This is a genomic window from Streptomyces sp. NPDC026206, assembly GCF_040638465.1.
In the GTDB taxonomy this organism is placed as follows: domain Bacteria; phylum Actinomycetota; class Actinomycetes; order Streptomycetales; family Streptomycetaceae; genus Streptomyces.
Map to the genome: position 1 here is coordinate 516,730 of NZ_JBEZYL010000002.1, position 57,671 is coordinate 574,400.

45 protein-coding genes, 1 tRNA gene and 1 pseudogene (2 of these 47 only partly in view) are annotated in these 57,671 nt (G+C 71.4%); 30 read left to right on the forward strand and 17 right to left on the reverse strand.

Annotation, left to right across the window (positions count from 1 at the left end; genetic code table 11):
* From AB0F13_RS05780 to AB0F13_RS05805, 6 genes are all read left to right on the forward strand, one after another.
* Positions 1–984 carry the 3' portion of a leucine-rich repeat domain-containing protein gene (locus AB0F13_RS05780; protein ID WP_362075701.1) on the forward strand. It extends 12 nt beyond the left edge of the window, so only the last 984 of its 996 coding nucleotides appear in the window; its start codon lies beyond the left edge, outside the window; it ends in the stop codon at positions 982–984.
* Positions 985–1,057: 73 nt separating this feature from the next.
* On the forward strand, positions 1,058–1,630 hold the full coding sequence (locus tag AB0F13_RS05785; protein ID WP_362075703.1) for an adenine phosphoribosyltransferase: 573 nt from the start codon (positions 1,058–1,060) through the stop codon (positions 1,628–1,630).
* Between the two features lie 296 nt (positions 1,631–1,926).
* On the forward strand, positions 1,927–2,052 hold the full coding sequence (locus AB0F13_RS05790) for a hypothetical protein (RefSeq protein WP_362075706.1): 126 nt from the start codon (positions 1,927–1,929) through the stop codon (positions 2,050–2,052).
* 1,315 nt (positions 2,053–3,367) lie between these two features.
* A complete protein-coding gene (locus AB0F13_RS05795) occupies positions 3,368–5,752 on the forward strand; it encodes a hypothetical protein (protein ID WP_362075709.1) in 2,385 nt (794 codons plus the stop codon).
* A 282-nt stretch (positions 5,753–6,034) separates the two neighbouring features.
* Complete coding sequence (locus tag AB0F13_RS05800) at positions 6,035–6,460, forward strand: tyrosine-type recombinase/integrase (protein WP_362075712.1); 426 nt, start codon at positions 6,035–6,037, stop codon at positions 6,458–6,460.
* 239 nt (positions 6,461–6,699) lie between these two features.
* Positions 6,700–7,071 carry a nuclear transport factor 2 family protein gene (locus AB0F13_RS05805; RefSeq protein WP_362075715.1) on the forward strand — a complete coding sequence of 124 codons (372 nt, stop codon included), beginning with the start codon at positions 6,700–6,702 and terminating at the stop codon, positions 7,069–7,071.
* Here AB0F13_RS05805 and AB0F13_RS05810 read toward each other — a convergent pair.
* Positions 7,061–7,882 (reverse strand): helix-turn-helix transcriptional regulator, encoded by an 822-nt coding sequence (locus AB0F13_RS05810; RefSeq protein WP_362075718.1) that lies wholly within the window; start codon positions 7,880–7,882, stop codon positions 7,061–7,063. The genes AB0F13_RS05805 and AB0F13_RS05810 overlap by 11 nt on opposite strands.
* A 31-nt stretch (positions 7,883–7,913) precedes the next feature.
* A complete protein-coding gene (locus AB0F13_RS05815; protein ID WP_362075721.1) occupies positions 7,914–9,686 on the reverse strand; it encodes an FAD-dependent oxidoreductase in 1,773 nt (590 codons plus the stop codon).
* Positions 9,687–9,923: 237 nt separating this feature from the next.
* Here AB0F13_RS05815 and AB0F13_RS05820 point away from each other — a divergent pair, with 237 nt between their 5' ends.
* Entirely contained in the window at positions 9,924–10,229 is a 306-nt protein-coding gene (locus tag AB0F13_RS05820) for a 4a-hydroxytetrahydrobiopterin dehydratase (RefSeq protein ID WP_362075724.1), read from the forward strand.
* Positions 10,230–10,282: 53 nt separating this feature from the next.
* Here AB0F13_RS05820 and AB0F13_RS05825 read toward each other — a convergent pair whose 3' ends face one another.
* The 4 genes and pseudogenes from AB0F13_RS05825 to AB0F13_RS05840 form a co-directional block, all read right to left on the reverse strand.
* Positions 10,283–11,125, reverse strand: a complete 843-nt coding sequence (locus AB0F13_RS05825; RefSeq protein WP_362075727.1) for an aldo/keto reductase — start codon at positions 11,123–11,125, stop codon at positions 10,283–10,285.
* Between the two features lie 171 nt (positions 11,126–11,296).
* Entirely contained in the window at positions 11,297–13,123 is a 1,827-nt protein-coding gene (locus AB0F13_RS05830; protein WP_362075730.1) for a long-chain fatty acid--CoA ligase, read from the reverse strand.
* Between the two features lie 168 nt (positions 13,124–13,291).
* Positions 13,292–13,553 (reverse strand): annotated as a pseudogene (locus tag AB0F13_RS05835) (LysR family transcriptional regulator); the annotation flags it as partial.
* A gap of 165 nt (positions 13,554–13,718) precedes the next feature.
* The gene (locus tag AB0F13_RS05840; RefSeq protein WP_362075733.1) at positions 13,719–14,651 is read right to left on the reverse strand and encodes a zinc-binding dehydrogenase; all 933 of its coding nucleotides are present in this window, start codon (positions 14,649–14,651) and stop codon (positions 13,719–13,721) included.
* 109 nt (positions 14,652–14,760) lie between these two features.
* Here AB0F13_RS05840 and AB0F13_RS05845 point away from each other — a divergent pair, with 109 nt between their 5' ends.
* Positions 14,761–15,291 carry a MarR family winged helix-turn-helix transcriptional regulator gene (locus AB0F13_RS05845; protein ID WP_362075736.1) on the forward strand — a complete coding sequence of 177 codons (531 nt, stop codon included), beginning with the start codon at positions 14,761–14,763 and terminating at the stop codon, positions 15,289–15,291.
* Positions 15,292–15,919: 628 nt separating this feature from the next.
* Positions 15,920–18,613 (forward strand): GTPase-associated protein 1-related protein, encoded by a 2,694-nt coding sequence (locus AB0F13_RS05850; protein ID WP_362075739.1) that lies wholly within the window; start codon positions 15,920–15,922, stop codon positions 18,611–18,613.
* 21 nt (positions 18,614–18,634) lie between these two features.
* Here the strand turns inward: AB0F13_RS05850 and fdhD are convergent, their stop codons facing one another.
* On the reverse strand, positions 18,635–19,468 hold the full coding sequence (gene fdhD, locus AB0F13_RS05855) for a formate dehydrogenase accessory sulfurtransferase FdhD (protein ID WP_362075742.1): 834 nt from the start codon (positions 19,466–19,468) through the stop codon (positions 18,635–18,637).
* 204 nt (positions 19,469–19,672) lie between these two features.
* On the opposite strand from fdhD, the gene AB0F13_RS05860 reads away from it, so the two are divergent.
* The 6 genes from AB0F13_RS05860 to AB0F13_RS05885 all read left to right on the forward strand — a co-directional run bounded on the left by AB0F13_RS05860 (position 19,673) and on the right by AB0F13_RS05885 (position 27,318).
* On the forward strand, positions 19,673–21,217 hold the full coding sequence (locus AB0F13_RS05860; protein ID WP_362075745.1) for an aldehyde dehydrogenase family protein: 1,545 nt from the start codon (positions 19,673–19,675) through the stop codon (positions 21,215–21,217).
* A 320-nt stretch (positions 21,218–21,537) separates the two neighbouring features.
* A tRNA-Leu gene (locus AB0F13_RS05865) sits at positions 21,538–21,625 on the forward strand.
* A 727-nt stretch (positions 21,626–22,352) separates the two neighbouring features.
* On the forward strand, positions 22,353–22,496 hold the full coding sequence (locus AB0F13_RS05870) for a hypothetical protein (RefSeq protein WP_362075748.1): 144 nt from the start codon (positions 22,353–22,355) through the stop codon (positions 22,494–22,496).
* Between the two features lie 53 nt (positions 22,497–22,549).
* The gene (locus AB0F13_RS05875) at positions 22,550–23,668 is read left to right on the forward strand and encodes a methyltransferase domain-containing protein (protein ID WP_362075751.1); all 1,119 of its coding nucleotides are present in this window, start codon (positions 22,550–22,552) and stop codon (positions 23,666–23,668) included.
* 411 nt (positions 23,669–24,079) lie between these two features.
* On the forward strand, positions 24,080–25,627 hold the full coding sequence (locus tag AB0F13_RS05880) for an FAD-dependent monooxygenase (RefSeq protein ID WP_362075754.1): 1,548 nt from the start codon (positions 24,080–24,082) through the stop codon (positions 25,625–25,627).
* Positions 25,628–25,737: 110 nt separating this feature from the next.
* Positions 25,738–27,318 carry an FAD-dependent oxidoreductase gene (locus AB0F13_RS05885; protein WP_362075757.1) on the forward strand — a complete coding sequence of 527 codons (1,581 nt, stop codon included), beginning with the start codon at positions 25,738–25,740 and terminating at the stop codon, positions 27,316–27,318.
* A 90-nt stretch (positions 27,319–27,408) separates the two neighbouring features.
* On the opposite strand, the gene AB0F13_RS05890 is transcribed toward AB0F13_RS05885, so the two are convergent.
* Genes AB0F13_RS05890 through AB0F13_RS05905 form a run of 4 tightly spaced genes read right to left on the reverse strand, consistent with a single transcriptional unit; the run spans position 27,409 to position 35,064 of the window.
* Entirely contained in the window at positions 27,409–28,620 is a 1,212-nt protein-coding gene (locus tag AB0F13_RS05890) for a cytochrome P450 (RefSeq protein ID WP_362075760.1), read from the reverse strand.
* A complete protein-coding gene (locus AB0F13_RS05895; RefSeq protein ID WP_362075763.1) occupies positions 28,617–30,221 on the reverse strand; it encodes an FAD-dependent monooxygenase in 1,605 nt (534 codons plus the stop codon). Before AB0F13_RS05895 ends, AB0F13_RS05890 begins: the two co-directional genes overlap by 4 nt.
* Entirely contained in the window at positions 30,218–33,538 is a 3,321-nt protein-coding gene (locus AB0F13_RS05900) for a ferritin-like domain-containing protein (RefSeq protein WP_362075766.1), read from the reverse strand. Before AB0F13_RS05900 ends, AB0F13_RS05895 begins: the two co-directional genes overlap by 4 nt.
* Positions 33,538–35,064 carry an NAD(P)/FAD-dependent oxidoreductase gene (locus AB0F13_RS05905; protein WP_362075769.1) on the reverse strand — a complete coding sequence of 509 codons (1,527 nt, stop codon included), beginning with the start codon at positions 35,062–35,064 and terminating at the stop codon, positions 33,538–33,540. Before AB0F13_RS05905 ends, AB0F13_RS05900 begins: the two co-directional genes overlap by 1 nt.
* Before the next feature lie 413 nt (positions 35,065–35,477).
* Here AB0F13_RS05905 and AB0F13_RS05910 point away from each other — a divergent pair, with 413 nt between their 5' ends.
* From AB0F13_RS05910 to AB0F13_RS05920, 3 genes are all read left to right on the forward strand, one after another.
* Positions 35,478–36,461 (forward strand): DMT family transporter, encoded by a 984-nt coding sequence (locus AB0F13_RS05910; protein ID WP_362075772.1) that lies wholly within the window; start codon positions 35,478–35,480, stop codon positions 36,459–36,461.
* A 106-nt stretch (positions 36,462–36,567) separates the two neighbouring features.
* A complete protein-coding gene (locus AB0F13_RS05915; RefSeq protein WP_362075775.1) occupies positions 36,568–37,068 on the forward strand; it encodes an inorganic diphosphatase in 501 nt (166 codons plus the stop codon).
* A gap of 36 nt (positions 37,069–37,104) precedes the next feature.
* The gene (locus AB0F13_RS05920) at positions 37,105–38,598 is read left to right on the forward strand and encodes a hypothetical protein (protein WP_362075778.1); all 1,494 of its coding nucleotides are present in this window, start codon (positions 37,105–37,107) and stop codon (positions 38,596–38,598) included.
* 12 nt (positions 38,599–38,610) lie between these two features.
* Here AB0F13_RS05920 and AB0F13_RS05925 read toward each other — a convergent pair whose 3' ends face one another.
* On the reverse strand, positions 38,611–39,024 hold the full coding sequence (locus tag AB0F13_RS05925) for an SsgA family sporulation/cell division regulator (protein WP_362075780.1): 414 nt from the start codon (positions 39,022–39,024) through the stop codon (positions 38,611–38,613).
* A gap of 486 nt (positions 39,025–39,510) precedes the next feature.
* Here AB0F13_RS05925 and AB0F13_RS05930 point away from each other — a divergent pair, with 486 nt between their 5' ends.
* Complete coding sequence (locus AB0F13_RS05930) at positions 39,511–40,575, forward strand: oxidoreductase (protein WP_362076071.1); 1,065 nt, start codon at positions 39,511–39,513, stop codon at positions 40,573–40,575.
* Here the strand turns inward: AB0F13_RS05930 and AB0F13_RS05935 are convergent.
* The gene (locus tag AB0F13_RS05935) at positions 40,564–40,863 is read right to left on the reverse strand and encodes a YciI family protein (RefSeq protein WP_362075783.1); all 300 of its coding nucleotides are present in this window, start codon (positions 40,861–40,863) and stop codon (positions 40,564–40,566) included. The genes AB0F13_RS05930 and AB0F13_RS05935 overlap by 12 nt on opposite strands.
* Positions 40,864–40,945: 82 nt before the next feature.
* Between AB0F13_RS05935 and AB0F13_RS05940 the strand changes: the two genes are divergently transcribed.
* From AB0F13_RS05940 to AB0F13_RS05975, 8 genes are all read left to right on the forward strand, one after another.
* Positions 40,946–41,638: an endonuclease V gene (locus tag AB0F13_RS05940; RefSeq protein ID WP_362075785.1), complete on the forward strand. Its 693-nt coding sequence runs from the start codon at positions 40,946–40,948 to the stop codon at positions 41,636–41,638.
* Positions 41,639–41,765: 127 nt separating this feature from the next.
* Entirely contained in the window at positions 41,766–42,230 is a 465-nt protein-coding gene (locus AB0F13_RS05945) for a nuclear transport factor 2 family protein (protein ID WP_362075788.1), read from the forward strand.
* Positions 42,231–42,244: 14 nt separating this feature from the next.
* Positions 42,245–43,204, forward strand: coding sequence for a dihydrodipicolinate synthase family protein (locus AB0F13_RS05950; RefSeq protein WP_362075791.1), 960 nt, complete (start codon positions 42,245–42,247; stop codon positions 43,202–43,204).
* Between the two features lie 83 nt (positions 43,205–43,287).
* Positions 43,288–43,644: an MmcQ/YjbR family DNA-binding protein gene (locus AB0F13_RS05955; RefSeq protein WP_362075794.1), complete on the forward strand. Its 357-nt coding sequence runs from the start codon at positions 43,288–43,290 to the stop codon at positions 43,642–43,644.
* Positions 43,645–43,747: 103 nt separating this feature from the next.
* The gene (locus AB0F13_RS05960) at positions 43,748–44,896 is read left to right on the forward strand and encodes a CaiB/BaiF CoA-transferase family protein (protein WP_362075797.1); all 1,149 of its coding nucleotides are present in this window, start codon (positions 43,748–43,750) and stop codon (positions 44,894–44,896) included.
* Positions 44,893–46,035, forward strand: a complete 1,143-nt coding sequence (locus AB0F13_RS05965; RefSeq protein WP_362075800.1) for an acyl-CoA dehydrogenase family protein — start codon at positions 44,893–44,895, stop codon at positions 46,033–46,035. The genes AB0F13_RS05960 and AB0F13_RS05965 overlap by 4 nt, the downstream gene beginning before the upstream one ends.
* A gap of 35 nt (positions 46,036–46,070) precedes the next feature.
* Complete coding sequence (locus AB0F13_RS05970) at positions 46,071–47,285, forward strand: acetyl-CoA C-acetyltransferase (protein WP_362075803.1); 1,215 nt, start codon at positions 46,071–46,073, stop codon at positions 47,283–47,285.
* A gap of 39 nt (positions 47,286–47,324) precedes the next feature.
* Positions 47,325–49,505, forward strand: a complete 2,181-nt coding sequence (locus AB0F13_RS05975; protein WP_362075806.1) for a 3-hydroxyacyl-CoA dehydrogenase NAD-binding domain-containing protein — start codon at positions 47,325–47,327, stop codon at positions 49,503–49,505.
* Between the two features lie 34 nt (positions 49,506–49,539).
* On the opposite strand, the gene AB0F13_RS05980 is transcribed toward AB0F13_RS05975, so the two are convergent.
* Both AB0F13_RS05980 and AB0F13_RS05985 read right to left on the reverse strand, forming a co-directional pair.
* Positions 49,540–50,283 (reverse strand): MerR family transcriptional regulator, encoded by a 744-nt coding sequence (locus AB0F13_RS05980; protein WP_362075809.1) that lies wholly within the window; start codon positions 50,281–50,283, stop codon positions 49,540–49,542.
* Positions 50,284–50,436: 153 nt separating this feature from the next.
* A complete protein-coding gene (locus tag AB0F13_RS05985) occupies positions 50,437–51,957 on the reverse strand; it encodes a M1 family metallopeptidase (protein WP_362075811.1) in 1,521 nt (506 codons plus the stop codon).
* Positions 51,958–52,143: 186 nt separating this feature from the next.
* Between AB0F13_RS05985 and AB0F13_RS05990 the strand changes: the two genes are divergently transcribed.
* Positions 52,144–54,123, forward strand: a complete 1,980-nt coding sequence (locus AB0F13_RS05990; RefSeq protein ID WP_362075814.1) for a Xaa-Pro dipeptidyl-peptidase — start codon at positions 52,144–52,146, stop codon at positions 54,121–54,123.
* A gap of 54 nt (positions 54,124–54,177) precedes the next feature.
* Here AB0F13_RS05990 and AB0F13_RS05995 read toward each other — a convergent pair whose 3' ends face one another.
* Entirely contained in the window at positions 54,178–55,131 is a 954-nt protein-coding gene (locus AB0F13_RS05995) for an FAD-dependent oxidoreductase (RefSeq protein WP_362075817.1), read from the reverse strand.
* 162 nt (positions 55,132–55,293) lie between these two features.
* Between AB0F13_RS05995 and AB0F13_RS06000 the strand changes: the two genes are divergently transcribed.
* Positions 55,294–55,437, forward strand: coding sequence for a hypothetical protein (locus AB0F13_RS06000; RefSeq protein WP_362075820.1), 144 nt, complete (start codon positions 55,294–55,296; stop codon positions 55,435–55,437).
* A gap of 455 nt (positions 55,438–55,892) precedes the next feature.
* Complete coding sequence (locus AB0F13_RS06005; RefSeq protein WP_362075823.1) at positions 55,893–57,530, forward strand: ABC-F family ATP-binding cassette domain-containing protein; 1,638 nt, start codon at positions 55,893–55,895, stop codon at positions 57,528–57,530.
* Between the two features lie 87 nt (positions 57,531–57,617).
* Here AB0F13_RS06005 and AB0F13_RS06010 read toward each other — a convergent pair whose 3' ends face one another.
* Positions 57,618–57,671 carry the 3' end of a Tex family protein gene (locus AB0F13_RS06010; protein WP_362075826.1) on the reverse strand. It continues 2,310 nt past the right edge of the window, so 54 of the gene's 2,364 nt are visible here — the last part of the coding sequence; its start codon lies off the right edge, out of view — the gene reads right to left on this strand; its stop codon occupies positions 57,618–57,620.

A 57,671-nucleotide genomic window follows, 5' to 3' on the forward strand; every position in this document is an offset into this window, starting at 1 on the left:
CAGGAAGACCGGCACGGGATGTGGCACGGGACGTACGACGGGCACGGCGACCTCGTCCGGCTGTCGGCACGGGACGCGGAACTCGACTCCCTTCCCCCTCTGCCCGCAGCGGTGGAGGACCCCGCCGGGCTGCTCGAACTCCGGCTGGACGGCAACGCCTTCACCGCCTTCCCCGAGCCACTTCGCGACATGAGCGGCCTGGAAGCCCTGAGCCTGTACCGGAACCGGCTCACGTCCGTGCCGCGCTGGGCCGGCAGCCTGACCGGGCTGCGGAGCCTCAATCTGGCGGCCAACCGGCTCACCACGCTGCCGGACGAGTTCGGAGAGCTGGCGCGTCTGCACACGCTCGACCTGGGCCACAACGAACTCACCGAGCTGCCCGACGCACTGGGCCGGCTCACCGGTCTCGACCGCTGTCTCTACCTCAGCAACAACCGTCTCACCGCGATACCGGCCGCGCTCTGCCGCCTCACCGCGCTGCGCTACCTGAACGTCACGGACAACCTCCTGACCGCTCTCCCGGCCGAGTTCGGCGACCTCGCCGCCCTGCGCGAACTGCGCCTGTACAACAACCGGCTCGTGGCCCTGCCCGATTCGCTGGGACGGTTGGGCGAACTACGCGAGGCGCACCTGATGGGCAACGCACTGACATCGCTGCCCGCCTCCACCGGCGATCTGGCCGCGCTGCGCGAGCTGCGTCTGATGGACAACGAGCTGGAAAGCCTTCCTCGATCCATCGGCAGGCTGAAGCGCCTGCGCATCCTCGACCTGCGCAACAACCACCTCACCGCCCTGCCGCCGTCCCTCGGCGACCTGTCCGGGCTGACCCATCTCGACCTGCGGAACAACCACCTGACCGAGCTGCCCGACGCCTTGTCGAAGCTGCCGGCACTGGAAAAGCTCGACCTGCGGTGGAACGACATCGACCCCTGGCCCGACTGGCTCGAGGACCTGGAACGGCACGGATGCGCGGTGCTGCGCTGACCGCGGGGACAACCGATCACCTATGAACCGACACATCGAGGCCGCGAGGCCGACACGCACAGGAGCACAGAACATGACCGAGACAGGAACCGCGGCGTGGGGCGTTACGGCACAGTCGCTGGCATCGATACGCGCCGGCATCAGGGATGTCCCCGACTACCCGGAGCCCGGCATCCTCTTCAAGGACATCACGCCCCTGCTCGCCGACCCGCAGGCGTTCCGGGCGACGGTGGACGCCTTCGCCGGCATGTGCACCGAACTCGGGGCCGACAAGATCCTCGGCCTTGAGGCCCGCGGCTTCATCATGGGCGCCCCCGCCGCCGTCCTCGCCGGCGCCGGCTTCATCCCCGTACGCAAGGCCGGCAAGCTTCCCCGCACCACCTTCTCCCAGGCGTACCAACTGGAGTACGGCACCGCCGAGCTGGAGATGCACGAGGACGCCATCGCCCCCGGCGAACGCGTCCTGATCGTCGACGATGTCCTGGCCACCGGCGGAACGGTCGAGGCCTCGACGGAACTCGTCCGCAAGGCGGGCGGCGAACTGGCGGGCGTGGCAGTTCTGATGGAACTGACGGCTCTCGGCGGCCGCCGACGCCTCACCTCTTCCCTCCCCGGCGTCCCCGTGAGCTCCCTGCTGACGTTCTGAGGACGCCGACTCCAACCTTGAGTCCTCGCGCATACGGCCGTCCGTGACTCCCCACGGACGGCCGTCTGTTGTCGCTCCACGAGTGGGACGGGCACGCCGGGCCGGGAACCGCGTCGGCGGGCACCTTAGCCCATGCGCAGACCAGCAGTGGGCGAAACCCCGTACAGAGCGCGTATGGGTCGTACCGACGATACGCTGCGGCCTAGCTTCAGTCATCGCCTCACGCACACGCCCCGGCCGTTCAGGGCGGGGTGCCGGGTCCTCCCGGACCATTCGAGGCGAGGAGGCTGAGGTTCATGGCACGACCGAAGAACAGCGGAAGAGGCCGGCGGCGCCCGCCCAGCGACTGGGTGCAGCTCGCGGCAGCCGTTCTCACCGCGGTCACTGCCATGGCGGGGGTAGTTGATCAGCTGCTGCGCTGACGCGCAATGCTGAGTGGTCCGGACGACTGGCTGGGACTCGTGGTGGGCCCGGCCGCGTTGAGATCGGCCGGGCCCACACAACGCCTCGCGCACGACGAGCCTGGCTCTGGGTGGCTCCGGGGCCAGGCCGTTCGTGTCCTGCGCGAGAGACCTGAAACTCCAGTGGTGCTCACGCCGACATGTTCGCCCCTCGGGCGCTTGGGCGGACGAGGGAGCCTGGATGTTGCCCAACCATAGCAATGGCTTCCTTGACGTGTGATAGGCGAACAGATTCGTGCAGGTCAAGTGGGGTGGCGCGGAACGCGGCAAAAGCCTGGCGCAGGGTGGCGAGGCTATGGCGTATGTCCACGTGGGATGGCCGGGGCCCGCATCGCAGCAGCTCAGGGGCTCGGGACAGGTGGCGAACGCAGTGGCGTGGGGTGGCGAAGCATGGCGGATTCAGAACGGGCCCGAGCAGCCCACCTGAGGAAAATATGTGCGAGAGCCGCGAGCTCCGGATAGGCCGCCCCGTGGTTGTCCACGGACGGCCGTCTGCTGTCGCGGCGGGTGGCTCCCCTTCTGGGGTTCTGGCTCAACTTCTGTGGAGCGACGTCGTGCGCGCTCGTCCGCACGGCGGGACCAGCCCGTGACGTCCGGCTCTCCGAGGCCCCAGGACCGATCGGCTGAGCACCTACGCACCATCACAGAAGTTGAGCCAGAAGCCCTTCTGGCTCCCCGGTGCTCCCGGTCGGCTCACTTCCTACGCGATCTGACGAGCCTTTCCTCGGCTTCCTTCAACCCCCATTCCAGGCAGGGTGATTAGTCCGTCCCTCCTTCTGCCTCACTGCGCCGCGCCCCGCGACACTCGAGGGTGGCCGACGGCAGGGCTCGAAGAACCTGCGGCCAAGCGTTTAGAGGGGACGCGCGTACTTGCGTATGTCATGGCGTAGGGCAGCCGCCTGTGACCACACAGTTCGGACGGTTCCTGCTCGCTCGGTCCGTGATCTGGCAAAGAGGCGGGGGCAGGCGCTACCCGCTGCCGACGACTTCAGGATTCCTGTACCCACGTCACCGCATGCGGCTTGACCTGCAAGGGCCAGAGACTGCGCGCTACCTGCAGGGCCGCCCTCCGCGTCTCGGCCCAGGTTGGCCGACGCTCCAGCCGCGGCGCTCCGTACCTCAGAAGTCCTGATCCCTTACCAGCAACCAACGATGCTCTGTGAACGTAGGACTTCGGCATGAGGCGGAGCCACCTAGCAATCACTGAGAAGCCAAGACGTCACAGAACGATGCGGCGTACCCTGATCATCAGCGATTCTTCCTAGGGGGCGGTTGCATGGAGCAGATGTCGAAGGATGACCTTGCGGCCAAGTACAGTGATGCAGAATTCCGAAGTAAGCTCTTCCGCCTGACCTCTATGGGCGAGCTGGTCGGAGCCTGTCTCATTGCGAACAATTTTCGCCCATCCAAAGATTTTTATGAGGCAATCCGCCTTACGCCTTATGGCGAGGAAAAGCTTCAGCAATTCTTGCGCAAGAAGATCCCTTATCAGGAAGCGCGATTGAGCTGCTTCCTGGAGTTCTCGTGGCTGGATCTCTTGGTAGACGTTTTAGCTACAGACGATGCGGCACTCCAGCAGGCAATCGGGGAGCACATTAAGAAGGGGGAGATCAGTTACCCTTTCATTTTCGGCCGGGAGCTATACGACCGCGCGTTTGACAAACTGACGCTCAAGGATGACGGTGCGCACCTGACCCTCTCTGAGACGCTCGAGTTTCTTGACGGCACACCACAAGGCGTGTTCCAGGGTCACAATATGGTCACGGGTCCATATGGACTCCTCACCAGCCAGCAGATTCGCTTCTACTCGCCAGAACGCCACCCGAGCCTCATGCACTGCAGCGACGTTAACTGTGGCCGGATACACGAAGTGCATCTCACGACATCACAGACCGCCCTGATTAATAAACACCGCTCGGAGGCCACAAAGGTCCTTCGGAGGGAGAGTGAGACGCCAAGCGCCTGGGGCTCATTTCTCGCAGATATTTTCTCAAGGACTGTCAACACGGCAAGGGATGATATCGGGGATGGGCTTATCTCTCTACTCGGTGACGCACTCACGGTCGAGGAACTTAGAAAGTGCGTCGAGTGGCTACTTGACGGTACCTCGGGCCGGTTGCGAAATGTCCTGCAAGAATTGGGAATCAGAGGAAAAGCTCAGGATATATCAAGGCATCTAAATAGGGCCGAAATGATGCAACTCTGCCTCACGTTGTCTGACAGGGACGTGATTAACTGCATTGACGCTCTGGTCCATGTTGGCGATATTCAGGTCCCAAGCGAGGAAGTTCGTACCCCCATAGTAAATGAAGCCGCATTCGGCAAGTTCCGGGTGTCTGCCGAGCTGGGGCCTCACGGAGTTCGGCTCCATTCGCGAACCATGAACGTCGCTCCTCTTCGGCTACGGCACCTGATCGAAAGCATGTACCGGCTCGACTACGTCGAGGACAGGGAGGAGCTCGATTGGCAGCTCAGAAATGAGGACGCAGATTCCTTGGAGGCCAAGCTCGACAAGTACCTACAAAACCGGTCGCCCCGGGACGTCCTTGAGGCACTCGTGCTGGCAAGAAAAAGTAATGCTGTGACTGCGTGCGAAGTATTGCGCCTTCGGGATGGAGCTGCGGAGGACCCCGAGTTCATTTCGACTATCCTGTGGAAGTTGGGATTCGCATCGGTCCTGAACCAGGATCCGCATCGAAAGTTCTGGAAGCTGCACGAAGAAATGGAGCGGATGGTCCGAGGAGTTCCTGGAAGTCCTCTCGGGCCGACCCTCGAAGAGTTTAGGGGGGCAGCGGCCAACTACTTCGTAGAGCTGGAAACTATCCTCGATGACAGCATTTGCTTCACTGTGTGGTCGCTCACTAGTGATCACGTCGCGAGCAAGCGCCCGTTCACATACAGGGTGGACGAAGAGCTAGCTCGGTCCCACGAGTGGCTTCAGAGGGCCGCTTCGCGCTCATCCGACAATTTGCTTGAGTACGGCGACCGGGTTTCCTTGTATGCCCTCTGTAGGGGGTACCAATCTATCGCCGCCGAGCTCATAAGGGTCGCGAACCGGCGAATGGAATTTATTCGGCCCGTAGATGAATTCCCCCAGTGGGCCGGCCAACAGAACCTTCAGAAGTTTCCCTTCGCACACACAATCCCATTCCTTGACCTAACAGATAATGCACGCGAAACTCTCATCAAGAGGCTGCAGGAGATAAGTCGCTCCTTGGTGAGTGAGGAAGTCTACAGCGCGCGGAACGACTGGCTTCACGGGAGGCGCAATGTAACGTCGTTCGAGAAGGTGAGGTCCAGTCTGCAAGCCATACGCACCGCCGTCCAATTGGTCGAGGACTCGGGATTTGCTCGGATTCCCTACGCTGTGCTCGATCGCACCACAGATGGGTACGGTCGCAGGGTGGCCACCCTGGAAAGCACAAGGGGATTCCGCTTTTCTCTGCTCTACCCGACTCGTTTCGACTGGCTTGATATGCCCGGAGATGGGCGAGCGGTACACATTATGAACGCGGCTGTCTTTTCGCCTCCCAATCACGTTCTGCGCTTCGTGTCAGAAATGTCTTCGCCATACACGGAGATGTGGTCGGACTATCCAAAGCGCAAGCCACGGTCCCAAAGGGCTATTAAGGCTATGGGGATGGCCGCGCCAGAGGAGTAGTGGTGAGGCCTCACGAGGCATGCTGAAGTGGGTGGTCAGGGCGGATACTGAGCTTGTGAGAGACGAGGTGGCAGGGGCAGTTGCGGGCCGAGTGGTCACCGAGCCTCCACGCCTGGGGCGCCGGGGAACTATCCTGCGCAGGCGCTCGGTCCCCGACGATTGCGGACTACCGTTGCTGCCTTTGCTGGTGACGGGTGGCTGACGCGACGGCCGCCCAGAGGCTTCGACGCCTGAGGCGCGGGAAGCTGGAGCGAGTGAGGCGTCGTCGGGAGATGCCAGGAGGTGTGGAAGGGGAGGCCCCGTGCCCAAGCCAGTTCGCGAAGTGCGTACTGGCAGCGGCAGCAGCGGGAGTGTGAGGAAAAGGGGGTGGCGTGGGACCCGCAGGGTCTTGTCTTCCCGAGCGAGGCCGGCGGGCAGCGCGACTCACGCAGCGTCCTTCGGAACTTCCGGTCCCTGCTGGCAGATGCCGGATTCGAGAACCCGGAGGAGTGGACAGTGCGCGAGCTCCGGACGAGTGCTGTATCGCTCCTGTCGGCCAACCGGATTCCCATCGAGGTCATCGCCCGCGTGGTCGGGCACAGCGGCACTCAGACGACGGAGCGCGTCTACCGCAAGCAGATCCGCCCGGTGATCACGGAAGGGGCGGAAGCCATGGATGACATCTTCGGCATGAGCACTGGATCCAGAGAGGAGACGTCGAGCGATTGACTGCGCTCGCCGCCCGGTGGCTCCCTGTTTGGCTCCCCGCAGCTCTGACGTCCCGGTGTGAGGCCGCGTCTACCTGCACCAGTGGGCCAACCAGCCATTACCTCAGCGGTAATCGCCCCCCAGTGCTCCTTCGCGGCATGGTGATGACCACAGCCCCCGGACCCGCGCACTCGGGTTCGGGGTGCTGAGCCGGAATCGCCGGTCGTTGGTTGTTTGTCGTTGACTGAGGAGAGTTCGCCATGTCGCAGTACGAGACCGCTGTCGCCCGTTACTTCGAGGCCTGGAATGCCGTCGACGCCGAGGCGCGGGGGAAGGCCGTCGCGGCCGCATGGAGTGAGGACGGGAGTTACACCGACCCGTTTTCCGACGTCAGGGGGCATGAGCAGCTGGCCGCCGTCATCGCGGGCGCCCGGGAGCAGTTCCCGGGGTTCGAGTTCCGGCAGACCGGGGTGGTCGACGGGCACCATGGGACCGCGCGCTTCACGTGGGAGCTGGTGTCGGTGGCCGACGGGGCGGCGCCGGTCGCCGGATCCGATGTGATCACGCTGGCCGAGGACGGCCGGATCCGGTCCGTCCTCGGCTTCCTCGACCGGGTGCCGGCTACGGCGTGAAGCCCTGCCTCAGGGCGGCGGCCGTCTCCGGGTCGGCGGGGAGGAAGGTCTCCAGGGCCAGTTCGGAGACGGTCACGTCCATGGGGGTGTTGAACGTGGCGATGGTCGAGATGAACGACAGGGTACGGCCGGCGTGTTCGATCACCATGGGCAGCGCGAAGGGCAGTCCGGAGCCGTTGTCCGCCGACATCTCGGCCGTACCTCCCTCGGGCAGCGGATAGGCGCTGACCTCGTCGTAGAGGGCGCGCAGCGGGGAGGACCGCAGCAGGGCCAGCTGCCGTTCCATCTGGTGCAGCAGATGGCCGCGCCACTCGCGGTAGTTGCGGATGCGGGGCGCCAGGCCCTGCGGGTGCATGGTGAGGCGCATGGCGTTCAGCGGGGGCGTGCGCAGGGCTTCCGCGACGCCCTCCATCAGCATCGTGATGCCGCTGTTGGCCGCCAGCACCCGGTAGGTGCCGTCCACGACCAGCGCGGGGAACGGCTCGTAGCTCTTCAGCAGCCGCTCCAGTCCCTCCCGCAGGCCGCCCATCGCCGGGTCGTCCAGCCGGCGCTCGGGGAAGCGCGGGGCGTAACCGGCCGCGATCAGGAGGGCGTTGCGCTCCCGTACGGGTACATCGAGGTGGTCCGCGAGGCGCAGGACCATCTCCTGGCTCGGCCGGGAGCGGCCGGTCTCGATGAAGCTGATGTGCCGGGCGGAGGAGTCGGCGCGCAGCGCCAGCTCCAGCTGGCTGATCCGCCGCCGGTCCCGCCATTCGCGCAGCAGCGCACCCACACCCACGCCCGTCTCCGGAGCAACCGCAACCCTCGTCATGGTCCGACCGTAACCCGTGCGTTCGAGCCGGTTATCCCAGATCGAACGCGTTGCGCAGCCCGAGCCGGTGGCGGAACTCGTCCTGCCGCTTGAACTCCTCCAGCTCGGGCGCACGGTAGAGAGGCGTGATCGTGCACCGCTCGGCGCCGGAGCCCGCCTCGTCCAGCAGGGCGTTGACCGCGGCGCGGGCCGAGGCGTTGGCGCCTTCCATGGTGGCCAGGTCGATGTCGACGGCGACGTAGTCCCCGGAGAGGAAGAGATTGGGGATGGCGGTCCGCGCGGCGGGGCGGTTGTACCAGGTGCCGGTGGGGTGGATGAACAACTGCTCGTCGTTGCTGGGGTGCGGACCGCCGAGCTCGACGGCCGGGTCCAGGAACCAGGAGTGCAGCTTCGCGTCGCTGAGGACCGTGCGCCCGGTGTCGTTCAGGCCCGCCTTCATCTGTGCCCAGACCTCGCGGGCGACCTCCTCGCGCGTGCACTGCTTGGCGGTCCTGCCGTAGAGGATGCCGGGCCTGTCCCATTCGGAGACGTCGACCGAGAGGCAGTCGGCCACGGTCCCGTCGCCGTAGTCGGCGCGGAAGTCGCGCCCGGACCAGTACTGGGCCTGGCTCACGGCGGTGATCGACCACGGGGAGTCGATGTGGTTGATGTGGCCATGGATGACCGGTGTGGGTTCGGTGAGGTAGAACTGGATGCCCGTCATCCAGTCGGTCTGCAGCCTGTCGCACCGTGCCAGTCGCGGATCCGCCGCCCGCACCTGGGCGTTCCAGGTGGTACGGGCGTGCTCGACCGGCATCGCGGAGACGAAGTGGTCGGCGGTCACCGAACGGCGTGCCCCGCCCGCGTCCTGCACCACGGCCTCGGCGATCCGGCCGCCTTCGAGCCGCAGGTCGCGTATGCCCCAGCCGGTCCGGAACTCCACGCCCAGCGAACGCAGATGGGTGGCCCAGGGGTCGATCCACGCCTCGTTGGTGGGGGCGTTGAGGACCCGGTCCGGTTCACCGTCGGCGCCCCGGCCCAGCGCGTTGAAGAGGAACGCCTCGATGCAGGTGGCGACGGTCCTGGTGCTGGCGACCTCGGCCTTCGTCGCGACGATGTTGCGGGTTATCCCGACGGCCAGCAGCTGCCGGTAGTTCGCCGACATGAGGGCGGCCTTGGTGAACTCGAACCACGGCACGCGCTCCCAGGTCTCCGTCCGCCGCCGGTCGCAGCTGGTGAACCAGACCAGCAGCCGCCCCGCGAAGTAGGCGATCTCATGGGCGGGCAGCCGCGAGAACGTCTCGAAGAGGGCCGTCATCATGCGCAGGAACACGTCCGGGGTGAGCACGGGCGGCGCCTTGCCGATGCTCGCGAACGGTATGCGTATGTCCTCGCGCCCGCCTGTACGGGCCAGCATCACCTCGCTCGACGCCACGAGGTTGTCGTGACAGCCGTCGGCGTTGCCGGGGAAGGGTATCCGGCGCAAGGTGTCGGGCAGGTTCCGGTAGAAACCGGGAATGAAGCGGAAGCCGTGCTCGCCGGGCAGCGGCTTGCGGCCGCCCTTCGCACTGCCCGGGACGTCCATGCTGCGCGCCTTGCCGCCGAGGGCGGACTTGCGCTCGTACACCGTCACCCGGAAACCGCGCTCGGCGAGTTCGTGCGCGGCCGTCAGCCCGGCGACGCCGCCGCCGAGGACGGCGACGGTCCGTCCGCCGGTGCGCCGGCGGGGCTGTGCGTGGGCCACGCCGCCGAGCGACGCCGTCGCGGCGACGGCGGTCGCGCCGCCCAGGAACCCTCTGCGTGTGCTGCCCGTAGGACCCACCATGGCCATAGCCCCTTACCGCCGGTAACGTGTCATGCCCGGCGCAGGAGCATAGGAGGGTCCCCCTCGCCCTGGAAGGCCGGTGCGGACTCATCCGTGACGTGGGCCGCACATTGGCGCGAAACCGCTGCCGCCCCATGGGACGCTTGCCTCACCGCTCGATCGCGTCGATCGCGACGGGACGAGAACGAGACGAAGACAAGACGAAGACAAGACGAAGACAAGACGAAGGGATGCGTGATGGCAGTCGAACCGCTCTCGCAGAACGACGTGGAGGAGCGCCTCCAGGAGCTGCCGGGCTGGAGCACGGACGGCGATCGGATCACGCGTACGTATTCCTTCGACGGGCACTTCCAGGCGGCGGCGATGGTGATCCACATCGCGCAGATCCAGGAGGAGCTGAATCACCACTCCGACCTGACCCTGGGTTACAACACGGTGTCCCTGGCCGTGAACACGCACAGCGTCGGTGGCAAGGTCACCGGTCTGGACGTGGAGCTGGCCCGCCGGGTCGAGGCGGTCGCGCCCGGGCACGGGGCGCGTTGACGCACGCCGGCCCCGGGACGGCGTGCGCGTCCCGGGGCCGGCGGTGGCGCTGATCAGCTCCAGTCGAACTCGGCCGGGTCCGGGCCCAGCCGGTTGCCGTTGTCGAGGCCGGAGATGGCCGCGAGGTCGTCGGCGTCCAGCTCGAAGCCGAAGACGTCGAAGTTCTCACGGATGCGGGACGGGGTCACCGACTTCGGGATGACCACGTTGCCCAGCTGGAGGTGCCAGCGCAGCACGACCTGCGCGGCCGTCCTGCCGTGCTTGGCGGCGATGCGGGCGAGCGTCGGGTCGTCGAGCAGGCCACGGCCCTGGCCCAGCGGGGACCAGGCCTCCGTGGCGATGCCGTGCCGCGCGTGGAAGGCGCGGAGCTCGGACTGCGCGAAGTAGGGATGCAGCTCGACCTGGTTGACCGCGGGGACGACCGGGGTCTCGGCGATCAGCCGCTCCAGCTGGGCGGGCTCGAAGTTCGAGACGCCGATGGCCTTCGCGCGACCGCTCTCGGCGATCTCCGCGAAGCTACGGAAGATCGTCAGGTAGTCGTCGCGCATGGCCCGCGGCCAGTGGATGAGATACAGGTCGACGTAGTCGAGGCCGAGCTTCTCCAGCGAGGCGTCGAACTCGCGCAGGACGTTCTCGCGCGTCCACGTCTCGGAGGAGCTGTTCCACAGCTTGGTGGTGACGAACAGCTCGTCCCGGGCGATGCCCGAGGCGGCGAGCGCCTTCCCTGTGCCCGTCTCGTTCTCGTAGATCGCGGCCGTGTCGATGCTGCGGTATCCCGCTTGGAGGGCGGCCGCGACGGCGGCGGTCGCCTCGTCGTCCGCGACCTGCCACACGCCGAAGCCGAGCTGCGGCATCTCGACGCCGTTGTTGAGGATGAGGGTGGGGATCTTGCTCACGAGCAACCGATCCTTACGTCCGTCGGGTAGTGCTTACTCCGGGCATTTTTCAGCTGATAACCGTATGTGGCCATGTATGCGGCCATACGGCGGCATGGGCGGCGGGAGGCGGACGGCGGATCAGGGGATTGGAGCCGGGAGGCGGGAGGCAGGAGGCAACAAGCGTCCGGGTCAATGGGCGTACAGCGCGTCCACCTCGGCGGCGTAGGCCTTCTCGATCGCCTTCCGCTTGAGCTTCAGTGTGGGCGTCAGCAGCCCCTGCTCCTCGGTGAACCGTCCGGCCAGGATGCGGAACGTACGTATCGACTCGGCCTGCGACACCAGGGTGTTGGCGGCCACCACAGCCCGTCTGATCTCGGCCTCGAGCTCCGGGTCGCGTACCAGTTCGGCCGGGGGTGGCATGGGCTTGTCATGCAGGGCGAGCCAGTGCGCCACCGCCTCATGGTCGAGGGTCACGAGCGCGGCGATGTACGGGCGGTCGTTGCCGACCGTGAGGCACTGGGCGACCAGCGGGTTGGCCCGTACCCGTTCCTCCAGGGCCTGCGGCGTGACGCTCTTGCCGCCGGACGTCACCAGGATCTCCTTCTTCCGTCCGGTGATCGTCAGATAGCCGTCCTCGTCCAGGGCGCCCAGGTCGCCCGTGGCCAGCCAGCCGTTGTGCAGTACGGCGTCCGTGGCGCGCCGGTCGCCCAGGTAACCGGCGAACACCTGGCCGCCGCTGAGCCATATCTCACCGTCGTCGGCGATGTGCACGCTCGTGCCCGGTACGGGCAGGCCTACGGTGCCGAAGCGGGTGCGCTCGGGCGGGTTGGCGACGGCGGCGCCGGTGGTCTCCGTCAGCCCGTACCCCTCGAACACGGTGATGCCCGCGCCGGCGAAGAACAGCCCCAGGCGCCGGTCCATCGCCGACCCGCCCGACATCGCGTGCCGCACCCGGCCGCCGAGCGCCTCGCGGATGCGCGCGTAGACGAGTTTGTCGAAGACCTGGTGCTGCACGCGCAGCGTCGTGCTGGGACCGGGGCCCGTCCCGAAGGCCCGCTCCTCCCGCGCCTGCGCGTACCGCACCGCGACGTCGACGGCCTTCTCGAACGGCCGGTCCCTGCCCTCCAGCTCCGCGGCGCGCCGGGCCGAGGCGAACAGGCCCTCGAAGACGTAGGGGACGGCCAGCAGGAACGTCGGGCGGAACGACTGCAGTGCGGGCAGCAGGGCGGAGGCGGAGAGCTGTGGCTGGTGGCCCAGCTTGACCCGGCCGCGCACCGCCGCGACCTGCACTATCCGGCCGAACACATGGGCGAGGGGAAGGAAGAGGAGGGTGGAGGCCTCGTCGCCGGGGCGGGAGCGGAAGACCTGTTCGTAGCGGCGCAGGACGTTGTCGGCCTCGGCCATGAAGTTGGCGTGGGTGAGCACACAGCCCCTGGGGCCGCCGGTGGTGCCGGAGGTGTAGAGGACGGTCGCCGGTGACTCCGGGGTGATCGCCATGCGGTGCCGGTGCACGACGTCGTCGGCGATGCGCGCCCCGGCCTCGGCGAGTTCGCCGAGCGCACCCGCGTCCAGCTGCCAGAGGCGGACGAGACGGGGCAGCCGGTCGATGACCGAGCCGATGGTCATCGCGTGGTCCTCGTGCTCCACCACGCAGGCCGACACGTCCGCGTCATGCAGCATCCGGAAGACCTGCTCGGTGGAGGAGGTCGGGTACAGCGGTACGGGCTGGGCGCCGATGCACCACAGCGCGAAGTCGAACAGCGTCCACTCGTAGCGCGTACGGGACATGATGGCGACCCGGTCGCCGAACCGGACGCCCTGCGCGATCAGGCCCTTGGCCAGCGCGAGCACCTCGTCCCGGAAGGCGCCGGCGGTCACGTCCTGCCACGGGCCGTCGCCGGTCCGGCGCGCGAGCGCCACTCTGCCGGGGTCGTCGGCGGCATGGTCGAACACGACGTCCGCCAGTCCTCCGACGTGGGGCGCCGTCACCAGGGAAGGGACGGTGAACTCGCGCAACCTCTCGCTCCTCGCGACGCTCCGCACAGCGCCGTGACCGTACCCGATCCCGTCCCGCCGCGAACCCCCTCGGCCGGGCTCATCTCGACTGATGGACGCGCTCCAGCCGGATCTGCACCGAATCTCTTCGATCCCTCACCAAGGTGTGCATGGAGTGGTCGTCGGTGGTCACCGGGACACGGGGGAGTGCAGCCGGTCGCCGGCGGCGAGGACCGCCTCCGCGAGCGCCTCCGCGAGCGCCTGCGCGCTGCCGCGCGCCGTGCCGCCCCGGGCGGTCCCGTTGCTGTACACCAGCACCACGTCGACGCCGCGGAGGTCGGGAGCCCGGCGCGGGCCGCGACGCGGACGAGCCCGGGCGGGATCATGTCCTCGGCATGGCCATCACACCCGGCCCGGCCCCGGCCGCCGCCACCAGGCCGTTGAGGCTGCCCCAAATGCCGGAGCCGCGCCGGTCGCGTCGGTCGCACCTGTAGCCCCGATCGCCACAGTCCCCGCAGCCCTCGGAGTGCCCGAGGCCTCCGCCACCCCGGCGTTCGCCGGAGGGAGGAAGAGCGCGAGCAGCGCGGTAACCGAAAGCGCGGCGGAGGAGGCCGCGTCACATGGGGCGCAGTATGACCTTCCCCTGGTTGGCGCGGGCTTCGATGATTTCGTGCGCCTTCGCGGCATCGTCCAGCGGCAGCTCGGCGTGCACACGCGGCCGTACCCTGCCGGAGGCGAACAGCTCCCACAGCTCCTGCCGCCACCGTTCCATCAGCTGCGGTTGCCCACGGGCTATGAGCGCCATCTGGAAGCCGATGGCGGATTTCGCGCCCACCAACAGGTCGTAGGCCTCGATGGTGCCGCCACCCGAGCTGTACGCCACCAGCCGGCCGCCCGGGGCCAGCGCGGCGATGGCGGGGGAGAGCAACTCGCCGCCGACGGCGTCCAGCACGATGTCCACCGGCTCGCCCCAGGACTCGTCCCTGTACATCACCACCTCGTCCGCCCCCAGCGACCGGACGAAGTCGGCCTTGGCCGCCGAGCTCACCGCTGCCACCACCCGGCCGGCCCCACGGGCCTTGGCGAGCTGCACGGCCAGATGGCCGGAGCCGCCGGCCGCTCCTGTCACCAGTACCGACTCACCCTCGGCCGGTCGCGCCGCCTCGTAGGCGCCCAGGGCGACCAGCCCGCACCGCACGAGCGCCACGGCGTCGGCGGCGCTCGCCTCCGCGGGGACCGGGGACGCCATGGCGGCGTGCAGGAGGGCGTAGTCCGCGTATCCGTCGCCGAAGCACAGCCCCGTCACGCGCTCACCGACCGCGAAGCCCGTCACATCCGGGCCGACCGCGACGATCTCGCCGGCCACCTCGCCCCCCAGGCTCGCGGGCAGCGGCAGCCTGCCCTCGCGGACCTTGCGTACCACCGGCAGGGTGACGCCGATCGCCTCCGTGCGCAGCAGGAGTTCGCCCGGGCCGGGGCTGGGCACGCCGGTCTCCTCGATGCGCAGGACTTCCGGACCGCCGTATTCGTAGTACCGGACGCGCCGCATGGACATACACCTCCACTGACAGAGTTCGTTGGGAGCCCCAACGTTGGTAACCCCTACGTTAGCGCGGACTTCATTGGGAAGTCCAATGAATTCTGGGTACGCTCGTCCCATGACAGGAGACAAGCGTCCGACCGCAGAACCTCCGACTGAAGAGCCTGCGGCCGAGTCCCCGGGCGCCCCCCCGGCCGCTTCCCCGGCCGACTCGCCCGATCCCGCGCTCACCCGCATCCGCGCGCTCCCCAGCTGGCTGCTCAACCGGGCCTCCGCCCGCGGCCGCCGCCTCGTCGCCGAGGCCTTCGGTGAGGACGGCATGCGCATGCAGCATCACGCCGTGCTGTCCGCCGTCGCCGACCTCGAGCCGGTCGCCCAGGCCGAGCTCGGCCGCACCACGGGATTCGACCCCAAGGACATGGTCGGCATCCTCAACGACCTTCAGGCCCGGGAGCTCGTCACCCGCGCCCCCGACCCCGCCGACCGCCGCAAGAACGCCATCAACCTCACGCCCGCGGGCCGCCGGAGGCTCGCGCGCCTGGCGAGACTGGGCGACGAGGCGAACGAAGCGCTGCTCGCCGCGCTCTCGCCCGCCGAGCGCGAGCTCTTCCTCGCCCTGCTCACTCGCGTGGTCGAGGACGACGACTGAACTTCCCGCGAAAGCCGGGGCGGCGACGCGCCGGATCTGGTGGGATGTCACCCGCAAGTGGGGCGAAAGTGGGCAGTCAGAGGCGTGGCGGCCGCCCGTCGGCCCCGACTGGCCGTACACAGGGCGTGGGGACGAAAAGAGACAAGACGAAAAGAGGCGAGGGCGAGCGGGCGCGGCAGGGCATGGCGGGGCGGGGAACGACAAGCCGGCAAGCCGGCAAGCCGACAAGCCGGGCCGGCTGAGCCAGGCGATAAGACGGGCCGCCGCAGGCAGCGGACAGGCGGTCAGGGCGGGCCGGACGAGCAGGTGGGACCCGGACGCGGTGTGCGGACCGGACGAGCAGGCGGGCCGGGCAAGCGCCCGGGACCGGACGAGCGCGCAAGCCGGCCGCTCAAGCAGGCTGCGCAAGCGCGCAGAACGGGTAAGTAGAACGGGCACATAGGACAGGCACGGCGCGGCAGGCACGGCGAAGCACGAAGCAGGACACGGCACGGCACGGCGAAGCAGGACACGGCACGGAACGGCACAGCACGGCGAAGCACGAAGCAGGACACGGCACGGAACGGAACGGCACAGGCAGGCAAGGCAAGGCAAGGAACAAGAAGAACGAGGCGAAACGGGGTGTCGCGTGAACCTGCAGCAGCTGCACTACACCTCCACCGCCGCCACGGGTCCGGACGGCTCGGGCTTCCGCTTCACCGCCGCGAGCCCCGAACTGCCCATCACCCTGCTGGGGGAGGCCGAGCAGGTGATCAGCTACGAACCGCCCTCCGACGCCCCCGACTGCCCCTCGCCCGAGGAACTCGCCGGGTTCCCCGTGGCGTTCAGCCACCACAGGCTCTCCGACGGCAGCCGCCTGTTGTGCCGCACCATTCGCACCGGCCCCGGCCGTGGCGGTCGCCACGGCAATTTCCACGCCCACGCCGTACGGCTGCCCGAGGGCGGCGGACTGCCCGGCGGCCTGCTGCCCATCGAGGCGTGGGAGTCCCCCTCCTGGGCCGACCGCAGCCCCAGTGGCGGCGCGCCCGAGCCGCTGGCCGCGCTCACGCCCGCCCGGCGCATCGACAAGAAGGGACTGTTCGACTTCGTCCACGCCCGCGCGGACCGCCTTGAGCCGTTTCTCGCGGACGTACGGACCTTCTTCCGTACCCCGGACGCCCCCCAGATCCTCGTCATCGAGCGGGACAGCACTCACACCGCGTACTGGATCGCCATCGCCAGCGCCGTCCTGCCGCGCGAACTCGCCGACCGCCTGACGTTCACCACCTACACCCGCCGCCCCATGCTGGCCCGGCAGCAGATCGTCGGCGCGCTTCCGGACGCCGACTTCGACTTCGCCTCCGCCGCGGCCCAGCGTCGCTACCGCGTCCACGACTGCACCGGCGGGTCCTCCAGCCCGGCCCGTGCCGACCGCGACCTCTGGGCGGCCGTCGCGGCCCGGATCTGGCTCGCCGGTCACCCGGCGCTGTTCGCCGAGGCGGCCCGCCGCAGCGGCCCCGGAACCGTGCGGGACGCGGGGGACGAGGCGGACCGCCTCGCCGCGCTCGCCGCACGCCAGGGCATCGCCCTCGACTCGAACGGTCGTACGGCGGCAGCCCGCTGGGCCCGCCAGCACGTGAACCGCGACGGCGTCGAGGCCCCTCTCGACGGCCGGCTGCTCGCCACGCTCGCCGCCGGCGGCACCGACCGCAGCCCTGAGGAGTGGACGGTGCTCGCGTCGCTCTCGGAGGAGTTCTCGGCGGCGACGTCGTCCCGTTCTTCCCTCGGCCCGCTCAGACGCGACCTGCGCGCGGAGCTGGACCGCGCAGCCGACACGCCCGGCACCCCGCTCGTCCGTTGCCTCACGCTTCTCCGCCTCGCCGAAGCGCTCAGAGTGGACCGCGGCACCGTCATGCCGGTGCTCACCGCCCGCCTCACCGCCGCGCTCCTGGACGAGGCATCCCCGGACCGCAAGGTCGTACGAGCGGCTCTCGACACGCACCCCGCGCTCCGCACCGCGGTGCTCGACGCCCTCGACCGCACCGCGGCGACGGAGGACCCGCGCCCCATCAGCCGCCTGCTCGCCGCCGAGCTCCCCGGTGCCGATCTCACCGGCCGCCCCCACCTGCGCGTGGCCGCCGCCATGGCCGACGACTCCGTACCGTTCGTCGACTACAGCTACGGCCACGGCTACGGATTCGGCTACGAGTACGACTACGGCAATGGTGACGACGTCGATCAGAACGTCGGTCGGGACGAGGACCTGAGCAGCGACCAGGTCTACGACCAGGACGACGACCAGGTCCATGACCGGGCCCACGGCCGTCCTTGCGGCCACGCCGCCCCCCAGAATCACGTTCAGGACAACGGCGCCCCCGGCCCCGCTGCACCCGGCTCGCCCGGCCCCGTCCCCGTCCCCGGCCACGACCGCGCCCTCGCCCCCGTCCGTGCCGGCGAAGGCGACCGTTACCGTGAGCGTGACCGTGACCGCTCCGCGCTTCTGCAGACGCTCATCAAGGCCGCGGACACCGAACACCAGGACGCACCGTCCGTTCTGCGCACCGCCTACCGGCTCGTCTGGGGCGATACGCCCCTGGAGACCGCTGAAGCCGTCAGCCTTCTCCAAGGGATCCCGGCGGCGTCGCACCAGGCGGCGGGCCTCGCCCAGGCGTTCGTCCGTGCCGCACTCGACAGCGCCCCCCACGACCCCGACGCCCCGGGCCTCGCGCAGAGCCTTCTGCAGAGCGTCCTGGTCAGCGGCGCCGACCTGAGCCCACGGCAGCGGGCCGCCCTGCTCCTCCTCGAACAGACCGGTGACCTCGAGTCCGGTGCGGCCCTGCCCGGTTACACGGCACGCGTGGTCGGCCTGCGCCGCCAGGCCGGCCCGCTGGAGACCGGCATCGAACAACGGCTCAGCGAGGCCCTCGCCCACCGGCTGCTGTGCATGGACCCGCCGCCTTCCCCCGGGGAGCTGCCCGACCTCATCCACTCCGGCGACCAGCACCTCTTGCGCGCGTACCACCGTCAAGCGCGCAGCGCTGCGGTGGCCGGACTGCTGCGCCGCACCCCCACGTACGCCGCCGTCTGCTTCGTCGCCTGGCACACCGCGCCCGGCGCCAGTGAGCTCTGGGACCAGATTCGTGCCGATCTGCTGGCCTCCGTGCTGCGGCCCGAGGTACGCCGGATGTCCACCGAGGACGTGGAGGAGATCCGGCACTGCCTGCGGCAGGTCGGCGGCCAGTGGGCCGAGACGTTCCACGAGTGGGACCGGTTCGGTGTGCTCGGCAGGCTCAGCGGCCGCTGGCGCGGCCGGCCCGGAGGCTGCAAGCACGGCCGCCCGTAGCCGCCCCGGCGGCTCACCCGCTCAGGCGAGGACGACGCGGTGCTCCCCGGCGTAGACGTTCATCGACGACCCGCGCAGAAAACCGATCAACGTCATGCCCGTCTCCACGGCCAGGTCGACGGCGAGCGACGACGGCGCCGACACGGCCGCCAGCACCGGGATCCCGGCCATGACGGCCTTCTGGGCCAGTTCGAACGACGCCCGCCCGGAGACCAGCAGCACGGCTCCGGACAGCGGCAGCAGCCCCTCCTGCAGCGCCCGGCCGACGAGCTTGTCGACCGCGTTGTGCCGGCCCACGTCCTCGCGCACGTCCAGCAGCTCGCCGCCCGGCGTGAACAGGGCCGCCCCGTGCAGGCCGCCCGTGCGGTCGAAGACGCGCTGTGCCTCGCGCAGCACGCCGGGAAGGGTGGCCAGGAGCTCCGGTTCGAGGCGCACGGCCGACGGGCCGTCGGAGACGGGCCAGCGGGCGGTGGTGCGTACCGCGTCCAGGCTCGCCTTGCCGCACAGGCCGCAGGAGGAGGTGGTGTAGACGTTGCGTTCGAGGGTGATGTCGGGAACAGGTACGCCGGGCGCCAGGCGCACGTCGACGACGTTGTACGTGTTCGAGCCCTCGTCGGTGGCGCCGGCGCAGTAGACGATGTTCGCCAGCTCCTCCGCGCTGCCCAGCACCCCCTCGCTGACCAGGAACCCGGCCGCGAGCGCGAAGTCGTCGCCCGGGGTGCGCATGGTGATGGCGAGCGGCTTGCCGTTCAGCCGGATCTCCAGCGGCTCCTCCGCCACGAGCGTGTCCGGGCGGGTGGTGACGGCCCCGTCCCGGATGCGGATGACGCGGCGTCGTTCGGTGACCCGTCCCATATCGATCAGTCCTGGTGGTCGGTGGGCTGGCGGTGGACGGTTCATTGTCGCGGTGGGTGCCGTACGCCCGGCCGGGTGGGTGCCGGTACGTGACGTGGGCCTCATCGGCGGCAGGCGCCTCACCTTCCGTACGCCCCATGGCTACCGTTCGGTAGGAAGCGCCCATTCCCCGCCCCGACCGTGCACCGAGAGCGGAGATCGATGATGGCACCCACCTTCACCCTCAAGCCCGGTACCGAATGGCCGACGGCCTGGCAGCGCTGCCGGGCCGTCGCTCCCGAGGCGTTCCGGGAGGACCGTGTCCTCAACCTCTGGAACGGCGCCTGGCAGGCCGACGGCCACCCGCTCCCCGCGACCACCCCCGTCGACGGCACCCCCATCGCCGGCCCGCCCCGCCTCGACGCGACCACCGCCCACCACGCCGTACGGGCCTCCCTGGACCAGCACCGCGCCTGGCTCGACGTGCCGCTCGCCGACCGCAAGGCGCGGGTCGGCGCTGCTCTGGACGCGCTCACCGAGCACCGCGAACTGCTCGCGCTGCTCCTGGTGTGGGAGATCGGCAAGCCGTGGCGGTCGGCTCAGGCCGACGTGGACCGGGCCGTCGACGGGGTGCGCTGGTACGTCGGGGAGATCGACCGCATGGCAGCGGGACGCGCTCCGCTGCCCGGTCCCGTCAGCAACATCGCCAGCTGGAACTACCCCATGAGCGTGCTCGTCCACGCCATGCTCATCCAGGCGCTGGCCGGCAACGCCGTCATCGCGAAGACGCCGACGGACGGCGGCCTGGCCTGTCTGACCCTGGCGAGCGCGCTCGCCGCCCGCGAAGGCCTGCCGGTCACCCTCGTCAGCGGCAGCGGGGGCGAACTGTCGGAGGCGCTGGTACGGGCTCCGGAGATCGGCTGCGTATCGTTCGTCGGCGGCCGCGACACCGGCGCGAGGGTCGCCACCGCGGTCGCGGACCTGGGCAAGCGCCACATCCTGGAACAGGAGGGCCTCAACACCTGGGGCATCTGGAACTTCACCGACTGGGACGCCTTCGCCCCGCAGATCCGCAAGACCTTCGACTACGCCAAGCAGCGCTGTACGGCCTACCCGCGCTTCGTCGTCGAGCGCGCCGCGTTCGCGGACTTCCTGGCCCATTACCTGCCTGCCGTGCGCGAGGTGACGCTGGGCCACCCGCTGGCCGTCTCCGACCCGGCCGGGCCGCTGCCCGAACTGGACTTCGGCCCGCTGATCAACGCCGCCAAGGCGAAGGAGCTGAACGACCAGGTGGCGGAGGCCGTCGACCGGGGCGCGATCCCCCTGCACCGCGGCGACCTGGCCGCGGGCTGCTTCCTGCCGGGCCAGGACACGAGCGCGTACGTCCCTCCCGTCACCCTCCTGAACCCGCCCTCGGCCTCGCCCCTGCACCACGCGGAGCCCTTCGGCCCGGTCGACACCATCGTGCTGGTCGACACCGAGGCCGAGCTGCTCGCCGCCATGAACGCCAGCAACGGCGCCCTCGTCGCCACCCTCTCCTGTGACGACGCGGCGACGTACGAGCGGCTGGCCCCGCAGATCCGTGCGTTCAAGATCGGCCACGGCAAGCCGCGCTCCCGGGGCGACCGCGAGGAGCTGTTCGGCGGCTTCGGGGCGTCGTGGCGGGGTGCCTTCGTGGGCGGTGAACTGCTGGTGCGGGCCGTGACGCGGGGACCGGCGGAGGACGAGCGGCTGCCGGGCAACTTCCCGCATTACCACCTGATGCCGTAGGCACCGCGGCCCAGCCGATGCCCTGCGGGTCCGGCCGCAGCGCGAAGCCCCGGCCGACCGCCTCGCGCACCGTACGCTCCACGGCCTGTTCCAGGAGCGTACGGTGCCACTCGAACGGCACGCGCCGCTCCGCGGGTGCCGGCCGCCGCACGTGCTCCCGCAGCGGCGGCAGGGGCCGCGGCGCCGCGGCGAAAGAGTGTCCTCATTGCCCCATAAATGGGCCTTATGCCTCGCGCGAATACCCCGGTGAAAGGCACTCCGAAACCTTGATAGAGTTATCCATGTCGCCGCGGGGAACACCCCGCCGAGACAAACACCTGGTCCGGGTGGCGGAATGGCAGACGCGCTAGCTTGAGGTGCTAGTGCCCTTTATCGGGCGTGGGGGTTCAAGTCCCCCCTCGGACACCAGCAGGAACCCCAGTTCATCTGGGGTTTTTCTGTTTTTCCGGGCCGGATTGGTCGTCCGCGTGACCGGTGCGTGACCAGCAGGATCCGAGCTTTCCGTGACCGGCGGCATGACCAACCATGAGACTCGCCGGCCGAGAATCCTGAATCAGGCCGCTACGCGCGCGAGCCCGATCCGGTTGCCGCTGGCCGTAGCCAGAGGGCGCCCATAATGAATCCCCCGCCCATGTGGGGCCTGGATCGTGTCCCCCCCGTGGCGCACACGGGCGGACCGCCTGCTCATCCGACCCGACAAAAGTGCAGCGTCTGCGCCGGTACCAGCGCCATCGACACTGCCGAGGCGGCCGGGCACCACGTGCACGCCGCCGAATACCGCAAGTCGTGGGCCGACCACCAGGCGCGCATGCCTCACAAGGGCGAGGAGCGACGGCGTCGGCACCGGGCGCCTCGTGGGGGGCCTGGGTGGACTGCCCGGGCCTTTTCAAAGGCGCGTTCCTCGGGTTCTTCGTCGTGGTCGCCTGCGGCGTCGTCGTCGGACTCGCCGTCCACGGAGGACCCGCCCGCTTCTAGACTCCTGCTTCTCTGCCGGTGTCACATCGCCACACCCTTCCCGGCAGAGGGGCAGGCACAACGCCCGGTCGGTCGCCGTGCCGCATCGGTAGCCGACCGGGTGCACCACCGCACGACGGCGCGGGGGTAGTCCCTGCGCCGACACAGCGAAGGAGACACGATGACCGTGATCCTTTCGAACAACGAGGACGGTAAGGACAAACTCCCGGGCGACCCCTATCCCGGCCCGCATCAGCCGCCCACTCCTGACGGCGGCCCCGGCGTTCCCAATCCGCCGAAGACATTCGAGGCTGTCAGCCGGTGACGGCCAACGCACGCCAGGAGCGCCCCAGCCGCACAGAGCTGGGGCGCGTCCTCATGTCCGATGGTGCCCTGTCGCCCGACTGGGCACCCGCATTCGCCGCCGTGCCCCGCTCCGCGTTCCTGCCCGACCTCATGTGGCCCTTCGATATGAGCACCGCCAAGAGCGTCGCTGTCAGCAAGGCGGACGATCCCGAAGCGTGGCAGCGGTACGCGGAGTCCGATGTGCCTGTCGTCACCCAGTGGGACGACGGCCAGCACACTGGCACCGAGCCGGGACACGTTCCCACCTCTTCCGCGTCCATGCCCAGTGTTGTGTTCCGCATGCTCCGGGATCTGGATGTATGCCCTGGAGACCGGGCGTTGGAAGTGGGTACCGGTACGGGCTGGAACGCCGCAATCCTGGCCCACCGTCTCGGCGCTCAGAACGTCGTCACGGTGGAAGTGGATGAAGCCGTGGCAGAGTCGGCGCGGGCGGCTCTCGAACAGTTCGGGCTTCCTGCCCAGGTCATCCACGGCGACGGCTTCCAGGGCTACCCCGACGGGGCACCTTACGACCGGATTATTGCCACCTGCGGTCTCCGGTCATTCCCGTTCGCGTGGGTGGAGCAGTGCCGACCCGGCGGGATGATCGTGGCCCCATGGGGGACGCACTACAGCAACGGTGATGCTGTGGCTCGGCTGGTAGTCGCCGACGACGGCGGCAGTGCCTCGGGCGCGTTTACGGGGCCGGTGGAGTTCATGAAGCTCCGGGCTCAGCGCCTTTCCCCAGTGGTGCACCGGGACTACGTCGCGGGAAGCGTGGCCGATGGCGAGGAGTCGTCGACAACTATCACGGAAGCCGAGTTGGTCGGAGATCGATTCAGCCCCCAGAGCTTCGCGCTGGGGCTCCGCGTGCGAGGGTGTCTGAACGTGATCGCTGACAAGCGCGACGGAGCCCGGCCTGTCTGGTTCTACGGGCTGACGGACCGCTCATGGGCGTGTGTCCAGTTCCGCGACCAGGACACGGCGCGCGTCTGGCAGTCAGGCCCCCGCCGCCTGTGGGATGAGGTGGAAGTGGCCTACCGGTGGTGGTTGGGCCGTGACAAGCCGGAGCACACGCGGTTCGGCCTCACAGTGACGCCGGAAGAACAACGGGCCTGGCTGGACGATCCCGCCGACTCCTGGGCTCTGTGATGCGACCCCGTCCACCTGCTTCATCGCAGGTGGACGGGGGTTGGCCACGTGACCAACGCGGACCAACAGTGGTCCGAAGCATCCAGAAACCCGCAAGACAGACCCGGTGGGATGGGGCCGCAGCTTGGCCCTTCAAACGGACATTTCCACACGTCAAAGACCAAAAGCACTGGTGCCCGAGAGGAGAGTTCAAATCCCCCTCGGACACCAGCAGGAACCCCAGCTCTCAGCTGGGGTTCTTTTGTTTTTCCGGGTCCGTGAGGAGCAGTTTCCCGCCTTTCCCCGTGAGGAGGCTGTCGGCCCGGTCCGAGTGGCCCGTTCCGCATTGCCCCATTGAGTCCCGGTCTTCGCGTGCCACACGATGAGGGAGGGCGGCGGTACCGTCCGCCGCCGTACAGGGGGGGAGACGCCGTGAACGACTACCGCGATGTCGTGGTCATAGGGGCCGGGCCCACCGGGCTGGCGCTGGCCATCGGGCTGCGGCAGTACGGGGTGGACGTCGCCGTCGTGGAGAAGGCGGACCGGGGGAAGCGGGAGGCGCGGGCCGGGATCGTGTGGCAGCGGGCGTTGGAGGTGCTGGCGGATCTGGGGTGTGCCGAGGAGGTCCTCGGGGAGGGGTTCCGGCTGCGGTGGACAGAGGTGTTCGCCGAGGGGCGGCGGGTCGGGGAGATGGCGTTCGGGTGCGGGGGAACGGCGTTTGCGCACCCGTTGTCGATCGAGCAGGACGCTGTGGAGCGGCTGCTCGGGGAGCGGCTGGCAGCGGTGGGCGGCGAGGTGGAGTGGTCCACCGAGGCCGTGGGGGTGCGGGCCGGGCACGACGGGGCCGAGGTCGATCTGCGGCAGGAGGACGGCAGCCCGAGGACCGTCCGCTGCGCGTGGGTCGTCGGGTGCGAGGGAGCCCGCAGCGTCCTGCGCAAGGGGCTCGGCATCCCCTTCGAGGGCGCACCGCGGCCGGACCTGCAGTGTCTTCAGCTCAATGCCGTGGCCGGCTGGAGGTACCCGTACGCTCCCGACCGCACCTACTTCTTCCTGGAGCGGGGCGCCTCGGTGGGCGCGTCACCCCGGCCCGGCGGGGGGCATCGTTTCTTCTGCTTCCTCACCGACCCCGACCCCACGCTCGTGCGGCCGCCCGGCGTCGAGGAGATGCGCGACCTGGTCGCCGGCGCCGCGCACGACCCGGGCCTGCGACTGACGCCCACCGAGCCGCCCTGGGCCAACCGGGCCCGCTTCCAGGACCGGGTCGCCGGTTCGCTGCGCCAGGGGCGGGCGCTGCTCGCGGGGGACAGCGCGCATCTGTGGGCGCCCATCGGCGGGCACGGGCTCAACACCGGGCTGCGCGGCGCGCACAACCTCGCCTGGAAGCTCGCGACGGCCGTGCACGGCTGGGCGGCCGACCCCTGTGCCCTGCTCGACACCTACGCCACGGAGCAGCGGCTCACGGCCATGAAGGTGATGAAGGCGATGCGGCACAACGTGCTGGAGCTGCCGCCCACCCCGCTCACACTCCTCGGGATGCGGGTGGCGGGGCCGCGGCTGATGGGAAGCCGGTGGTTCACCGAACGAATACGCACCATGCTCAGCGACCTGTCGATGCACCACAAGGAGAGCGCCCTGTCGCGGGAGGGCGCGGGGGAGCGGTTGCCGGACGGGCCCGTCACGGTGGCGGGGCGCCGGTGCAGGCTGCACGATCTGCTCTCCTACGACCGCTGGACGCTGCTGGTCGCCCCCGGCGCCGGGACGCGGCGCGGCGTGGACCTCGCCCGGCTGCACGCGGTCACCGGCGCGTACGCGCTGCCCGTCGAGGTCTTCCGGCCACGGCTGGACCCGGGGCAGGGGGAGCGGCGCCTGCCCGGCAGGGCGCTGGTGCTGGTGCGGCCGGACCGGCACACCGCCCTGAGCACCGACCGCGTCGAGGACCTGGAAACGTACATACAGCGGTGGTTCGTACGGAAGGGCTAATGTCAGGGAATAGGCGCCATTGATCCCCCACCCTTCATCCCGGACCATGAAGAGGGGTGAAGGTGAGGGTGGTGGCTCAGCCACCCTCGTTCCGCACGGGGGAGACATGGATGAGTGACTTCTGCCGGGACGTCGTGGTCGTCGGAGCCGGGCCCACGGGGCTCGCGCTGGCCATCGCGTTGCGCCAGTACGGTCTGGACGTGGTCGTCCTCGAGAAGGAGCCGAGCACCAAGCGGGAGGTGCGGGCCAGCGTCCTCTGGCAGCGGGCCCTGGAGATCCTGCGCGACCTCGGCTGCGCGGACAGGTTCCTGGACCAGGGGCTGACCCTGCGCCGGGCCGAGGTGTACGTCCGGGGACGCCGCGTCGGCGGCCATGAGACGGGCGTGTCCGGCACAGCCTTCCCCCAGCCGCTGGCCATCGAACAGATCGCCATCGAAAGCCTGTTGGTGGAGCGGCTGGGTGAGCTGGGGACCGAGGTGCGCTGGGACGCCGAGGCGGTCGCCCTCCGGATGGGAACCGGCGGCGCCGAGGTCGACGTGCGGGGCCCCGGCGACCGGGTGCAGACGATCGGCTGCCGCTGGGTCGTCGGCTGCGAGGGCGCGCACAGCCTCGTACGCAAGACGATGGACGTGCCGTTCGAGGGCGAGCGCCGCATCGACCTGCAGGCCGTACAGATCAACGCCAAGGCCGACTGGAAGTTCGACTGCGCCGACGACACCACCTACTTCTTCCTCGAGCGCCGCGTGTGCCTCATCGCCTCCCCGCGTCCGGGCGGCGGCTACCGCTTCTTCAGCTTCCTCGACGACCCCGACCCCCAGCGCGTGGCACCGCCGGACGTCGGCGAGATGCGCGAGCTCGTGGCCGGCGCCACGCACGACCCGGACGCCCGCCTGGTCCCGACGGTCCCGCCGTGGTACAACCGGGCCCGCTTCCACGACCGGATCGCCGGCTCGCTGCGCCGGGGGCCGGCCATGCTCGCCGGGGACAGCGCCCACATGTGGGCCCCGATCGGGGGGCGCGGCCTCAACACGGGGCTCCGGGGCGCGCACAACCTCGCCTGGAAGCTGGCCGCCGTCCACCACGGCTGGGCCGCCGACACCCTGCTCGACACCTACTCCGGTGAACAGCGCCACACCGCATACGAAGTGATGCGGCAGATGCGCCGCAACGTCATGGAACTGCCGCCCTCCGTGCTCACGCTGGCCGCGATGCGCGTGCTGGGCCCCGCACTGCTCGCCAGCGACCGGATCCACCGGCGCGGACGGTCCATCCTCAGCGAACTCCCCCGGCATCACCGCGAGAGCGAGCTGTCCACCGACGGGAGCGGGCGCGGCGGCCGCAGAGCACTGCGTGCCGGCGACCGGCTGCCCGACGTACCGGTCACACAGGGCGGCCGGGAGCGCAGGCTGCACGACCTGCTCTCCTACGGCCGCTGGACCCTGCTGGAGATCGCGGACCGCACCCCGTCTCCCGGTACCACCGAAGAGCTGCGCCGTGCGGTCGGCCGCTTCCCCGTCCCCGCCGAAGTGTTCCGCGTCCAGCGGGCACACTCCGGGGGCGGCAACGGGCCGCTGCCGGGCGGCACCCTGCTCCTGGCCCGGCCCGACGGCCACATCGGGCTGCGCGTGCGGACCGGCGACCACCAGGCGCTGGACGCCTACCTGGACCGGTGGTTCGTACGCAAGAGCTAGAGCTGGAGCCGGGGACAGTGGCCGGAGCGGGAGCATTCCTATGGAAGAGCCGGAGCCGGGGCGAAGAGCCGGCCGGTGCGTACGCCCCGGTCATTCCCCCGTGCGTATCATCAGCTGCGACGGGCCGTGGAAGACCAAGTCGTCCGCGTACCGCACCGGTTCCTCCGACAGGGCCAGCCGGGGCAGGCCCCGCAGCAGTTCGCCCAGGCCTGTCTCGGCCTCGGCGCGCGCCAGCGGGGCGCCGACGCAGTAGTGGATGCCCATCCCGAAGCCCGCGTGCCGGCGCGCGTCGCGGCGGATGTCCAGCCGGTCCGGGTCGTGGAAGTGCTCCGGGTCACGGCTGGCCGAGCCCAGCACCAGGGTGACCTTGTCGCCCCGCAGGATGCGCCGCCCGCCGACCTCGTCGTCCGCACGGGCCCACCGGCTGATCATCTGTACCGGCGAGTCGTAGCGCACCAGCTCCTCCACCGCGTCCCGCATCAGCTCCGGCCGCGCACGCACCAGGGCGAGCTGGCCGGGGTGGGCGAACAGGGCCAGCAGGCCCTTCGCCACAAGGTTCGTGGTCGTCTCGTGGCCCGCCGTGAGGAGGTGGATGCAGGTGCCGACCAGCGCGTCGTCCCCCAGCGGCAGCTGTTCCTCCGCGTGCAGCATGGCCGCGATCAGATCCGCCGCGTTGGGGCTGCGGCCCGCCCTGCGGCGGGCCAGCTCGGCACGGAAGTACGCCTCCAGCTCCCGCGCCGCCGCGTCCGCCACCCGGAACGCGTCGGGCCGCCGCGCCACGCGTGAGCTGGTGGCCTGCTGGAGATCCACGGCCTGCGCCCGGAACCACGGGCGGTCCTCCCGGGGCACGCCCAGCAGCTCGCTGATGACGAGGATCGGCAACGGAGCGGCGAAACGGTCGACCAGATCGGCGACGGGCGACCTGGCCAGTTCCGCGGTCAGCCCGGCCGCGAGCTCCCGGATGCGGGGGCGCAGCCCCTCCACGATGCGCGGCGTGAAGCTCTTGGCCACCAGCGCGCGCACCCGTGTGTGCTCCGGAGGGTCCATGAAGACCATCCAGTTGGCGGTGGTGCGCCGCAAGTGGGGGCACTCCTCGGGCAGCCGGGAGGGCAGGGCGCCGCGCCCGTAGTCCCGGCTGGTCAGGACCCGCGCCACATCGTCGTGGCGGAAGAGGTACCAGGCGCCGTCGGACCGGTGGACCGGGTCGCCCTCCCGGTAACGCCGGTAGAGAGGGTACGGATCCGGGAGGTCGACGTCCGCCGTCCGGAACGGGGGCAGGCCCTGCGGGCTCCGGCCGCTCACCGCGCACCCCGCACCATGTCCGCCCACGCGCCCGGGTCGGCGGGTGGTTCCGCACCGCACCAGGCGACGTGCCCGTCCGGGCGTACGAGCACGTACGGGCTGCCGTAGAGCTCAGCCACCGCACGGTGGCCCTCCAGACGCACCATCTCCAGCGGTACGCGCCGCCGTGCGAAGGCGTCCTGCGCCGCCTTCTCCGGCGCCTCGGAACCGTGCGCGTCGGTGAAGCACAGCAGCACGAAGGCCCGGCCGAAGAGATCGAGCGTCGATGTGCCCCGGCCGAGCCACGCGTGCGGTGCCCGCGCTCCGGGGACGGCCTTCGTCCGCCAGTCGCCCTCGCCCCGGTCCTCGATCGACGACGAGGTGTACCGGAACCCGAAGTGCACGTCGGGCGAGTCGAATTCGCGGTGGACTCCACCGCGCTCCATCCCGGCCGCCAGCTCCGCCCTGGCCCTGGCGCCCTCCGCCGAGTCCAGCAGGATCTCCGCGGGCAGTTCACGGCGCACCGTCCGCATCAGATGGACGTTGGCCTCCTCCAGGCTGCGCTCCGCCACCGGGCGGCGCTCGGCCCCGTAGGTGTCGAGCAGCCCCGGCCCCGCCCACCCGGCCAGCGCCCCGGCGAGTTTCCAGCCGAGGTCGGCCGCGTCCGCTATGCCGGTGTTCATGCCGAACCCCCCGGAGGGCGAGAGGGTGTGCGCGGCGTCCCCCGCGAGCAGCACCCGGCCGTCGCGGAAGCGGTCGGCGATGCGGTGCGTCAAGTACCAGACGTTCTCGGAGACGATCTCCACAGGGGTGTCGAACGCGAGGGCCGCACGCACCATGGTCAGGGCGTCCTGCCCGGTGGCGGCCTCCCCCTCCCGCACCCCCACCGTGAGCCGGTACAGCCCCTGTCCGTCCATCGAGCGCAGCGGGAACCGCAGCGCCGGCGGCCGGGTGAGGAAGTACACCAGGGCGTTGTGCGAGCCCAGCAGCGCACGCAGCCGGGGGGCGCGGAAGAGGATGTTGCGGAAGACCCGTGTGGCGTGGCGGCGCGGTGCCCCGATGCCGGCCGCCTTGCGTACGGGCGAGGAGGCGCCGTCGCAGGCGACCAGATAGCGCGCCCGGACGCTCAGGCGCCTCCCGCCGTCCGCCAGGTCGGTGAGCGTGGCCGTCACCCCCTCGTCGTCCTGGGTGAAGCCGTCCAGCCGGCACCGCAGGCGCAGCGGGCCGCCGGGGTGGACCCCCACCTCCCGCGCCAGCAGGGGCGCCAGCCAGTGCTGCGGGCACGGATGCTCCGGCTCGGGGGTGTACGCCGGCTCCGGCCGGTCGTCGGCCGTGCCGAAGCGCAGGCGGTGGATCTCGTGGCCGCCGACCGCCGTGACCCAGGCGATGTCCAGCGGGTGGTCGCCGGGCCAGCCGGCGGCGCGGATCCGGTCGGCGACGCCCCAGCGGCGGAACAACTCCATCGAGCGCGGGCCGACCGTGCCGACCTTGGGGTGCCCGATCGTTCCGTCCGAGGCCTCCACCTCGATGCAGGCGACGCCCCGGTACTTCAGGTCCAGGGCCAGCGCCATGCCGACGGGGCCCGCGCCCACGACCAGCACATCCGTGTCGAAGTTCCTCATGACTGTTCCCCCTTCCGGCGGAAGAAGTCGGCGTAGAAACCCATCATGTCGGCGACCTGTCCCGGCACCGGCCCGCACTTGTCCGCCGCGGCCGCCGCGTGCTCGAAGCGCAGCGCGAGCGAGCGCCGCGCCACATCGGGGCGGGGGGTGAACGCGGGCGCGGCGTCCAGCTCGAAGGTGGGGCCGGCCGTGCGGCCGCGCCGCCCCGACTCCATCGTGACGAGCAGCTCCGCCAGTGGGCGCATCATGCCGGTCATCACGTCGATCGAGGCGTTCATCAGCTTCGAGCGGCGCAGACTGCCGTCCGGGCTCTCCCCGAAGTGCTGCACCATCAGCTGCAGCATCAGGTGGTACGAGCGGTTGAACAGCCGTGCCACCGCCCGTGCCTCGGGGTCGGTGATCTGGTCCTTCGCCGCGTCGCCCGCGCCCAGCGTCGGATTGCGCAGCACCGGGTAGGCGGGGTTCCACGGCAGCAGCCTGCCGTGCGGCCCGGCGACCCGCTCGGTGGTCAGCAGCTCGCCGATCCGCAGGAAGCTCTGGAAGTGGGAGGTGTCCGAGGGCGCGGCGGGGCCCAGGACCGAGCCCTCGCCCTGCTCGCTGATGAAGTCCACGGCGAACAGCGCGCTGGAGAGGTCGTCGACCTCCAGCTGATAGTCGGGGTGGGTGTTGTTGACCGACTCGCGCATGAACACGTGGTGTTCCCCGCCGCCGCGCCCCTTCTCCACCAGGAACAGGTCCGGGACGCGCTGCAGCCCTGCACGGATGCCCGCGTACAGCTCGCTGACCGAGCCCCAGGAGAAGCCGAGCGGGTGGACCGCCTCCAGTCGGGGGCCGCCCTCGCGCCGCACCTCCGGTGTGAGGCCCGCCGGCTGCTCGATGGAGATGTACCGCTGCACGCTGCCGATGCTCAGCCCCTCCAGTGCGAAGTCCAGCGGCACCGGCAGCTCGCTGTTGAGCGTGGCGAAGTCGATCACCGGGACGTGGAACGGCTCGCCCATCGCCATGATGATGTTGTTGACCAGCAGGAAATGGATCATTTCCTCACGGGCCACGTCCAGCAGGACACCGCGGATCCCGTCGTCCAGCGTCGCCCCGCCCTGCCCGCACGCCAGTTCCAGCTGCTGCGCCGTCCACCGCCCCCGCCGTACGTACTCGCGTCCCGCGCCGTGGGTGGGCACCGAGAACGCCGCGTAGAGGTACTGCAGCATCACCGCAAGCTCCAGCGTGGCCGCCTGCTTCAGCGCGTTCCACAGCTCGCCCCGCGTGGCGATCGCGGGCTCCGTGCCGAGCACCGCGGGGGCGGTGACCGGCGGGCGCACCAGCGCCTGCTGGTTGCGCAGATAGGCCAGCAGCAGGCGGGCCTTGGGGTCGGAGAGGTCACGGGTCGGCGGCATGTAGTACGTCTTGGCCTTGTTGCGCGGGTCGCACATCTGCCACACCAGCTCCGCGTACGTCTCGACCTTGCAGCGGTCGGCGAGGCTGAAGACCTCGGAGCGCATGAACGAGGAGAAGTGCTCGTAGTAGGCGAAGATCTCCCGGTGCAGCAGAGCGAAGTCCACCTCCTCGCGGGGGACTTCGTCGAGGTGCCAGTCGTCGGGCAGGACCCGTACGGCCAGGGTGCCGGCCCCCGCCCAGTAGCCGAGCGCGTCCTCGTCGTCGTACGCCGCCCATGCCGAGCCCGGGCCGCCGGGGTCGGCGTGGGCCGGCTCCGGCGGGCAGCTGCCGGGGCCGGCCGAGAGCAGGACCCGGCAGGTGCCCGCCCGTTCGCCGCGCAGGGTGAGCAGCCCGCGCCCCTGTTCGTCGGTCTCGACGACGCACTCCTCGGCGTAGGCGTCACCGCCGCCGCGCACGCCCAGCACGACCGCGTCCCCGCAGCGGGCGGCCGGGCCGCCCGCGACGGCGTCCGCGGGCAGGGCGCGCGGGTTGTGGAACTGCCGGACGCGCACCGGTCCGGCGCTCGCCGGGCGGCCGCGCACGAAGGACCGCAGCGGCACGTGCACCGCGTGGTCGCGGCCCCGGGCGCGGTCGCGGTGGTGAACCACCACCAAGGCCTCGTCGCTCTGGATGTTGACCTCCCGCTCGGTGAGCAGCGTCATTCGTTCCCCCGCGGGTCCCGTGCCGGTCAGGCACAGCGCCTCGTCCCCGGCCGCCTCCCAGCCGGGCTCGGCGGGCACGGTGACGAGGCCCGCGGTGAGCCCGGCGGCCACCTCGCCGTACGAGCCGGCCGGTACGCGTGCCACGAGCCGGCCGGAACCGGCCGTCCGCAGCTCCAGGTCACCGGCGTCCAGCGGCGGGCCGAGCCGGTGCAGCGGCCCGGGGCCGGCCTCCCGCGCCCGGCGGGTGAGGGGCACGGCGGAGATCATGTCGAGCCCGGCGCGCCCGCGTGCCACGTCCACCGTGAGGTGGTGCAGCCCCCCGCCCGCCCCCGGGCGGGGGGCGAGCAGCCGGCCGGCCGGGTACGTGCGCATTTCGTGCGCGTACCAGGGGGCGATCGTGCCGCGCACCCGCCAGTGGCTGGGCGCGTCCGGGACGAGGGGCGAGGACATGTCGTCCAGTGCGAAGCGGACCACGAGGCCGTCCGCCCCGCCCTCCACCGCCTCGCGCAGCGCGCCGACCGCGGGGGAGAGGCGGGCGTCCGGCAGCCACGCCGGCCCGTCCTCCGCTCCACCGGGGCCGCCGGCCGCACCCTGGGCCGTGACCACGAACTGGTGCACGGCGCAGTAGCGCAGCTGCGGGGCCAGGACGTGATCGCCCACGTCGAGGATGTGCCCGAAGTCGACCCAGCGCGGCGGCTGGAGGCCGCCGACCGGGCCCGTGAGCATGTACCCGTCGTCGTGCGAGCGCCCCAGACGGCCGAAGCCGAACCGGCCGATCATCACAGCGGTGGTCCAGCGTGAGGCGGGGTCGAGGTCGAAGACGCGGGCGCGGTTGACGGTCGTGCGCAGGTAGTCGTTGTAGTGGCCCCAGACGTCGACGCTGCGGCCGACGACCGGGTCGGCGGTGTCCGGCGGCCCGTCCGTGACCTCCGCCGACACGATGCGGGCGTCCATCCAGAAGTGCCCGTTGCCGTCGAAGTTCCAGCCCTTTGCGGCGCTGAACTCCCCGCCCGGGCAGGGCCGTCCGGAGGCGTCGAAGCGCGGGCCGCGCCGCTGCAGGTAGTCGTGGTACTCGGCGGCGGGCCGGTCGGCCGGGAACGGCCCGTCGTCGGTCAGGGCCCGGTTCGCGGCCAGGTCGGCCAGCCCGCTGCGCGGGCCGGTCGGCAGCTTCGTCGTGGCGGTACCGGCGAAGTGCAGCCTGGGCAGGTCGAAGACGCTCATCACAGCGCTCCGGCGGGGTTGGGCCGGCCGGAGACGGCCGCGGGGCGGTGGGCCGGCTCGTAGCGCTCGACGGCCTCGACGGCCCGCAGCGCGGACTCGATCGCTCCCTCGATCCAGGCGGGCGCGGTCGAGCAGTGCTCGCCGGCGAAGAACAGCCGGTTCACCGGGCGGGCGGCCCGCAGGCGCTCCTGCTCGCACTCGGCGGCGTTCTTGCCCCAGCGCGTGGTGCAGCCGCCGCCGCTCCAGGGGGAGTCCCCCCAGGCCACGCTCACGGCGTCCAGCACCATGCCGGGCGTCATGAGTTCGGGGTGGACGACGCTGAGCTCGTCCAGGACGACGCGGTGCCGGCGGCGGGCCGACATCCGGCCCAGCCGGGCCGCCTCGTCGCCGATCGTGTAGCTCGCCAGCAGGGCCGCCCCCCGCCCCGGGTCGCCGTCGGCGGGCGGGTAGTACGTCTGCCGGATGCGCCCGCCGGTGAACGAGGCTCCGCCGCTGATGCCGCCCTCGCGCCAGAACGGCTCCCGGCAGTGCAGGGCCACCTTGGTGGCCGGGCAGTAGACCACGTCCCGCAGGACGGCCAGCTTGTCCTCGTCCAGGCCGCTGAGGCGCATGCGGCGCATGGCGGGGAAGGGGACGGTGCTGACGACGAAGTCCGAGCGCTTGACGACCGTGCGCCCGCCCGCCCGGACATGGACCAGGACGTGGTCGCCGCGCACGTCGATCCCGGTGACCCGGTGCTCCCGGGTCACCGGGCGGCGGAGCCGCTCGGCCAGCCGGTGCGTGAGCTGGTCCATGCCGCCGTGCAGCCGCAGCAGGTCGGGGCTGGTCTCGGCGAGGATGTCGTCGAGGAAGCCGTTGAGCCTGGCGCTGCAGCCGGCGCGCAGGCCCGGGTGCGCGGAGAACAGGGAGTGCAGGTCGACCCGGTCGCGGGCCGGCCCGCGCAGGTGCCCGGTCAGGTCGACGCGCGCCACCATGTCGAGCAGTTGGCGGCGCAGGTCCTCGCGGAGCGTCTCGCGCAGGTCCGGTGGGGCGATGGCGTCGACGATGGCCGTGAGCCACGCCCCGAAGACGACGGTGCCGTGGCCGTAGTGGTGGCCGGGCAGGTGTCGTTCCAGCTCGCGCCGGAAGTTCTCACGCAGCGGGCCGGCCGCCTCCCGGATGCGAATGAAGCCGTCCGCGGTCTGGAGGAATGCGTTCTCCTCCGACATCAGGGTGGTGAAGGCGCGGAGTTTTCCGTCGAGCCCGGTCCGCCGAATGTATTCCAGCGTGTGGTGGTGGTGCGTCGGAATGCGCATGGCGCCGAGTTCCACGGATGGTGCGCCGGGGCTGTCGCCGAACCGGTGGGTGTGGATGCGCCCCCCGATGCGGGTGTTGCCCTCCAGGACCTCGACGCGGTAGCCGAGCCGCTCCAGCTCGTACGCCGCCACGAGACCGGAAATCCCGGCTCCGATGACGGTGACCCGACGACTGCCCTGTTCGAATTTATTGGGCGTGTGAACATGCCAAATTTGCGAGCTGCCGGACATTGAAGCTTCCCCCCGTACACCTGCATGTATTCCCCGTTTGAGCCTACATAGAGTTTTCATATACGTAGGCCCTGCACAATGATATTTCAGGACACCTTCAAGCCCGCATCCCTTTTCCGGGTGGCGACGACAAACGCGTAGACGTCATACGCATAAAAGCGGTCCGGGATCATCCGGATATACGGTGGGGCAATGCGCCGGATTCAAGACGGCCGCGCCTGGCGGTCGCCTCACAGGACGCGGTACTCCTCCGTGTCACCTACCCGTACTCCATCGGGAGTACGGAGAAGTCCGTACCCAAGTACGACGACGGAGGGGCCGGGGGCAGGCATCGTTGAAGGCATGGAGCACGAGGGGACCGACCACAGAACCGCACCGGACCACGGGGGCGGAGCCGACCGCGGAGGCCCGGCGTGAGCGCGCTCGTGGCATCAGTGCTGCTGTGCCTGGTGTCCGCAGTCTGCTACGCCGGGGCGGCCATCGTGCAGGAGCGCGTCGCCGCCACGAGCGCGGGCGGCGCGTACGCACCGCTGCGCCGGCCGGGGTGGTGGGCGGCGGTGGCGCTGACCGGCCTGGGCGCCGGACTGCACGTCGTCGCGCTGGCGTACGGGCCGCTGAGCCTGGTGCAGCCGCTGGGCGCGCTGACGATCGTCTTCGCCCTGCCGATGGCCGCGCTGTTCGTCCACCGGCCCGTCGGAGCGGCCGGCTGGCGCGGCGCGTTCCTCGCCACCGCTGGCCTGGCGGGTCTGCTGAGCCTGACGGGGCCGCCGGAGGCCGAGTCCATCGACGGCACGCAACGCCCGGTCCTCGCGGCCGTGGTACTGGCCGCCGTGGCCCTGCTGGCGCTCGCCGCGCGCTGGGTGCGCCGGCCCGTCGTACGCGGCGTGGTGCTGGCGACGGCGGCGGGCGCCGCCTTCGGAATGGGCTCGGTCTTCACCAAGGCCGTGGCCGAGGACTGGACGACCCGCGGCGCCGGCCCGGTGGTCCTTGCGCCGAGCCTGGGCATCATCGCACTGTTCGCCGCGGCCGGGATGCTGCTGTCGCAGGCCTCCTACCGGGGCGCCGGCCTCGCCGCCCCGCTGGCGACGCTGACCGTCGTCAACCCCGTGGTGGCGGCCGCCGTCGGCATCGTGGCGCTCGGCGAGGCGTTCCGCTACGGAGTGACGGGCGGTCTGCTGGCGGGAGCGGCGGGCGCGGTGGCCGCCGCCGGGGTCGTGGCGCTCACGATCCAGCACACGACCCGGACCCGGGTCCCGGAATTCGCCGTGCCGGTCCTGCGTGGGCCCGATGCGGTACGGGTCCCCGGGCCCGATGACGTAGAGGTACCTCTCCTGCCCGGCGCCCGGCAGCCCGGGCGTTGTCTGGTCTGCACCCCTTCGGGCCCGAAGTCCGACTGAGCCCGGCCCGAAGGGGCTCTCGCCGCCCGGCCCGAGGCGGCATGGCGTCCGCGGGGCATGACGGGTCACCATGGTGATCCGGCCGACCCCTCCTTCAGGAGCCACCGTGGACTTCGACGTCGTCGTGGAGATCCCGCAAGGCAGCCGCAACAAATACGAGATGGACCGCGCGTCGGGGCGTATCCGCCTCGACCGCATGCTGTTCACCTCGACCCGTTACCCGGCCGACTACGGCTACATCGACGGAACGCTCGGCGCCGACGGGGAGCCGCTGGACGCCCTCGTGCTGGCCGGCGACCCCACCTTCCCCGGCATCGTCATCCGGTGCCGCGCCATCGGCATGTTCCGCATGCGGGACGAACAGGGCGAGGACGACAAGGTGTTGTGCGTGCCCTCCGCGGACCCCCGGCACGAGCACGTGCGGGACCTCAGGCACGTGCCCGAGTTCGACCGGCTGGAGATCCAGCACTTCTTCGAGGTGTACAAGGAGCTCGAACCCGGCAAGTCCGCCGCCTCCGCCTGCTGGGCCGGCCGCGACGCCGCCGCGACCGAGATCGTCGCCTCCCGGGTGCGCGCCGAACGGGCGGGCGGGAGCGCCCGCTGGTGACGCGGTAGAGGCCGGCCGATGCGGTAGACAGGGGACATGGCCACGACCGGCCCGCGAGCCGGGCCCGCCCCCGCCGCCACGGGCACCGCACCCCCACCGCGCCGCGCCGCAACGCCGGCGGCCGTCGCCGTCGCCTACGCCGTGCTCCAACTGTGCTACGCCGTCGTGCACATGGACCTCGGCTGGGACGAGACCGTCTACCTCTCGCAGGTGGACCCCCGCACCCCCGCCGCCTTCTTCAGCGCGCCCCGCTCACGCGGCATCACCTTCCTCGTCGCGCCCCTCGTCGCCGTCACCTCCTCCCCGGCCGCCCTGCACGTGGCGCTGGCGCTGCTCTCCTCCGCGGCCCTGTACGCCGCGTTCAGGACGTGGGAGCCGCTGCTCGGCCGGGGCCGCGTCGCACTCGCCGCGCTGCTGTTCGCCGGACTGTGGATCACCGTCCTCAGCGGCCCCGAGATCATGCCCAACCTCTGGGTCGCGCTGGCCTCGGTCGCCGCCGTGGGCTGGTTCCTGCGCGCCCGCGCCGCCGGTCCCGGCCGCCGCGCCGCCCTCCTCGGCGTCACGGGCGCACTCGCCGCCACCATGCTCCTGCGCGCCCCCGACGCCGCCTGGCTCGCCCTGCCCCTGCTGGCCGCCTGCGCGGCCGTACGGCAGTGGCGGCGGCCCACCACCGTGGCGGCCGTGCTCGGCGGGCTCGCGCTGGGCGGTGCGCCATGGGTGGCCGAGGCGTACGTGCGATTCGGCGGCATCGGCCGGCGGCTGGCCGTATCCAGCGGAACCGAGGGCGGCATGGGCGAGAACCCGGGCGCCGGGCTGCGGGCCGCCTACCGCTCCCTCAACGGCCCCCAGCTGTGCCGCCCCTGTCACATCGCGGGACCCTCCGTGACCCACTCCCTGTGGTGGCTCCTGCTGCCCGCCCTGGCCGCCGCGGCCTGCGCGCTCGCCCTCACCGGCCGCCGCTGCCCCGGACAGGCGGCCGTCACCTGTCTGCCCGTGGCCTGCGCGCTCGCCCTCGCCGCGCCCTACCTGCTGCTGCTCGACTACTCCGCGCCGCGCTTCCTGCTCCCCGCCTACGCGCTGCTCGCCCCGCCGGTGGCCGGAGTGGCCTTCCGTGCGGCCGGGGCGGCCCGCGCGGGCCGCACGCGAACGGCCGTCACCGCGCTGCTGTGCGCCGTGCTGGCCGCCCATCTCGCCGTGCAGACCGAGGAGCTGAGGGTGAACACCGCCGACGCCCGCGACACCACCGTCCGCTACCGCCGGGCCGCCCGCGAGCTGCACCGCCTCGGGCTGGCGGCCCCCTGCCTCGTCACCGGACCGCGCGCCCAGCCCGTGGCCTACGAGGCGGGCTGCGCCTCCGCCCAGACCGCGGGCAACAACCGCTCGCACACCGCTGCCGACATCGTCCGCAAGGCCTCCCGCATCCCGACGGCACTTCTGTTCGACACCAACGACCCCTACCTGCCCTCCTATGCGCGCGAGTGGCATCCCCACCGCCTGCCGGGCACCGACTGGATCGCGTACCTCCCCTGACGGGCCGCGGCGTCAGGCCTGCCGCAGCAGCGCGGCCAGATGGCTGTCGACGTCGAGCTGTCCGCCCTCGCCGCCGGCCGGCACCAGCGCGTACGACCGTGCGAGGAAGGCGCGCAGCTCGGGGGTGTCGATCTGCACCATGGCCACCCCCTCCTGCGCGTGGAACTCCAGCACCGTGCGGTGCGGCCCGCAGGGCCACACCCGTACGTCGCCGCCGCCCGCCGAGCGCAGCAGTCCCCGGGCCAGCAGCTCGCGCGCGAAGGCCCATTCGACCTCGGCGCCGTCCAGCGAGGCCGCCGCGGGGAAGGCGATGCGCACGGCGAACGGGTCGGTGCGCTCGTACCGCAGATGCGCAGGGACCGTCCGGGACGGTGGGGCCGACGCGATGATCCGTGCCTGGACGGGCTGTTCGATGACAGTGGACAACGCCAGCTCCCTTGCGATTGTGTTCCGGGTGGTGCGCTTCCGTGCCGCGTGCGACGCCGCTCTACGACCGACTTCCACTTCTACGAAGGGTGAGACGGTCGATCGATCGCGGTAGTGCACATGAATCCAGCGTGAGCTGCGTCACTCGCCTTGAAAAAGAAGACATTTGCCTTCTTCGTCTACGAACTCAAAGGAATACGGCCAAGCTTGGGCGGAACCGGTTCAGTGCGGGACAGGCAGGACCGCCAGCACCTCCCAGCCTCCCCCGGCGACCGGGCCCGCAGTCAGGGAACCGCCGATCGCCTCCACGCGCCCGGCCACGCCGACGATGCGGTGCACGGACGCACCTTTTACTATCCGGATTCCATGGACGGCTCCGTCCGGGCTCCGCTAGCTTCCGCGCTCATGAAGTGTATGAAGCGTATGAAGCGCACGGGGCAAAAGAGGCACAAGGGAAACACAGGAACAGGGAAGAGGCTGCGCACCCTGCTCGCGCCGGCCTGCGGGGCCGCTCTCGCCGCGGCCGGGACCGCGCCGGCGCACTCCGTGCCGCAGCCCACGCCGCAGCGCTTGTCGTGGGAGGCGAAGGACAGCGCCACCGACGCCCGCTTCCGCGGGCTCGCGGCGGTGAGCCGCTCCACGGCGTGGGTGGCGGGCACGAAGGGCACGGTCCTGCTCACCCGGGACGGCGGCCGGGGCTGGCGCGACATCTCACCGCCCGGCGCGGGGGCGCTGGAGTTCCGGGACGTGGCGGCGTTCGACGCGCGGCACGCGGTCGTCCTGGCCATCGGCGAGGGCGAGGCCTCCCGGATCCTCCGCACGGACGACGGCGGCGCCACCTGGACCGAGACGTTCCGCAATGCCGATCCGAAGGCCTTCTACGACTGCGTGACCTTCTTCGACCGGCGCAACGGCATAGCGCTCGGCGACCCCGTCGACGGCAGGTTCCGCGTCCTCGCGACCGGGGACGGCGGCCGCAGCTGGCGGGTGCTGCCCTCCGGCGGCATGCCCGAAGCGCTGCCCGGCGAGGCGGCGTTCGCCGCGAGCGGCCAGTGCGTGGTGAGCTCCGGCCCGCGGGACGCGTGGATCGCCACCGGCGGCGGCGCCGCCTCCCGCGTGCTGCACTCCGCCGACCGGGGCCGCACCTGGACCGCCACCCGGGCGCCCCTGCCGGCCGACGACCCGGCGCGCGGCGTCTTCGCCCTCGCCTTCCGCGACCGTGACCACGGCCTGGCCGTCGGCGGCGACTACCGCGCCGGGCAGCCCTCGGAGCGGGCCGCCGCCGTCAGCGCCGACGGCGGCGCCACCTGGAGCACGGCCGTCCGCCCGCCCGCCGCCTACCGCTCCGGCGTCGCCTGGCTGCCCCACAGCCGCACCACGGCCCTCGCCGTCGGCCCGACCGGCAGCGAGGTCACCACCGACGGCGGCCGCACCTGGAACGGCTTCGGCACGGGCTCGTACGACACCGTCGACTGCGCGCCCGGGGGCGGCTGCTGGGCGGCAGGGGAGAAGGGGCGGATCGCCCGGCTGGCGGTGCGGTCAGGACGGTAGCTCCTGGCGGTACTGCTCCAGCGCCGGTGCGGTCTTCGTCGCGACGAACTCCGTGACGGTGTACTCGCACACCCCCGCCACGGTGAACGGGTCGCTCCGGGTGATCTCCTCGATCTTGGCCCGGTCGTCCCCGAGGGCGATGATGATCCCGCCGTCGCGCGGCACCTTGCGGCCGGAGGCGATGAAGACACCGGACGCGTAGTGCGCGTCCAGCCAGGCCACGTGTTCTTCGAGAGCGGCGTCGATCCGCTCGATCGGGGCGATGTAGGTCAGTTCCAGTACGAACATGATCGACAGGCTACGCCGCCGGCCGGCGGGCGGGGAGTCCCCCGTCCGGCGCGCCGCGCCCGTCCCGTAGCGTGGGCCCATCATGACTGACGCACCTTTCGCCCTGCCGCCCCACTGGCCCACGACGGAGGCGGAAGCGGCCGCCGTCCAGGACGAGTTGCGGGGCCGGGTGGTGCTGGACGAGCCGGGCCCGCCGCCCGGCGGGCCCCTGGTCGTCGTCGGTGTGGACGTCGCCTACGACGACGAGCGCGACGTCGTCGCGGCGGCCGCCGTCGCGCTGGACGCGGTCACCCTCGACGTCGTCGAGGAGGCCACGGCGACCGGCCGGGTCTCCTTCCCGTACGTGCCCGGCCTGCTCGCCTTCCGCGAGATCCCTACCGTGCTGGCCGCCCTGGACCGCCTCGCCGTCACCCCCGGCCTGATCGTCTGCGACGGCTACGGGCTCGCCCACCCGCGCCGCTTCGGCCTGGCCGCCCACCTCGGCGTGCTGACGGGCCTGCCCACCATCGGCGTCGCCAAGAACCCCTTCACCTTCCGCCACGACCCCCCCGGCCCCCACCGCGGCGACACCTCCCCGCTGCTGGACGGCGAGGAGGAGGTGGGCCGCGCCCTGCGCACCCAGGAAGACGTCAAACCGGTCTTCGTCTCGGTCGGCCACCGGGTGAGCCTGGGCCACGCGTGCGCCCACACCTTGCGGTTGTCCCCCCGCTACCGCCTCCCGGAGACCACGCGCGCGGCCGACTCGCTGTGCCGGCGCGCGCTGCGGGACGGCTGAGAGCCCGTGCGCCGCGAGGGGATTGCGCGCGTCCGGCGCGGGCAGCTTTCCCCGGGACGCGCCGCCGCGGCCGAAGGCGGCCGAGGCGGACCCGGCGGCGCGGCGACAGACGAGAGGCGGGCACACGATGCACGACGAACCGGGCCTGGAAGCGCGGGCGGGCAGCATCACGGCGTGGATCAGCTCGCCCACCGAGAAGGACATCGGAAAGTTCCTCTCCTGCTTCACCGAGGACGCGGTCGACGAGGACGTGACGACCGGGCGCGTGCTGCGCGGGCACACGGAGCTCGCCGAGGAGTTCAGCTCGTGGGTGGGTGCGGTGCCCGACTTCGTCAAGAAGGAGCGCAGCCGTCTGGTGAGCGGGGACCGGGCCTCGGTGGAGTGGGCCGTCAGCGGGACGCTGCGCCGCGCCCACGGAAAGCTGGACTTCCCCCAGGCCATGGGAAGGTCCTTCGCCTACTCGGGTGCCGCCGTCCTGGAGTTCGCCTCTGATGGCCGCATCCGCCTGGTACGGACCTACTGGGACCTGACCCGCCTGCTCAGCCAGCTCGGCCTGCTGTCGCCGGACGCGGTCGGCAGGACGACGGCCTGAGGCGGTCCGAGTCCATGCCGCTGCCCGTGCCGCTGCCCCTGCCGCCGCCTGTGCCATGGGCCGGTGTCGTGCCCCCGCTGTGTACTCCGCTCACCCCCGCCGGGGACGTCGACACCCACTCCCTCGCCGTACACGTCGAGCGCCTGCTCGCGGCCGGGGTGAGCGCCGTCTTCGCGCTCGGCACCAGCGGCGAGGGCGCCCACCTGAGCGATGCTCAGCGCCGCACCGTGCTGAGCCGCACCGTCGGGACCGTCGCCGGCCGGGTGCCCGTGCTGGCCGGCGTCATCGACATGACCACCGCGCGCGTCCTCGACCACGCCCACGCCGCCGCCGGGCTCGGCGCGGACGCACTCGTCGCCACCGCCCCCTTCTACACCGGCACCCACCCCGCCGAGGTCGCCGGCCACTACCGCCGCCTGCGGGCCGCCGTCGACCTGCCGCTGATCGCCTACGACATCCCCTCCGCCGTCCACACCAAGCTCACCGCGCCGACGCTCCTGGAACTCGCCTCGGACGGGACCCTGGCCGGCCTCAAGGACAGCAGCGGCGACCTCGGCGCCCTGCGCCGTCTGCTCGTCGCCCTGCGCGCCCGCGGACTCGACCGCACCTTCGCCGTGCTGACCGGCTCCGAACTGACCGTCGACGCGGCCCTGCTGGCCGGGGCGCACGGAGTGGTGCCGGGCCTGGGCAATGTGGACCCGGCCGGCTACGTACGGCTGTACGGGCACGCCCGCGCCGGCCGCTGGGCCGAGGCGGCCGCCGAACAGGACCGGCTCGCGGCGCTGTTCGCCCTGGTGGACGCGGGTGATACGGCCGGGATGAGCGGCAGCGCGGCCGCCCTGGGCGGCTTCAAGGCGGCGCTGCATCTGCTGGGCGTCATCGCCTGCCCCGCGACGGCGGCGCCGCAGCCGGCGTTGTCGGCGGAGGCGGTGGCGGAGGTACGGCGACTGCTGGCGGAGGCCGGGCTGCTGTAAGCCGGGGCGGAGCCCCAGTTACGGGAAGGGGCGGGATCGGGGAACATCTACCTCACCACCCCCCAGCTACCCGGAGGTACCCCATGTCCCGCAAGAAGGTGCGTGAATTCGCCCTCTCCCTCCCCGGCGCCGTCGAAGAGTTCCCCTGGGGCGACGGCGGCGTCGTCAAGGTCAACAAGAAGATCTTCGTCTTCCTCGGCGAGGAGGGAAACACCGAAGCTCCCGGCATCTCCGTCAAACTCAAGGACGAGGAGGCCCACGGCCACGCCCTCGCCGTCCCCGGCGCCGCCCCCACCGGCTACGGACTGGGCAGGTCCGGCTGGGTGACGATCCCTCTGGACGCGGACGGCGCGCCCGCCGCACTGCTGTGCGACTGGGTCGAGGAGAGCTACCGCACCATCGCCCCCAAGCGGCTCATCGCCGAACTCGACGCGGGCTGACGGACCGCAGGAGCAGGCAGGGGGCTTGTGGACGGTGGAACACGTTCTTAACATCGCGAGTGTTACAGCAGTTATGTCATAAGACGACGGACGTGGGGGCCGCATGGCAGGCGCAGGGAACGGTCCGCTCACCGGAGTGCGGGTGCTGGAGCTCGCGGGGATCGGGCCGGGCCCGTTCGCCGCGATGCTGCTCGGCGACCTCGGCGCCGACGTGGTCCGCGTCGACCGCCCCGGCGGCCCGGGGCTGCACATCGACCCCGCGTACGACGTCACCAACCGCAACAAGCGCTCGGTCATGGTCGACCTCAAGGCACAGGACGGCCCGGCCACCGTGCTCGGCCTGGCCGCCCGGGCCGACATCCTGATCGAGGGCTACCGCCCCGGCGTCGCCGAGCGCCTCGGCGTCGGCCCCCGCGAGGCCCTCGCCCGCAACCCCGCGCTCGTCTACGGACGGATGACCGGCTGGGGGCAGGACGGCCCCCTCGCCCCCACCGCCGGGCACGACATCGGCTACATCGCCGTCACCGGCGCCCTCGGCATGACCGGCCCCGCCGACGGCCCGCCCTGCGCCCCGGCCAACCTCCTCGGCGACTACGCCGGCGGCTCCCTCTACCTCGTCATCGGCGTCCTCGCCGCCCTCCAGCACGCCCGCAGCTCCGGCACCGGCCAGGTCGTCGACGCCGCCATCGTCGACGGCACCGCCCACCTCACCGCGATGCTGCACGGCATGATGGCGGCCGGCGGCTGGCAGGACCGGCGCGCGGCCAACCTCCTCGACGGGGGCGCACCCTTCTACGGCACCTACGAGACCTCCGACGGCGGCCACATGGCGGTCGGCGCCCTGGAGCCCCGCTTCTACGCCGAGTTCACCAGGCTGCTCGGCATCGGGGAGACCGCGCCGGCCCGGCACGACCCCGCCCGCTGGGGCGAGCTGCGCACCGTCATCGCCGGGCGCTTCCGGCAACGTACCCGCGCCGAGTGGACCGAGGTGTTCGAGGGCTCGGACGCGTGCGTGGCGCCGGTGCTGTCACTGCGTGAGGCCCCCGGGCATCCGCACCTCGCCGCGCGCGGCACCTTCACCGATCACGACGGCGTCACCCAGCCCGCCCCCGCCCCGCGCTTCTCCGCCACTCCCGCCTCGCTGTGCCGCCCGCCCGCGCGGCCCGGCGCGGACACCGCCGAGGTGGCGCGCGACTGGGGCGTCCCCGGACTCGTACAGGCAGCGCCCCGGAAAGGCAGCGAGAACTCATGAAGCGTCAGGTCTTCACCGCCGACCACGAAGCCTTCCGCGCGACCGTCCGCACCTTCCTGGACAAGGAGGTGACCCCCCACCACGAGCGCTGGGAGAAGGACGGCATCGTCTCCCGGGAGGCCTGGCTGGCGGCCGGCCGCCAGGGGCTGCTCGGGCTCGCGGTGCCCGAGGAGTACGGCGGCGGGGGCAACGCGGACTTCCGCTACAGCGCCGTGCTCACCGAGGAGTTCACCCGCGCCGGGGCCTCCGGGCTCGCGGTCGGGCTGCACAACGACATCATCGGCCCGTACCTGACCTCGCTCGCCACCGACGAGCAGAAGCGCCGGTGGCTGCCCGGCTTCTGCACCGGTGAGACGATCACCGCCATCGCCATGACCGAGCCCGGCGCGGGCTCCGACCTGCAGGGCATCCGCACCGCCGCCGAGGACCGCGGCGACCACTGGCTGCTCAACGGCTCCAAGACCTTCATCTCCAACGGCATCCTCGCCGATCTGGTCGTCGTCGTGGCGAGGACGACGCCGCAGGGCGGAGCCAAGGGGCTGAGCCTGCTCGTGGTGGAGCGGGGCACGCCGGGCTTCGAGCGCGGCCGCAACCTCGACAAGGTCGGGCAGAAGGCCCAGGACACCGCGGAGTTGTTCTTCGACGACGTACGCGTCCCCAAGGAGAACCTCCTGGGCGAGCGCGACGGTGCGTTCGTCCATCTGATGAACAACCTCCCCCAGGAGCGGCTGAGCATCGCCGTCGCCGCGATCGCCGGGGCGGAGTACCTGCTGGAGATCACCACGCGGTACGTCAAGGAGCGCGAGGCCTTCGGCCGGCCACTGGCCGGGCTCCAGCACGTCCGCTTCGAGATCGCCGAGATGGCCACCGAGTGCGCCGTCACCCGTGCCTTCCTCGACCGCTGCATCACCGACCACGACCGGGGCGAGCTCGACGCCGTGCACGCCTCGATGGCCAAGTGGTGGGCGACCGAGCTGCAGAAGCGCGTCGCCGACCGGTGCCTGCAACTGCACGGTGGATACGGCTACATGAGCGAATACCGGGTCGCCAAAGCCTTCACCGACGGCCGGATCCAGACGATCTACGGTGGCACGACCGAGATCATGAAGGAGATCATCGGCCGCTCCCTGCTGTCCTGACCCCGCCCTCTCAGACCTCGGAAAGGCTTTCGACCTTGAGCACCGAAGCGTACGTATACGACGCGATCCGCACCCCGCGCGGGCGCGGCAAGGCCAATGGCGCACTGCACGGCACCAAGCCCATCGACCTCGTCGTCGGCCTCATCCACGAACTCCGGCGGCGCTTCCCGGACCTGGACCCGGCCGCGATCGACGACATCGTCCTCGGCGTCGTCAGCCCCGTCGGGGACCAGGGCTCCGACATCGCCCGCATCGCCGCCATCGCCGCGGGGCTGCCCGACACCGTGGCGGGCGTCCAGGAGAACCGGTTCTGCGCGTCGGGCCTGGAGGCCGTCAACCTCGCGGCGGCCAAGGTCCGCTCCGGCTGGGAGGACCTCGTCCTCGCCGGTGGCGTGGAGTCGATGTCCCGGGTGCCGATGGCCTCCGACGGGGGCGCCTGGTTCGCCGACCCGATGACGAACTCCGACGTCAACTTCGTGCCCCAGGGCATCGGCGCCGACCTGATCGCCACGCTGGAGGGGTTCTCCCGGCTCGGCGTCGACACCTTCGCCGCCCGCTCGCAGGAACTGGCCGCGGCCGCGTGGAAGGACGGCCGCTTCGACCGCTCCGTCGTGCCCGTACGCGACCGCAACGGCCTCGTCGTCCTCGACCGCGACGAGCACATCCGCCCCGGCACCACCGCCGAGACGCTCGCTGCCCTCAAGCCCTCCTTCGCTGCCATCGGTGAGCAGGGCGGCTTCGACGCCGTGGCGCTGCAGCAGTACCACTGGGTCGAGAAGATCGACCACGTCCACCACGCCGGCAACTCCTCCGGCATCGTCGACGGCGCCGCCCTCGTCGCCATCGGCAACCGCGAGGTCGGCGAGCGCCACGGGATGCGCCCCCGGGCCCGCGTCGTCGCCGGCGCCGTCTCCGGCTCCGACCCCACGATCATGCTCACCGGGCCGGCCCCCGCCACGCGCAAGGCGCTCGCCAAGGCCGGGCTGGGCATCGGTGACATCGACGTGATCGAGATCAACGAGGCCTTCGCGGCCGTGGTGCTGCGCTTCGCCAAGGACATGGGGATCGGGTTGGACCGGATCAACGTCAACGGCGGGGCGATCGCGATGGGGCACCCGCTGGGGGCGACCGGGGCGATGCTGCTCGGGACGGTCGTCGACGAGCTGGAGCGGCGGGACGGCCGGTACGGGCTGGTCACGCTGTGCGTGGGGGGTGGCATGGGGGTCGCCACGATCGTCGAGCGCGTGTAGTTGTTCCCCTCCCCGCCCAACCCTTATGGAGAGCAGCAGATGAGCAAGCCCACCACCATCCGCTACGAGCGCGGCGACGACGGTGTCGTCACCCTCGTCCTCGACGACCCCCGGCAGTCCGCCAACACCATGAACGACGCCTTCAAGGCGTCCCTCACCGCGGTCGCCGACCGATTGGAGGAGGAGCGTCGAGCAGATCCGGAGTCCGTGCGCGGCATCATCGTCACCTCCGCCAAGAAGACGTTCTTCGCGGGCGGTGACCTGCGCGAGCTGATCGCCGCCACTCCCGCCGACGCCGAACGCGTCTTTGAAGCGGGTATGACGGTCAAGCGTGACCTGCGCCGCATCGAGACCCTCGGCGTGCCCGTGGTGGCGGCCATCAACGGCGCGGCACTCGGCGGCGGTTACGAGATCGCCCTGGCCTGTCACCACCGGGTGGCCCTGGACGCGCCCGGCTCGAAGATCGGCCTGCCCGAGGTGACCCTCGGCCTGCTGCCCGGAGGCGGTGGCGTCACCCGCAGCGTACGGCTCCTCGGCATCGCGGACGCGCTGCTGAAGGTGCTGCTGCAGGGCACCCAGTACGACCCCCGCCGTGCCCTGGAGGCCGGGCTCGTGCACGAGGTGGCGGCCGATGCCCACGAGCTGACCGCCAAGGCCCGCGCGTTCATCGACGCGCACCCGAGCTCTCAGCAGCCGTGGGACGCCAAGGGGTACCGGATTCCCGGCGGCACCCCGGCGAGCCCGCGCTTCGCCGCCGACCTGCCGGCCTTCCCGGCCACGCTGAAGAAGCGGACCGGCGGCGCCCCCTACCCGGCGCCCCGCAACATCCTGGCGGCCGCCGTCGAGGGCTCCCAGGTCGACTTCGAGACCGCGCAGGTCATCGAGGCCCGCTACTTCACGGAGCTGGTCACGGGGCAGACCGCCAAGAACATGATCCAGGCGTTCTTCTTCGACCTGCAGGCCGTCAACTCCGGCGCCAACCGCCCCCAGGGCATCGAGCCCCGCACCGTGCGCAAGGTCGCGGTCCTCGGCGCGGGCATGATGGGCGCGGGCATCGCCTACTCCTGCGCGCGGGCCGGCATCGAGGTCGTCCTCAAGGACGTCTCGGTGGAGAGCGCCCGCAAGGGCAAGGCCTACTCCGCGGGCCTGCTCGCCAAGGCGCTGGCCAAGGGCCGTACGACGGAGAAGAAGCGCGACGAGCTCCTCGCCCGCATCACTGCGACCGCCGACGTCGCCGACCTGGCGGGCTGTGACGCCGTCATCGAGGCCGTCTTCGAGGACCCGGCGCTCAAGCGCAAGGTCTTCCAGGAGGTCCAGCACGTCGTCGAGCCCGACGCGCTGCTGTGCTCCAACACCTCCACCCTGCCCATCACGCAGCTGGCCGAGGGTGTCGAGCGGGCGTCCGGCTTCGTCGGGCTGCACTTCTTCTCTCCCGTCGACAAGATGCCGCTGGTGGAGATCATCAAGGGGGAGCGGACGGGCGACGAGGCCCTGGCCCGCGCCTTCGACCTGGTCCGGCAGCTGCGCAAGACCCCCGTCGTGGTCAACGACTCGCGCGGCTTCTTCACCTCGCGCGTCATCGGCCGGTTCATCAACGAGGGCGTGGCGATGATCGGCGAGGGCGTCCCCGCCGCCTCCGTCGAGCAGGCCGCCGCCCAGGCCGGCTACCCCGCCAAGGTGCTCTCCCTGATGGACGAGCTGACCCTCACCCTGCCGCGCAGGATCCGCGAGGAGAGCAGGCGCGCGGTGGAGGCGGCCGGCGGCACCTGGGAGCCGCACCCGGCCGACGCGGTCATCGACCGCATGGTGGACGAGTTCGGGCGGACGGGCCGCAGCGGCGGGGCCGGCTTCTACGAGTACACGGACGGCAGGCGGGCCGGCCTCTGGCCGGGGCTGGCCGAGCAGTTCGGCCGGGCGGACGCCGAGATTCCGTTCATCGACATGCAGGAGCGGATGCTCTTCTCGGAGGCGCTGGACACGGTCCGCTGCCTGGAGGAGGGGGTACTGACCTCGGTCGCCGACGCCAACATCGGCTCGGTCCTCGGCATCGGCTTCCCCGGCTGGACCGGCGGTGTGCTGCAGTACATCAACGGCTACGAGGGCGGCCTGCCCGGCTTCGTGGCGCGGGCCCGCGAGCTCCAGGCGGCGTACGGCGACCGGTTCGCGCCGCCCGCGCTGCTGCTGGACAAGGCGGAGAAGGGCGAGACCTTCACCGACTGATCCCGGACGGCCCCGGCGTGCGGGGGCCCGGCCCTCAGCCCCCGTACGTCGCCCTCAGCTCCTCCTTGAGCGACCGCTGGAACGCGGTCACCAGCGCCTGCACCACCAGCGGCTGCATGTGGGCCGACAGCGACTTCATCGCCTCGACCTCCGCCGGGTCGCTCTCCTGCTCCCGGTAGGGCCCCCACACCTCGTCGTGGAACAGGCGCGTCAGCTCCCGGGCCGTCGAACGGGCGTGCTCCAGCAGGACCGCCCGGGCCGCCAGGATCGTCTCCAGCGCGATCGGTACGTCCAGCAGCTGCACCCCCAGCCCCAGCAGGCCCGGGTCCACCCGGAAGGCGTCGGACGTTTCGGCGGCCGCGCCGCGCTCCAGGACGTTCATCGCGGCGAGCCGGTCGATGTCCTCCTCGGTCAAGGACCGGCCGGCCCGCCGCTCCAGCTGTGCGCGCGTGGCGACTTCGGCCTCGTCGGGGGTCCAGGAGGCCACCAGAGCGCGGTGAATGGCCAGGTCGTGCGCGCTCAGGTCGTCCGGGAGGCGCCGTACGTAGCGCTCGATGGCGGCCAGCGTCAGGCCCTGGTGCTGCAGTTCCTCGATCAGGGCCAGCCGCGAGAGGTGGTCCGGCCCGTAGCGGCCCACCCGGCGCGGGCCGATCTCCGGCGGGGGCAGCAGGCCCCGGGTGCCGTAGAAGCGCACCGTGCGGACGGTGACCCCGGCACGGGCGGCCAACTCGTCGACGGTGAGGTGGGTCACCTCGGTGTCCTCGGCGCCTGTGGCCATCGGCGGTGCCTCGCTCTCTGTCACGCCCTTCGGGCCCAACAGTATTGCTGTGCCACCACTGCTGTGCCACCACTGCTGTGAAACCTCGCGAACGGTCCGCGGACACACGGCAGGGCCCGTCGCCGGGTGCGACGGGCCCTGCCGTACGACCGGTCAGTGCCGGTGGGAGCGCTGTGCGTCCTCGATCTTCTTCCACGACTTGGGCTCGGCGGCCTTGCCCGTGAGGGACTTGCTCGCCTTGGCGCCCGTCGCGGCCTTGCCGATGCCGTCCTTGGCGGCGACGGCCGCGCTCGGCTTGGAGTCCGTGAACAGCCAGGTGTCGAAGAGCTTCTGCAGCGGCTTGCCGGAGCTCTTCTCGGCGAACTTCACGAAGTCCTGCACCGAGCCGTTGCCGAACTTGTTCTCGGTCTGCCAGCCCTTGAGGATCGCGAAGAAGGCCTTGTCACCGACCTTGTTGCGCAGGGCCTGCAGGGCGATCGCGCCCCGGTTGTAGACGGCGTTGTGGAACTGGTTGTCCGCGCCCGGGTCGCCCGGCTTGACCTTCCAGAACGCGTTGTCCGCCGGGATACCCGTGTAGATGTAGTCGGCGAGCTCCTGGGCGGTGCCCTCGCCCTCCTTCTCCGACCACAGCCACTGTGCGTACGTGGCGAAGCCCTCGTTGACCCAGATGTCCCGCCAGTCCTTCACCGAGACGTTGTCGCCGAACCACTGGTGGGCGAGCTCGTGCACGATCAGGGAGACGTTCGAGCCGTTCGAGAAGCTGGAGGGGCTGTAGTACGGCCGGGTCTGGGTCTCCAGGGCGTAACCGGTCTTGACGTTGGCCACGTATCCGCCGATGGCGTTGAACGGGTACGGGCCGAAGACGCCGCTCGCCCAGTCGATGACCTCGGCGGAGCGCTCGACGCTGGCCTTGGCCGAGGAGAGGTTGTCGCCGAGGTCCTTGCTGTACGCGTTGAGGACCGGCAGGCCGGTCGACGACTTGCCGGTGATGATGTCGAACTTGCCTATGGCCAGCGTCGTCAGGTAGCTGGCCTGCGGCTTGGTCGAACGCCAGTTGTAGCGCGTCCAGCCCAGCTTCGAGGTCTGCGACTTCAGCTCGCCGTTGCTGACCGTCTGCAGACCGTCCGGCACGGAGACCGAGATGTCGTAGGTCGCCTTGTCGCGCGGGTGGTCGTTGCTGGGGAACCACCAGGCGGCGGCCTCGGGCTCGTTGGCCACCACCGCACCGTCCGGCGTGCGCTGCCAGGCCGAGTAGCCGCCGATCTTCACTGTCGAGGGCACGCCGCTGTAGCGGACGACCACGGTGATCTCCTTGCCCTGCTCCAGGGCGGAGGACGGCGTGATCTCCAGCTCGTGGTCGCCGGACTTGGCGAATGTGGCCTTGTTGCCGTTGACCAGCACCTCGCTGACGTCCAGCGCGAAGTCCAGGTTGAAGCGGGACAGGGCCTGGGTGGTGGTGGCGCTCAGCGTCGCCGTGCCCTCCAGCTTGTCTGTCTTCGGCTGGTACTTCAGCCGCAGGTCGTAGTGGGAGACGTCGTAGCCGCCGTTCCCGGAAGCCGGGTAGTAGGAGTCCCCGGCACCCGGGGCACCCGGCGTGGCGTCGGCAGCCGATGCCGGGATCGCCAGCATCAGGAAGGCGGCGGCCGCGCTCGGAACGATGAGTCTGTGACGCACGAGTCACTCCAACTCGTAGGGGGCGAACGATCAATCGCAGCCTATGTACTCATCACCGTCATGGCCATGTCCATGGTGCGTCCCGACATGTGATCGACATATGCCTGCCATCAATGGGCTCCCGGCCACCCCTGGACCACCGCCGGCCCCTTCCTGCCCAGGAGTTGACCGCGCTACCGTCCGGCAGTGCCCATACGCGCGGGAAACACCCGCATACCCTGGACAAAGCCCGTACTGGCGGCCCTGGCCGCCCTGATGGCCGTGCTTCTCACGGCGCCGGGCGCCGCCCACGCGGCCCCCGTCCCGGACGGCGTGAAAGCGCCGGGCGAGAGCAGACCCGTCTACTCCTACGACCACGCCATCCGTGAGTCCGTATGGGTGGACACCCGCGTCGACGGTGACGGCGACGGCCGCACCGACCGCGTCGCCGTCGACATCATCCGGCCCCGGGAAGCCGCCGAGCAGGGCCGCAAGGTGCCCGTCATCATGGACGCCAGCCCGTACTACTCCTGCTGCGGGCGCGGCAACGAGAGCCAGAAGAAGACCTACGACGCACAGGGGAACCTCGTTCAATTCCCCTTGTACTACGACAATTTCTTCGTGCCGCGCGGCTATGCCGTCGTCCTCGTCGACCTCGCCGGCACCAACCGCTCCGACGGCTGCGTCGACATCGGCGGCCGCTCCGACATCCAGTCCGCCAAAGCCGTCGTCGACTGGCTGGGCGGCCGCGCCCGCGGCTATGCCTCCCGCACCGGCCGCAAGGGTGTCACCGCCGGCTGGACCACCGGCGACGTCGGCATGATCGGTAAGAGCTACGACGGCACCGTCGCCAACGGCGTCGCCGCCACCGGCGTCAAGGGCCTGAAGACCATCGTCCCCATCGGCGCCATCAGCTCCTGGTACGACTACTACTTCGCCCAGGGCGCCGCACTCTTCGGCAGCGGACCCGACGGCCTAGCCGACGGCGTCGAGAGCCCGGAGGCCCGCGGCCGCTGCCAGGCCGTACAGCGCCGGCTCGTCGAAGGAGCACCCCGCAACGGCGACTGGACGGCCCTGTGGAGCGAGCGCGACTACGTCAAGGACGCGGACAAGGTCCGCGCCAGCGTCCTGGCCGTCCACGGCATGCAGGACCTCAACGTCCGCACCAAGCACTTCGGCCAGTGGTGGGACGCACTCGCCGAGCAGGGCGTGGAGCGCAAGGTCTGGCTCTCCCAGACCGGGCACGTCGACCCGTTCGACTTCCGTCGTGACGCCTGGGTGCGCACCCTGCACCGCTGGTTCGACCACTACCTCCTCGGCTACGACAACGGCATCGAGCGCGAACCGATGGCCGACATCGAACGCGCACCCGACCAGTGGTCCACCGACCGCCTCTGGCCGCCGCGCGCCGCACGGCCCACTACGCTGCGCCCGGCCGCCGGCCCGCTGCCCGGCGTCGGCACGCTGGGCACCGAACCCGCCCCGGACGGCGCGACACAGGCCTTCACCGACGACCCCAGGCTGAACGAGAGCGACTGGGCGGCCCGCATCGACGAACCGACACCGTCCAAAGCAGGCTTCACCACCCTCCCGCTGGCACAGGACCTGCGACTGTCCGGCTCGTCGACGGTGCGCCTGACGGTCACCCCGTCCACCACCTCCGCCCATCTGTCGGCCGTCCTCGTCGACCTCGGGCCGGCCGAGATCCGCGACTACACCGCGCGGGGCGAGGGCATCCTCACCCTCGCCGACCGCACGTGCTGGGGCAACGGCACCACCACCGACACCGGTTGCTTCAAACGGACCGAGGCGGACAAGGAGAAGGTCGGCCACACCGTCTTCAGCCGGGGCTGGGCCGACCTCGGCCACTACGCGAACCTCGCCCACGGCGGCCCGCTGACGCCCGGCAGGCCCTACACCGTCACCCTCGACCTGGCCGCCACCGACCACATCGTCCCGGCGGGCCACCGCCTGGCCCTGATCGTCGCCGGCACGGACGCGAACCTGGTCGAACCGGCCTCCACGACCCCGCGTCTGACGGTGGACCTGCGCCGCACCTCGGCGAGCCTCCCGCTCGTCGGCGGGCCCCAGGCCTTCGCCCGCGCCACCGGGGGCGGCCGCTCGCCCGGCCGTACGGACACCCCGCCGCACGGCCTGCGCCCGCCGGCCCCGCTGCACCTTCCCTGAGCGGTGTGGGGCTCCCCCTCCGGGCGGGAGCCCCACGGGCCCTCCTCGGCCCCCTCAGCCCTCCGCCAGGTCCGCGGCCTCCAGCGCACAGCCCCAGGAGACCGTGATGCCCGCCCCGCCGTGGCCGTAGTTGTGCACCACCCGCGTACCGCACGGCAGCCGCTCGGCCTCCAGCCGGACGCGCGGGCGCGCCGGGCGCAGCCCCACGCGGTGCGCGAGGACGCGGGCCTGGCCGAGCCGGGGAAAGACGCGCGAGCAGCGGCCGATGATCGCCTGGGCCGTGCAGGGCGACGGCGTACGGTCCCACACGTGTTCGCCCGCGGTGCCGCCGAGGACGACTCCGTAGGGCTGCGGCAGCACGTACAGCGGGTCCGCCCTGCCGTCGGTGACGACCGTGAACCACTCGTCGATCCCCGGATCCTCGACCACGACCAGCTGGCCCCGCACCGGGTGGACCGAGGGATCGGGAACCAGGTGGCGGGCGCCGAGCCCCGCGCAGTTGACGACCAGCCGGGCCGCCCGGGCCGGCTGGGAGAGCGAGGAGACCGGGCGCACGACGACCGAGCCGCCCGCCGCCGCCAGCCGGCGCTGCAGATAGGCCAGGTGCGTCGCCATGTCCAGCAGGGGAACGCAGGCATGCACCCCACGGTCGTAGCCGCGCGGTAACCGGTCCGCCTGCACCGCCCGCAGCCCCGGCACCCCGGCCGCCCACGCCCCCAGCTCCGCCGGTGCGAGCCCCGCGTGCGTACCACCGACCAGGCGCACGCCGGTCTCCGCGGGACGCCCGGCCAGCCCCGTCATGACCGCCAGCGAGCGCAGCGCCCAGCGGCCGACCGCCTCCCGGGGCTCTATCCGATAGGGCCACCACAGCCCTCCGGCCAACGCGGACGTGGTCTCCGAGGGCGGCGAACACGTCCACACCTCGACCTCGCGACCCCGCTCCGCCAACACGATCGCGCTGGTCAGCCCGGCGACCCCGGCACCGATCACGATCACATCGCTTGCCATGCGCCGACGGTACAGGCGAAAACACCGCCGCCGGGCTCGAAGCGGCACACCGGTGGGAACACCGCGTGCACGGTGGTGGAGTACGCGACGTTCGCGCCGGCGCCGGCGAGCCGCGTGGGCGCCGCGCCGGGCGGTGACGGACACGAAGTTCACCGGGGACGCATGGACTTCGTGATCGACGGCATACCCCTGCTGCTCCGCCTCGCCGGCGCCGGCGCGGTCCACCCGCTCGACGCGGGGCCACCGCCCGCCCGCCCCCACCCCGCAGGTGCGGCCGCTGCTGGCCGGAGGGCGGGCGCCGGCTGACCGGGCTCGGCACGACCGCCGGCGAGGCCCGCGTGGAGGTGGCGTCGCTGTGCCGGGTGTGGGTGACCGGCTGGGTGGGGGGGATGTCTGCGGTGCGGCTGCGCCCGCGGTGCAGGGGGGCCCGCGTGGAGGCGGTGTCGCTGTGCCGGGTGTGGGTGACCGGCTGGGCGGCGGTGCGTCTGCGGTGCGGCTGCGCCCGTGCTGCCGGGGTGCCGCGTGGAGGCGGTGTCGCCGTGCCCGGTGTGGGTGACCGGCTACGCGGCGGGACGCCTGCGGCGCTCCCGCTCCCGCGCGCTCTTCGACGACAGGCCGCCGCGGGCGCGCACCGGATACCGCTCGGCGCACCCCGGCTTCCGTCGTGGCCCGCACCTACGGTGAGGCGCTGGTCACGCGGGTGCCCGCCGGAAGAAATCCGGTTCGGTCCGGCACGGCCCAGCGGCTACAGTCGTGGTCTCATGAGTGCCACCCTCGTCGCCAAGGACCTCGCCGCCGGACACGGCGACCGTACGCTCTTCTCCGGGCTCGACCTCGTCGTCGCGCCCGGCGAGGTCATCGGTCTCGTCGGAGCCAACGGCGCCGGGAAGTCCACTCTGCTGCGCCTGCTCGCCGGTCTCGCCACACCCGACGAGGGCACCCTGCGGCTCAGCCCGCCGACCGCGACCGTCGGCCATCTGCCGCAGGAGCCCGAGCGGCGGGACGGCGAGAGCGTACGGGCCTTCCTCGCCCGCCGCACCGGGGTCACCGCCGCCCAGGCCGCCCTCGACGCCGCCACCCAGGGGCTCGTCGACGGCACACCCGGCGCCGACGACGCCTACGCCGTCGCCCTCGAACGCTGGCTCGACCTCGGCGGCGCCGACCTCGACGAGCGCGCCGAGGAGGTCGTCGGCTCCCTCGGCCTCACCGTCGGCCTGGACCGGCCCATGACCGCCCTCTCCGGCGGCCAGGCCGCACGCGCCGGCCTCGCCTCGCTGCTGCTCAGCCGCTACGACGTCTTCCTCCTCGACGAGCCCACCAACGACCTCGACCTGGACGGCCTGGAGCGGCTGGAGGGCTTCGTCACCGGGCTCCGCGCCGGAACGGTCCTGGTCAGCCACGACCGGGAGTTCCTCGCCCGCACGGTCGACAAGGTCCTCGAACTCGACCTCGCCCAGCAGCAGATCAACCTCTTCGGCGGCGGCTACGGCGCCTACCTGGAGGAGCGGGAGACCGCGCGCCGGCACGCCCGCGAGGCGTACGAGGAGTACGCCGACACCCGCGCCTCGCTGGAGTCCCGCGCCCGCACCCAGCGCAACTGGATGGAGAAGGGCGTCCGCAACGCCCGCCGCAAGGCCACCGACAACGACAAGATCGGCCGCAAGCTGCGTGCCGAGTCGACCGAGAAGCAGGCGGCCAAGGCCCGCCAGACCGAACGCCTGATCGAGCGGCTGGACGTCGTCGACGAGCCCCGCAAGGAGTGGGAGCTGCGGATGGAGATCGCCGCCGCGCCCCGCTCGGGCGCGGTTGTGGCGACCCTGCGCGGCGCGGTGGCCCGGCGCGGCCCCTTCACCCTCGGCCCCGTCGACCTGCAGATCGACTGGGCCGACCGGGTCGCCGTCACGGGCGCCAACGGCTCGGGCAAGTCCACGCTCCTCGCCGCCCTGCTGGGTCGCCTGCCGCTGGACGGGGGCAGCGCCGCGCTGGGGCCGGGCGTGGTCGTGGGCGAGGTGGACCAGGCGCGGGCGCTGTTCTTCGGCAGCGAGGCGCTGCTGGACGCCTTCGCTGCGGCGGTCCCGGAGCTGGCACCGGCGGACGTCCGCACGCTGCTGGCGAAGTTCGGCCTCAAGGCCGCGCACGTGCTGCGCCCGGCTGCGACCCTCTCCCCGGGCGAGCGCACCCGTGCCGCGCTCGCCCTCCTGCAGGCCCGGGGCGTCAACCTGCTCGTCCTCGACGAGCCCACGAACCACCTCGACCTGCCGGCGATCGAGCAGCTGGAGTCGGCGCTCGCCTCGTACGAGGGGACGCTGCTGCTGGTCACGCACGACCGCCGCATGCTCGACGCCGTGGCGACGACGCGCCGCCTTGAGGTGGCCGAAGGCCGCGTGACGGAGCGCTGACGGACGGGCTGCAATGGCAGCCCGTCCGGCGTTCGAGGACAAGAAACGGGAAGGGGCGGGGTGGGGAAAATCCCACCCGGCTACCGGCTACCGGCCCTTCGGGCCGCCCAGCAGACCGGCGCGGCGCAAGGCGTCCGCCAT

Excerpts from the sequence above, each read along its gene's own strand:
- AB0F13_RS05875 (WP_362075751.1), top strand. The coding sequence starts at position 22,550 with ATGTCCGATGGTGCCCTGTCGCCCGACTGGGCACCCGCATTCGCCGCC.
- AB0F13_RS06000 (WP_362075820.1), top strand. The coding sequence starts at position 55,294 with ATGGACTTCGTGATCGACGGCATACCCCTGCTGCTCCGCCTCGCCGGC.
- AB0F13_RS05840 (WP_362075733.1), bottom strand. The coding sequence starts at position 14,651 with ATGCGGCGCGTCCGGTACTACGAATACGGCGGTCCGGAAGTCCTGCGC.
- AB0F13_RS05820 (WP_362075724.1), top strand. The coding sequence starts at position 9,924 with ATGGCAGTCGAACCGCTCTCGCAGAACGACGTGGAGGAGCGCCTCCAG.
- AB0F13_RS05785 (WP_362075703.1), top strand. The coding sequence starts at position 1,058 with ATGACCGAGACAGGAACCGCGGCGTGGGGCGTTACGGCACAGTCGCTG.
- AB0F13_RS05955 (WP_362075794.1), top strand. The coding sequence starts at position 43,288 with ATGTCCCGCAAGAAGGTGCGTGAATTCGCCCTCTCCCTCCCCGGCGCC.
- AB0F13_RS05935 (WP_362075783.1), bottom strand. The coding sequence starts at position 40,863 with ATGTTCGTACTGGAACTGACCTACATCGCCCCGATCGAGCGGATCGAC.
- fdhD (WP_362075742.1), bottom strand. The coding sequence starts at position 19,468 with ATGGGACGGGTCACCGAACGACGCCGCGTCATCCGCATCCGGGACGGG.
- AB0F13_RS05995 (WP_362075817.1), bottom strand. The coding sequence starts at position 55,131 with ATGGCAAGCGATGTGATCGTGATCGGTGCCGGGGTCGCCGGGCTGACC.
- AB0F13_RS05980 (WP_362075809.1), bottom strand. The coding sequence starts at position 50,283 with ATGGCCACAGGCGCCGAGGACACCGAGGTGACCCACCTCACCGTCGAC.
- AB0F13_RS05940 (WP_362075785.1), top strand. The coding sequence starts at position 40,946 with ATGACTGACGCACCTTTCGCCCTGCCGCCCCACTGGCCCACGACGGAG.
- AB0F13_RS05795 (WP_362075709.1), top strand. The coding sequence starts at position 3,368 with ATGGAGCAGATGTCGAAGGATGACCTTGCGGCCAAGTACAGTGATGCA.
- AB0F13_RS05900 (WP_362075766.1), bottom strand. The coding sequence starts at position 33,538 with ATGAGCGTCTTCGACCTGCCCAGGCTGCACTTCGCCGGTACCGCCACG.
- AB0F13_RS05960 (WP_362075797.1), top strand. The coding sequence starts at position 43,748 with ATGGCAGGCGCAGGGAACGGTCCGCTCACCGGAGTGCGGGTGCTGGAG.
- AB0F13_RS05810 (WP_362075718.1), bottom strand. The coding sequence starts at position 7,882 with ATGACGAGGGTTGCGGTTGCTCCGGAGACGGGCGTGGGTGTGGGTGCG.
- AB0F13_RS05815 (WP_362075721.1), bottom strand. The coding sequence starts at position 9,686 with ATGGTGGGTCCTACGGGCAGCACACGCAGAGGGTTCCTGGGCGGCGCG.
- AB0F13_RS05905 (WP_362075769.1), bottom strand. The coding sequence starts at position 35,064 with ATGTCCGGCAGCTCGCAAATTTGGCATGTTCACACGCCCAATAAATTC.
- AB0F13_RS05870 (WP_362075748.1), top strand. The coding sequence starts at position 22,353 with ATGACCGTGATCCTTTCGAACAACGAGGACGGTAAGGACAAACTCCCG.
- AB0F13_RS05860 (WP_362075745.1), top strand. The coding sequence starts at position 19,673 with ATGGCACCCACCTTCACCCTCAAGCCCGGTACCGAATGGCCGACGGCC.
- AB0F13_RS05895 (WP_362075763.1), bottom strand. The coding sequence starts at position 30,221 with ATGAGGAACTTCGACACGGATGTGCTGGTCGTGGGCGCGGGCCCCGTC.
- AB0F13_RS05920 (WP_362075778.1), top strand. The coding sequence starts at position 37,105 with ATGGCCACGACCGGCCCGCGAGCCGGGCCCGCCCCCGCCGCCACGGGC.
- AB0F13_RS05805 (WP_362075715.1), top strand. The coding sequence starts at position 6,700 with ATGTCGCAGTACGAGACCGCTGTCGCCCGTTACTTCGAGGCCTGGAAT.
- AB0F13_RS06005 (WP_362075823.1), top strand. The coding sequence starts at position 55,893 with ATGAGTGCCACCCTCGTCGCCAAGGACCTCGCCGCCGGACACGGCGAC.
- AB0F13_RS05965 (WP_362075800.1), top strand. The coding sequence starts at position 44,893 with ATGAAGCGTCAGGTCTTCACCGCCGACCACGAAGCCTTCCGCGCGACC.
- AB0F13_RS05885 (WP_362075757.1), top strand. The coding sequence starts at position 25,738 with ATGAGTGACTTCTGCCGGGACGTCGTGGTCGTCGGAGCCGGGCCCACG.
- AB0F13_RS05975 (WP_362075806.1), top strand. The coding sequence starts at position 47,325 with ATGAGCAAGCCCACCACCATCCGCTACGAGCGCGGCGACGACGGTGTC.
- AB0F13_RS05845 (WP_362075736.1), top strand. The coding sequence starts at position 14,761 with ATGACAGGAGACAAGCGTCCGACCGCAGAACCTCCGACTGAAGAGCCT.
- AB0F13_RS05950 (WP_362075791.1), top strand. The coding sequence starts at position 42,245 with ATGCCGCTGCCCGTGCCGCTGCCCCTGCCGCCGCCTGTGCCATGGGCC.
- AB0F13_RS05790 (WP_362075706.1), top strand. The coding sequence starts at position 1,927 with ATGGCACGACCGAAGAACAGCGGAAGAGGCCGGCGGCGCCCGCCCAGC.
- AB0F13_RS05945 (WP_362075788.1), top strand. The coding sequence starts at position 41,766 with ATGCACGACGAACCGGGCCTGGAAGCGCGGGCGGGCAGCATCACGGCG.